General features: G+C 52.9%; 57 protein-coding genes, 2 tRNA genes and 1 pseudogene. 40 read left to right on the top strand and 20 right to left on the bottom strand.

The features are described from left to right. The 4 genes from YWK_RS0108535 to YWK_RS0108565 all read right to left on the bottom strand — a co-directional run. Positions 1–410 (bottom strand): IS256 family transposase (locus YWK_RS0108535; RefSeq protein ID WP_026964462.1); only part of this gene is annotated, 410 nt, incomplete at its 3' end. 1031 nt (positions 411–1441) lie between these two features. Continuing rightward, a complete protein-coding gene (locus YWK_RS0108545) occupies positions 1442–2107 on the bottom strand; it encodes a DUF308 domain-containing protein (protein WP_026964463.1) in 666 nt (221 codons plus the stop codon). 673 nt (positions 2108–2780) lie between these two features. Continuing rightward, entirely contained in the window at positions 2781–2930 is a 150-nt protein-coding gene (locus YWK_RS21850) for a hypothetical protein (RefSeq protein WP_156909089.1), read from the bottom strand. Between the two features lie 1395 nt (positions 2931–4325). After that, the gene (locus YWK_RS0108565; RefSeq protein ID WP_245578566.1) at positions 4326–5390 is read right to left on the bottom strand and encodes an FTR1 family iron permease; all 1065 of its coding nucleotides are present in this window, start codon (positions 5388–5390) and stop codon (positions 4326–4328) included. Positions 5391–6329: 939 nt separating this feature from the next. Here YWK_RS0108565 and YWK_RS19035 point away from each other — a divergent pair. From YWK_RS19035 to YWK_RS0108590, 4 genes are all read left to right on the top strand, one after another. Further along, on the top strand, positions 6330–7364 hold the full coding sequence (locus tag YWK_RS19035) for an MFS transporter (protein ID WP_084453583.1): 1035 nt from the start codon (positions 6330–6332) through the stop codon (positions 7362–7364). 57 nt (positions 7365–7421) lie between these two features. Beyond that, the gene (locus tag YWK_RS0108580; RefSeq protein ID WP_084453584.1) at positions 7422–8678 is read left to right on the top strand and encodes an MFS transporter; all 1257 of its coding nucleotides are present in this window, start codon (positions 7422–7424) and stop codon (positions 8676–8678) included. 145 nt (positions 8679–8823) lie between these two features. After that, positions 8824–9234, top strand: a complete 411-nt coding sequence (locus YWK_RS0108585) for a DinB family protein (protein WP_026964468.1) — start codon at positions 8824–8826, stop codon at positions 9232–9234. 223 nt (positions 9235–9457) lie between these two features. Further along, complete coding sequence (locus YWK_RS0108590) at positions 9458–10006, top strand: hypothetical protein (protein WP_026964469.1); 549 nt, start codon at positions 9458–9460, stop codon at positions 10004–10006. 216 nt (positions 10007–10222) lie between these two features. Here YWK_RS0108590 and YWK_RS0108595 read toward each other — a convergent pair whose 3' ends face one another. From YWK_RS0108595 to YWK_RS0108620, 6 genes are all read right to left on the bottom strand, one after another. Further along, a complete protein-coding gene (locus YWK_RS0108595; RefSeq protein ID WP_051375392.1) occupies positions 10223–11428 on the bottom strand; it encodes an MFS transporter in 1206 nt (401 codons plus the stop codon). A 312-nt stretch (positions 11429–11740) separates the two neighbouring features. Continuing rightward, positions 11741–11905, bottom strand: coding sequence for a hypothetical protein (locus YWK_RS21855; protein WP_156909090.1), 165 nt, complete (start codon positions 11903–11905; stop codon positions 11741–11743). Between the two features lie 247 nt (positions 11906–12152). After that, positions 12153–12710, bottom strand: coding sequence for a J domain-containing protein (locus YWK_RS20940; RefSeq protein ID WP_169727158.1), 558 nt, complete (start codon positions 12708–12710; stop codon positions 12153–12155). A 66-nt stretch (positions 12711–12776) separates the two neighbouring features. After that, positions 12777–13361, bottom strand: a complete 585-nt coding sequence (locus tag YWK_RS0108610; RefSeq protein WP_026964471.1) for a hypothetical protein — start codon at positions 13359–13361, stop codon at positions 12777–12779. Positions 13362–13398: 37 nt separating this feature from the next. After that, positions 13399–13941: an NAD(P)H-dependent oxidoreductase gene (locus tag YWK_RS0108615; protein WP_026964472.1), complete on the bottom strand. Its 543-nt coding sequence runs from the start codon at positions 13939–13941 to the stop codon at positions 13399–13401. Positions 13942–14308: 367 nt separating this feature from the next. After that, positions 14309–14395 (bottom strand) — tRNA-Leu (locus YWK_RS0108620). Positions 14396–14581: 186 nt separating this feature from the next. On the opposite strand from YWK_RS0108620, the gene YWK_RS0108625 reads away from it, so the two are divergent. The 10 genes from YWK_RS0108625 (at position 14582) to YWK_RS0108670 (ending at position 22088) form a co-directional block, all read left to right on the top strand. After that, complete coding sequence (locus YWK_RS0108625) at positions 14582–14812, top strand: hypothetical protein (protein ID WP_156909091.1); 231 nt, start codon at positions 14582–14584, stop codon at positions 14810–14812. Between the two features lie 135 nt (positions 14813–14947). Continuing rightward, on the top strand, positions 14948–15418 hold the full coding sequence (locus YWK_RS0108630) for a hypothetical protein (protein ID WP_156909092.1): 471 nt from the start codon (positions 14948–14950) through the stop codon (positions 15416–15418). A gap of 162 nt (positions 15419–15580) precedes the next feature. Beyond that, a complete protein-coding gene (locus YWK_RS0108635; RefSeq protein ID WP_026964475.1) occupies positions 15581–16024 on the top strand; it encodes an acyl-CoA thioesterase in 444 nt (147 codons plus the stop codon). A gap of 43 nt (positions 16025–16067) precedes the next feature. Continuing rightward, positions 16068–16142, top strand: a tRNA-Val gene (locus YWK_RS0108640). A 310-nt stretch (positions 16143–16452) separates the two neighbouring features. Then, positions 16453–17349, top strand: coding sequence for a sporulation protein YtxC (gene ytxC / locus YWK_RS19045; protein ID WP_051375394.1), 897 nt, complete (start codon positions 16453–16455; stop codon positions 17347–17349). Between the two features lie 368 nt (positions 17350–17717). Continuing rightward, entirely contained in the window at positions 17718–19661 is a 1944-nt protein-coding gene (gene thrS, locus YWK_RS0108650; protein WP_026964476.1) for a threonine--tRNA ligase, read from the top strand. Between the two features lie 320 nt (positions 19662–19981). Then, positions 19982–20506 carry a translation initiation factor IF-3 gene (gene infC, locus YWK_RS0108655; RefSeq protein ID WP_084453586.1) on the top strand — a complete coding sequence of 175 codons (525 nt, stop codon included), beginning with the start codon at positions 19982–19984 and terminating at the stop codon, positions 20504–20506. 81 nt (positions 20507–20587) lie between these two features. Beyond that, positions 20588–20788 carry a 50S ribosomal protein L35 gene (gene rpmI, locus YWK_RS0108660; RefSeq protein WP_026964478.1) on the top strand — a complete coding sequence of 67 codons (201 nt, stop codon included), beginning with the start codon at positions 20588–20590 and terminating at the stop codon, positions 20786–20788. 71 nt (positions 20789–20859) lie between these two features. Next, positions 20860–21219: a 50S ribosomal protein L20 gene (rplT, locus tag YWK_RS0108665; protein WP_026964479.1), complete on the top strand. Its 360-nt coding sequence runs from the start codon at positions 20860–20862 to the stop codon at positions 21217–21219. Between the two features lie 80 nt (positions 21220–21299). Next, positions 21300–22088, top strand: a complete 789-nt coding sequence (locus tag YWK_RS0108670; protein ID WP_026964480.1) for a TrmH family RNA methyltransferase — start codon at positions 21300–21302, stop codon at positions 22086–22088. Positions 22089–22108: 20 nt separating this feature from the next. Here the strand turns inward: YWK_RS0108670 and YWK_RS0108675 are convergent, their stop codons facing one another. Then, on the bottom strand, positions 22109–22780 hold the full coding sequence (locus YWK_RS0108675; RefSeq protein ID WP_026964481.1) for a DedA family protein: 672 nt from the start codon (positions 22778–22780) through the stop codon (positions 22109–22111). A 177-nt stretch (positions 22781–22957) separates the two neighbouring features. Here YWK_RS0108675 and YWK_RS21860 point away from each other — a divergent pair, with 177 nt between their 5' ends. The 5 genes from YWK_RS21860 (at position 22958) to YWK_RS0108700 (ending at position 24885) form a co-directional block, all read left to right on the top strand. Continuing rightward, entirely contained in the window at positions 22958–23104 is a 147-nt protein-coding gene (locus tag YWK_RS21860; RefSeq protein ID WP_156909094.1) for a hypothetical protein, read from the top strand. Positions 23105–23159: 55 nt separating this feature from the next. Beyond that, a complete protein-coding gene (locus tag YWK_RS0108685) occupies positions 23160–23675 on the top strand; it encodes a divergent PAP2 family protein (protein ID WP_026964482.1) in 516 nt (171 codons plus the stop codon). Between the two features lie 121 nt (positions 23676–23796). After that, the gene (locus tag YWK_RS0108690) at positions 23797–24015 is read left to right on the top strand and encodes a spore coat associated protein CotJA (RefSeq protein ID WP_026964483.1); all 219 of its coding nucleotides are present in this window, start codon (positions 23797–23799) and stop codon (positions 24013–24015) included. Further along, entirely contained in the window at positions 24012–24275 is a 264-nt protein-coding gene (locus YWK_RS0108695; protein WP_026964484.1) for a spore coat protein CotJB, read from the top strand. The genes YWK_RS0108690 and YWK_RS0108695 overlap by 4 nt, the downstream gene beginning before the upstream one ends. A gap of 40 nt (positions 24276–24315) precedes the next feature. Continuing rightward, positions 24316–24885, top strand: coding sequence for a manganese catalase family protein (locus YWK_RS0108700; RefSeq protein WP_026964485.1), 570 nt, complete (start codon positions 24316–24318; stop codon positions 24883–24885). Between the two features lie 96 nt (positions 24886–24981). Here the strand turns inward: YWK_RS0108700 and YWK_RS0108705 are convergent, their stop codons facing one another. Next, positions 24982–26163, bottom strand: coding sequence for an aminotransferase-like domain-containing protein (locus tag YWK_RS0108705; protein WP_026964486.1), 1182 nt, complete (start codon positions 26161–26163; stop codon positions 24982–24984). 226 nt (positions 26164–26389) lie between these two features. Here YWK_RS0108705 and YWK_RS0108710 point away from each other — a divergent pair, with 226 nt between their 5' ends. The 6 genes from YWK_RS0108710 (at position 26390) to YWK_RS0108735 (ending at position 32578) form a co-directional block, all read left to right on the top strand. Next, positions 26390–27190 (top strand): transporter substrate-binding domain-containing protein, encoded by an 801-nt coding sequence (locus YWK_RS0108710; protein ID WP_026964487.1) that lies wholly within the window; start codon positions 26390–26392, stop codon positions 27188–27190. A gap of 29 nt (positions 27191–27219) precedes the next feature. Then, a complete protein-coding gene (locus tag YWK_RS0108715) occupies positions 27220–27885 on the top strand; it encodes an amino acid ABC transporter permease (protein ID WP_026964488.1) in 666 nt (221 codons plus the stop codon). Beyond that, entirely contained in the window at positions 27872–28594 is a 723-nt protein-coding gene (locus tag YWK_RS0108720; RefSeq protein WP_026964489.1) for an amino acid ABC transporter ATP-binding protein, read from the top strand. Before YWK_RS0108715 ends, YWK_RS0108720 begins: the two co-directional genes overlap by 14 nt. A gap of 299 nt (positions 28595–28893) precedes the next feature. After that, positions 28894–30063 carry an acyl-CoA dehydrogenase family protein gene (locus YWK_RS0108725; RefSeq protein ID WP_026964490.1) on the top strand — a complete coding sequence of 390 codons (1170 nt, stop codon included), beginning with the start codon at positions 28894–28896 and terminating at the stop codon, positions 30061–30063. Positions 30064–30131: 68 nt separating this feature from the next. After that, positions 30132–31805, top strand: coding sequence for a long-chain fatty acid--CoA ligase (locus YWK_RS0108730; protein ID WP_026964491.1), 1674 nt, complete (start codon positions 30132–30134; stop codon positions 31803–31805). A 290-nt stretch (positions 31806–32095) separates the two neighbouring features. After that, a complete protein-coding gene (locus tag YWK_RS0108735; RefSeq protein WP_342664241.1) occupies positions 32096–32578 on the top strand; it encodes a CcdC family protein in 483 nt (160 codons plus the stop codon). Positions 32579–32728: 150 nt separating this feature from the next. On the opposite strand, the gene YWK_RS0108740 is transcribed toward YWK_RS0108735, so the two are convergent. The 3 genes from YWK_RS0108740 to YWK_RS20950 form a co-directional block, all read right to left on the bottom strand. Beyond that, positions 32729–33226 carry a hypothetical protein gene (locus YWK_RS0108740; protein ID WP_026964493.1) on the bottom strand — a complete coding sequence of 166 codons (498 nt, stop codon included), beginning with the start codon at positions 33224–33226 and terminating at the stop codon, positions 32729–32731. Positions 33227–33321: 95 nt separating this feature from the next. Further along, positions 33322–33579: a hypothetical protein gene (locus YWK_RS20945; protein ID WP_156909095.1), complete on the bottom strand. Its 258-nt coding sequence runs from the start codon at positions 33577–33579 to the stop codon at positions 33322–33324. A gap of 38 nt (positions 33580–33617) precedes the next feature. Continuing rightward, positions 33618–34082, bottom strand: a complete 465-nt coding sequence (locus tag YWK_RS20950; protein WP_169727159.1) for an MBL fold metallo-hydrolase — start codon at positions 34080–34082, stop codon at positions 33618–33620. Here YWK_RS20950 and YWK_RS0108750 point away from each other — a divergent pair. Continuing rightward, positions 34081–34344 (top strand): autorepressor SdpR family transcription factor, encoded by a 264-nt coding sequence (locus YWK_RS0108750; RefSeq protein WP_035466565.1) that lies wholly within the window; start codon positions 34081–34083, stop codon positions 34342–34344. The genes YWK_RS20950 and YWK_RS0108750 overlap by 2 nt on opposite strands. Further along, a complete protein-coding gene (locus tag YWK_RS0108755) occupies positions 34334–34978 on the top strand; it encodes an SdpI family protein (protein ID WP_026964495.1) in 645 nt (214 codons plus the stop codon). The genes YWK_RS0108750 and YWK_RS0108755 overlap by 11 nt, the downstream gene beginning before the upstream one ends. 194 nt (positions 34979–35172) lie before the next feature. On the opposite strand, the gene odhB is transcribed toward YWK_RS0108755, so the two are convergent. Both odhB and YWK_RS0108765 read right to left on the bottom strand, forming a co-directional pair. Beyond that, positions 35173–36528, bottom strand: a complete 1356-nt coding sequence (odhB, locus tag YWK_RS0108760; RefSeq protein ID WP_026964496.1) for a 2-oxoglutarate dehydrogenase complex dihydrolipoyllysine-residue succinyltransferase — start codon at positions 36526–36528, stop codon at positions 35173–35175. Between the two features lie 22 nt (positions 36529–36550). Continuing rightward, a complete protein-coding gene (locus tag YWK_RS0108765) occupies positions 36551–39367 on the bottom strand; it encodes a 2-oxoglutarate dehydrogenase E1 component (protein ID WP_035466540.1) in 2817 nt (938 codons plus the stop codon). A 226-nt stretch (positions 39368–39593) separates the two neighbouring features. On the opposite strand from YWK_RS0108765, the gene YWK_RS0108770 reads away from it, so the two are divergent. Further along, positions 39594–40322: a hypothetical protein gene (locus YWK_RS0108770; RefSeq protein ID WP_026964498.1), complete on the top strand. Its 729-nt coding sequence runs from the start codon at positions 39594–39596 to the stop codon at positions 40320–40322. Between the two features lie 114 nt (positions 40323–40436). Beyond that, the gene (locus tag YWK_RS19055) at positions 40437–40736 is read left to right on the top strand and encodes a GNAT family N-acetyltransferase (protein WP_051375397.1); all 300 of its coding nucleotides are present in this window, start codon (positions 40437–40439) and stop codon (positions 40734–40736) included. Positions 40737–40789: 53 nt separating this feature from the next. Here YWK_RS19055 and YWK_RS0108780 read toward each other — a convergent pair whose 3' ends face one another. Continuing rightward, positions 40790–42310 carry a carboxypeptidase M32 gene (locus YWK_RS0108780; protein WP_026964499.1) on the bottom strand — a complete coding sequence of 507 codons (1521 nt, stop codon included), beginning with the start codon at positions 42308–42310 and terminating at the stop codon, positions 40790–40792. A 1115-nt stretch (positions 42311–43425) separates the two neighbouring features. Further along, on the bottom strand, positions 43426–43665 hold the full coding sequence (locus YWK_RS19060; RefSeq protein WP_156909097.1) for a hypothetical protein: 240 nt from the start codon (positions 43663–43665) through the stop codon (positions 43426–43428). Positions 43666–44074: 409 nt separating this feature from the next. Here YWK_RS19060 and YWK_RS19065 point away from each other — a divergent pair. Next, a pseudogene (locus YWK_RS19065) lies at positions 44075–44565 on the top strand (transposase). 146 nt (positions 44566–44711) lie between these two features. Here YWK_RS19065 and YWK_RS0108805 read toward each other — a convergent pair. Beyond that, a complete protein-coding gene (locus YWK_RS0108805) occupies positions 44712–45662 on the bottom strand; it encodes a pseudouridine-5'-phosphate glycosidase (protein ID WP_211231391.1) in 951 nt (316 codons plus the stop codon). Between the two features lie 305 nt (positions 45663–45967). Between YWK_RS0108805 and YWK_RS0108810 the strand changes: the two genes are divergently transcribed. From YWK_RS0108810 to pstA, 10 genes are all read left to right on the top strand, one after another. Next, positions 45968–48073 carry a S9 family peptidase gene (locus YWK_RS0108810; protein WP_026964502.1) on the top strand — a complete coding sequence of 702 codons (2106 nt, stop codon included), beginning with the start codon at positions 45968–45970 and terminating at the stop codon, positions 48071–48073. A 212-nt stretch (positions 48074–48285) separates the two neighbouring features. Further along, entirely contained in the window at positions 48286–49590 is a 1305-nt protein-coding gene (locus YWK_RS19070; RefSeq protein WP_035466544.1) for a nucleotide sugar dehydrogenase, read from the top strand. A gap of 36 nt (positions 49591–49626) precedes the next feature. Continuing rightward, entirely contained in the window at positions 49627–51039 is a 1413-nt protein-coding gene (locus tag YWK_RS19075; RefSeq protein WP_051375399.1) for a glycosyltransferase family 4 protein, read from the top strand. 26 nt (positions 51040–51065) lie between these two features. Further along, the gene (locus YWK_RS0108825) at positions 51066–51896 is read left to right on the top strand and encodes an undecaprenyl-diphosphate phosphatase (RefSeq protein ID WP_026964503.1); all 831 of its coding nucleotides are present in this window, start codon (positions 51066–51068) and stop codon (positions 51894–51896) included. Positions 51897–52117: 221 nt separating this feature from the next. After that, entirely contained in the window at positions 52118–52870 is a 753-nt protein-coding gene (gene pstB, locus YWK_RS0108830) for a phosphate ABC transporter ATP-binding protein PstB (protein WP_026964504.1), read from the top strand. 36 nt (positions 52871–52906) lie between these two features. Next, positions 52907–53563 (top strand): phosphate signaling complex protein PhoU, encoded by a 657-nt coding sequence (gene phoU, locus YWK_RS0108835; protein WP_026964505.1) that lies wholly within the window; start codon positions 52907–52909, stop codon positions 53561–53563. Then, positions 53560–54297: a response regulator transcription factor gene (locus YWK_RS0108840; RefSeq protein WP_026964506.1), complete on the top strand. Its 738-nt coding sequence runs from the start codon at positions 53560–53562 to the stop codon at positions 54295–54297. Before phoU ends, YWK_RS0108840 begins: the two co-directional genes overlap by 4 nt. Before the next feature lie 231 nt (positions 54298–54528). Further along, a complete protein-coding gene (gene pstS, locus YWK_RS0108845; protein WP_035466547.1) occupies positions 54529–55662 on the top strand; it encodes a phosphate ABC transporter substrate-binding protein PstS in 1134 nt (377 codons plus the stop codon). 26 nt (positions 55663–55688) lie between these two features. Continuing rightward, on the top strand, positions 55689–56693 hold the full coding sequence (gene pstC / locus YWK_RS19080; protein WP_035466548.1) for a phosphate ABC transporter permease subunit PstC: 1005 nt from the start codon (positions 55689–55691) through the stop codon (positions 56691–56693). Further along, the gene (gene pstA, locus YWK_RS0108855; RefSeq protein ID WP_026964508.1) at positions 56690–57538 is read left to right on the top strand and encodes a phosphate ABC transporter permease PstA; all 849 of its coding nucleotides are present in this window, start codon (positions 56690–56692) and stop codon (positions 57536–57538) included. Before pstC ends, pstA begins: the two co-directional genes overlap by 4 nt. Positions 57539–57671: the final 133 nt, after the last annotated feature.

Below are 57671 nucleotides of genomic sequence, written 5' to 3' on the forward strand. Positions count from 1 at the left end.
ACTTCACTCTTGCTGATTCCTCCGATACCCAGCGACTCTACAAGTTCGTCCACTTTACGGGTGCTCACACCATGCACATAGGCTTCCTGAATAACATTGAGCAATGCTTTCTCCGCTCTCCGCCGTGGCTCTAACAAGCTGGGGAAATAGCTGCCTTTTCGGAGCTTGGGAATTTGCAATTCAATGGTTCCGACTCTCGTATCCCACTCTCTGCGGCGGTATCCGTTACGGTAATTCTTGCGCTCCGTGCTTCGTTCGAAGCGCTCAGCACCGACGAGTTGACTGACCTCGGCATCCATCACGGCTTCGGCAAGGACCTTCAAACCCTCCCGCAGAAAATCGACATCTCCATCTTCCAAACCGATCTTGCGAATCAGCTCCAAAAGTGCGATCTTATCCATAGAAGCCATCGAGTTCGCCTCCTACTACTGGTGATTGCCGTCACTTTAGTAGATGGCACTCGATGGCTTTTTCGTCAACATGAAGCCTCAGAATTTACACCACTACCTGAGACTTTACCATCTTATAACGCGCCGTATCGAAAATCATGGGATTCATAAAATCAACATGACATCTCTACAAATTTTCCAAGTTTGCTACCGATAGCACATCATCAGTAATATGCTTGCTTTGTGGATCCTATCGAGGTGACAGAGAACGATGGGCTCCCTCGTACCGTTATTAGTGGCGACGACATCATCATCGTCATCGGCTGGTGGATGGAGGCTGGCGCTTGGTGGGAAGATGAACCGCCACGAACCATGTATCGTAAAATTAATGGACCGACTTGGGTAGGAAGTGAAACTTGGGCTCGGTCAAGCAACGGGAAAAGGGTTTTGCGTTTGGGAAGGAGCAATTACACTTACACTTGGATTGGCGGCTCTTCTATCTGGATGTGGAGTAAGTGCTAACAACAACTTAGCACTTGCTTCTACATCAAACGTGGCAACATCCAATCCGAAGCCTACAAGTCCGACATACTACTTCCCATCTCGATCTGTAGCATTTGAATACAATTTGTATGATGACCATGGAAACTTGGTGGGAACGGTCAGTCGAATGTACACCATGCTCTCAGGAAATTAGTATTGTTCCATAATCCCACAGAATAGATTTTGGCAGGGGTTTGTCCCCTGCCTTCTCTCTTATTCATCCAGAGAGTGGCTGCATTGAAAGTCACCGAGTGGCATTAAAAAAACACGCCCACATCAGTGAGCGTCACGCAGGAGTAGGTGCGTGTAATGGAGCTTGTTGGGTTGCAGGTCACTGGCCCCGGCCTCGCCAGTAACGGTGGCAACCAATTGTGTTGCCTTAACCACAAAGAAAGTGTACAAGCAAGTTGTGGAAAAGTTGCACAGAAGATATGGAGAAATTGTGGTTACGGAGATCAGCGCAAGATTATGACACCGAATCCCCACACACGCCCCTGTAATGACTGTAACTAATTGTCCTTCAGCCAGTCTGCTCGCGTTTGGATTGCATATGCATTCAACGCGGTCATGTCTGACATCATTGAACTAATATCATTATTGATTTCCTTTCCTAAACTAGATTTCTGTGACGGTGCACCAGCATGAGGTTTCATCAAGTCATTCTGAAGTCTTTTGTCTTCGTTCACTAAGGACTGTAGCTTTGATGTAATTGTGTGTAGAGCTGTTTCCGAACCTGGAGTTCCTGAAGATAAATTTGCTATCGCGGCTTTCGCGTCTGCTTGAAGTTTGATTATGTATGGAGTCGGATCATCTGCACTGCTTCCAGGCTTCCAGCTCTGCGCCTTAGCCAACAATGACGACCAGTCGTTTTGAACAGGACGTAAATTCGGTTCAACGGTATATAGCCATTGAGCATCAGCATTCTTAAATGGGTCACTTACCTTTGAAACGGAGGGCTCCGCTTTCCGATTGACCTTGTTGGAATTATCTGCAGGCGCATGATTATTTGTCGAAGAAGGCGGAGCCGGTGCACCAGTCACAACTAACCCCGCGATAAAAACGATGAACCCAGAAACGATCATCACACTGCCGTGTTTCCATTTGTTACGGAAAAACTGAATAACTCCGTAAATGAATAATGCAATGCCAATAAGAAACGAAATTACAACCCACATCTATATTTCCTCACTACCCCATTGCATATTTTCTAGTTTTAACCTTATCCAACGCTCATATCACTGGGTTGACTTCACCTCCTCCAGCTACTTTGGTGATAATGCATGTCGCCATGGCCACGGAAGAGTGTACAGCGCAAATGTTGAAAATGTTTGTAGAAGTTGTGGGGGAATTGTGGTTGCGCGTGTGATTCAGCGGTGGTCAGTGGTTACCGAGGGATGAGATTGAAAAAGACGCCCACCTAACCAGCGAGCGTCATACAAGGGGGTATGGACACTGAGATTGAATACTAGGTCGGTAATGTCACTGGCCCCGCCCTCGCCAGTGACGGTGGCGACCCCTCATGTCGCCCTGCCTACGAACATAGTGTACAAGCTCGGTGTGAAAAAGATGTATAGAAGGTGTGGAGAGTTTGTGGTTATGGTGTGAACTCAGTGGAGGTGCCTACTTACCGGGTTTGGAATTGAAAAAAGGGACGCTCACCTTTGTGGGAGCGTCACACATGACGTAGGAGCCAGTATGGAATATGTAGGGTTGTACGTCGCTGGTTCCGCGTAACCTGTAACGGTGGCGATAACCCACAATCACAGTGTACAAGCAAGATGTGGAAAAGTTGCGTAGAAGATATGGAGAAATTGTGGTTATGGTGCGAATGTTGATCATCACGCCAGCTCATGATGTGGGATCTCCACAGACGCCTTTGTATCCACAGCTGCTACAAAACGGCGTGCATTCGCGCGTTTCTCCATTGAGCGGAGAGTTGCAGATGGGGCAGTACAGCGTTTCTTCATTCTCCATGTCTGTTTTCTCCCGTTCGGCCACCAGGCATCCTCCTCCTCGTCACCAACTTGTGGTCATCAGATTGAGAATTTCTCCGAACGGAAGAGTGGGGCGGACCATACTTTCGCAACCCTATAAAAGGCGAAGCAAATGTCTACGTGGATGACGCGCTTGTACCTGATGAACAGTCTGACGAGCAGTTTGGCGTATTTCTAGGCGGTGTACTCGGCATATCTAAACAGGTGAAGTAGTGATCCGTTTTTCCCTTTGCGTTATGGACGCTACATCACGCGCTATTTATCATCAAGGTAGGTCATCCGTTTTGGGCCCGCAGAGATGCGGTCCTTCCTTATGTTTTTCTATCAATCATGGTGTGGGATTAGACAACGCACTCAGCCCAAACAACATGATCGGGTATGACATGCACGCCAATCGCGCGAGCTGACAGGGCGATGTGAAACACGGTGGATGAACATAAGTACAGGGCATTCATATTGAAAACCGTCGTTATTGAACGGGAATAGGCGGTTTGGCCGCACCCTCACATGCATTATCTTGAGTGATGTAGAGCCCCCCGGTTATTTGGCGCCCCTTTGCATCAAACGTTTTCACCAAATCTGACACGACCTTCTTGCGCATCAATTTGCCCATCAAAGGGTGCAAAACGCGGTTTGAAATGCGTAACACCGGAACACAAAGAAATCGCGTCTCACCAAGGTTTTTGAGGACGAGGGAACATCCTGAGATACTCCAAAAACTCAACTCCATGGTCTGCAAAACCTTCATTCCCGGTTCGAATCCGGGTGGCGCCTCCAAGTGAAAATTCCTTATGCGACGCGACTTCTCGGTCATCGAGAGGTCGTTTTCTTTATCTCTGATTGTCTCGTTTGCACATCAATTGATTATCTGACCTTATTCACAACGAATTTTTCATCGAATATGGACGCCGCGAACGAGTTAGCTCTTAATACACATCATCCATTTCATTGAGAACTTGGGTGAATCGGCATCAGCGGCGGAGGAGTTGTTTCGGAGTCGAAAAAGAAAGGACTACGCTATCACCGTGATATAGAGGAAACCACAAACTCTCCACATCATCTAAAAAGCTTTTTCAAATCTGCCCTGTACACTGATCTCGTAGGCAGGGCGACGTGCGGGGTCGCCGCCGTCACTGGCAAAGGCGGGGCCTGTGAACCTTCACTCTCTGATTACCCCATATCACGCTCGCTGATGTGAGCGTCTTTTTTTAACCCCACCCCCGGTAGATCCACCACTTCCCATCGCAGAGCTCCAGGTCGAAGTCGTGCAGCGGCAAGATGACAAAAATGCCTTCATCCCGTTTTGGAATGAAGGCGATGGTATGAGAAGAAAGTCACAGCCCGTTCAAGCCGTATCCTACACAGTCTTCAAATGAAAAGTCACAGATGACCGACGTGCTTACATCTCTTGAGTTTCTTTCAATGCGGCTGAGCGAACCTGTTTGCGGGGTTTCCGCACACGCACATACTCGGAAACTACGTACGAACCAACTACAAAGATGACGGCTAAAACTTGAGCCACAAGTGTCTGAACCGTTGGGACTACAGAGAACCACAAGCCCATCCAATCGGGTATGTTCCATCCAAGATTGGTTGTCGGAATCCAGCCTGCCTGTTGCATCTCCTGAACTGTTTCTCCAGTCATGACAAATAGGACGACGCACAGCATAATTCCGGTTAATATCAGCATCTTCTTGTATGGGAGGCGCTGATGTGCGATGAATGTGAGTACAGCCACGAGCATCGTACAACCTAGACCAATCAATGTACCAAGGAGAACCACATGGGAGCCAACTTGCATTCGTATGGTTTGCAGAAACAGTACGACTTCAAAGCCTTCACGATACATAGATGTCAATCCGAGAATCACGAGACCCTTGTACGTGATGGCTTGAACGTCGTTGCCCGATGATGTTTCCATTAACTCGCGTTTCTTTCGGTTATGTAGTGAGATCCATCCTGTCCAGTAAATCTTGTGGAAGAACCAGTTCATGATCACAAGCAAAACCACGTTTGCCAGGAGGCCAGTTGCCGCCTGAATATTGAGTTCTGATGTAGTGCCGCCGGCTAAATTAATCACCCCAACGACAACAAACCAGGTTACCAGTGTGGCCAGGAAAGACAAACCAGCACCAATTGAGATTGGCTTCCAAGCATCATTTTGAGTGCGGACCAAACTCGCCGTTAATGCAGACAATACTAAAATTGCCTCCAGTCCCTCACGGAATACAAGTATGCCAGTGTCCAACATAGCGGCCGATGGACTCAGGTGCTTCACGGTGGGATCAGGGTCCCCATGAGCGGCAATGCCCTGCCAGACGAGAACACCGATCACGAGCACTGCTGCGACGCAAATAAGGATTGACTTGGGCTTAATAAAAGTACGCGACATGAATTGCCCTCCCGAAATGAATGATTCACCACGTAATGCCAGTACGACAAACTTGAGAAGTGGTATAATCATGACTAAATTAGTCAATTTTATGCCTATAATATTACTGTTAGCCAATACTAATTGCAATAGTTATATTACGCTAATTCGTGATCGGAATATGCCTTGGAAAGGTCCTGAGGTAAGATTGGATGGAAATTCTGTGGAAAACGATGTCAAACGCCCATTGCGGTGTATAATCCCATGCACGGCCGGACATCATAACAACCGTAAGGAGGCTGATGTGCCATGGTGACGAAAACCCTATAGTTTGAGTCCTCAGCAGCATCAACTAAGCCTTACACCGAAAAAGACGGCGATTCCGCCGTCTTTTTCGCGTTACAGTGATGTTGTGAGTGTACAGCCAAGATTCGCGCTTTACTTCGCATCATGACTTCGCTGCTGCCGTACGGCTCGTCCATACCAGTCGGCAAGACCTGTACCGAGATGATGACGGATGGCAGTCTGGTCGAAGAGGCCTGAGAATGCGACGTTACGTTGTTCAGTGGTTGCGTTGTCTTCTGAACATTGGAAAGAAATCTCAACTCGATTTTCTTCATGAACCCGTGCGTGAATCCATAGGTGGACCTGGTCATTTCGCGTTGAGAACGTCAAAACACACGTCCCATCCGCTGACATGGGTGTATAAGTCAGCCTTCCATCAAAGGCGGCGACTGTATCGACCACTTCTTCCACAAGGTCATGGAGCATTTTTTCTGTCTCTACGTTGACTCCTGTATTGTCACGTGGATTTCCCACCGTGGATGCACCTCACAGATTTGAATCCTTCCCTTACAAATGTATCAGAATCACATGACGACGGCACGTATTGCTTCAGTGCAGCCGAAATCGTGCGCAGAGTTCCACAGGTATGAAAAATCGTCATAGCGGTATTGAAAACGCGGTATATCAACCCCACAAACAATTGGCTAAGATAGGGGCAAATGTTTCCCAGCGGAAAGTAGGCGAACCCTGACCGACCGGTTTGGCCGGAACGTCATTTTGCTGTCGACGTTGTACGCGTGGGTCATGGTTTTTCTGTTCTTCGCAACGGCTCACGCGCCGTCCATCCTGGTCTTATTGACGCTGTTAAACGGGGCTTGCCGCGCAATTTTTGATCCGGTCTCACAGGTACTGATGAGCGACATGACTCTTGTGGATCAGCGGTACGGAGTCTTTTCCTTGCGGTACACGGCAGCTAACATAGGCTATTCGGTCGGGCCGCTGATTGGTGCCTGGCTCGGGCTCACCGGCGGGAATGGTGCATTTGTCTTTTCCTGCGTAACTTTCCTGGCGTATGCCCTCCTGCTTCATACCATGATGGTGCGGACTCGCCCGTCAACCGGACATCGTTCTCAGATGAACCAGCAAGCCTCACTGGCTAGCGTAGTCAAAGTCATCGCATCGGACAAGGCGCTGCTCTTTTATTTACTGGACGGGATCATGGTGCGTGCCGCCTATGAGCAAATCAATACCAACGTATCTGTGCACTTCCAGGAACACGTCGTTCGCGGTCTCGCCCTGTTTTCGCTGACCTTTAGCCTGAACGCTGTCGTCGTCGTGATTTGTCAGGTACCCATCTCAAAGTGGGCTGAAAAGAAGTCGCTCTTAAGCAACGTTCTCGCGGGCAACATTTGCTACGCACTGGGACTGGTCGGTCTGGCGTTCACGAGGAGTTGGACGTTGGGCATCGTGGCCATTGTCATCTTTACCATCGGTGAAATCTTGTCCTTTCCTGCAGGAACCTTGTTTATTGACAAGATTGCGCCAGAGGACATGCGTGGCGCTTATTACGGGACGAAGAACGTCGTCGACCTGGGAAAGTTCTTTGGCCCCTGGTTAGGTGGCCTGGCGATGGCCGCATGGGGTGGCACCATCATGCTCAACCTTGCGGCTGCCCTTGTGTTGTTGAGTACGCTGTTATACCGGCTCGGCCTGACACAGTTTCGCGCCAGACCGGCTATCATCGGCACGTCTGAATCTTCCTCGGTACAGAATCCGCGTTGAAGGTACGTAGGGGACAGTCAGGTAGGTTACCCTGCTACTTGTTCTGTCGTTCTCGGGATGATTAACACAGGTTTCCATAAGAGTCCTCATTTCACACATGTGCACGATTCGTTGTTGAAATACAGGTATAATTACGATAAATCAAATAGGTCGCTTTCCCAATTCGGGGATGCAATCCTATGGGTGGCGCTCCCTCTCACTGTGTATTCGATGGGTCGATCCACACTACAGATGGGTGTCGTCATGGCTCTGCTCATGCTGCCGCAGGTTCTACTGCTTCCGTTTACGGGCATTCTGGTCGACCGTGTATCGCGCTCCCGCCTCATGATGCTGACGGATATCATTCGCTGCCTACTGGTGGTCGGACTGGCTGTGCTGGTGGGAACACATCGGCTGACGATGCCGTTTCTCGACGCATTTGTTTTACTGTTTGGGGCTATGGACGCTTTGTTTCAACCAGCCTACTCGGCGGCTCGCGCCCAGGTGTTCACGCCCGACATCCGAAACGCGGCAAACGGGTTAACGCAAGTGAGCCAGCAGGTTGCCCGCCTGCTCGGACCAACCATCGGCGGGGTGGTCGTCGGGTTCGCTACAGTGGCGGCTGGATTTGCCGTTGACGCAGTTACACTGTTGATTTCGGTCGTCAGTCTGGCTTTTCTCCGTCTCGGTGCGCCTGCCCGATTAATACCGGCGGCCTCGAGCGGTCTGCGTGGTTTCGCACACGAGCTCACCTGGGGGTATCGGGAACTGCGCAAGCATCCGTGGTTGTGGATTACCATCATCGCCTTCGCGTTTATCAACATTGCCGGCGCCGGCATCACCACCATTCTGTTGCCCTGGTTGATCAAAGTTCATCTCGGCATGTCCGCCGCCATCTACGGCCTGGTCAGCAGCGCCTCTGGCGTCGGGGCTATTCTGTGCGCGGTGATATACGGGCGGCGACAACGGTGGCGCAGAAGAGGATGGATTGCCTACGGGGGAGTCGCGGGCAGTGCAATCGCCGGGTTGGGACTGGCTTTTGTTCACACGGCGCCGTCGCTCATGGTCATTGTGGGGGTGTCCAGTGCCTGTCTGATGCTGTTCGGACTGACGTGGGAAGGAAGCCTTCAGGAGTTGGTGGCACCGGAGGCGTTTGGCCGAGTGGCTAGCCTGGATATGTTCGGTTCATTTGCCCTTCTTCCCATTGAGAACGTTCTGACCGGTTGGCTTGCCGCGAAAATCGGTGGTATCACGACCATCGTTGTGGATGCGCTGTTCATCCTCCTTGTGACAGTTGTGGCGCTCTTGGTACTGGCAATACGTCAGTATGATTGAGAATTGGGCTCGCTGCAACGAACTTGGGCAAATGTGGAAAACGAACGGATTTTGGTTCTCAAGATATAGGAGTATAGATGGTTAGTTCGAATCGTGTTTTCATCTCCATGGTAGATACGAGAACGAGGGAGGGTCCGCACGGTGAATGTACTTGCAAAAGCACGCGAACACCTATGGCGCGCCATTGATGGGGTGTCTGACGACTTGCTACGGAGTCCCAACAATGATGGCTGGTCGATTCAAGGCCCCTGAGATTATTAGCCCGAAAGGAATTTTCCAGAACCTTGACAATGCGCGGCGTTTCCTGGCTCAATCGCGCCAAAAGTTGCTATCCCTCATTTCATCTACAGAGGTGGATGTTCTACGCACCCACGTAGCCCCTCATCCCGTGTTTGGGATGCTGAACTTCGAACAGAGAATGCAGTTGCTCGCACTGCACGAACGACGCCATATTGCGCAGATTGAAGAAATGAAAGACCCGTGGGATATTAAAAAATTATGTAGATCCTCTGTAGAGTTTGTAGTAACTTGTTCACGTTCAAACTTCCTGGCATGACGCTGTTTTTAAAAAGATGCCGCTTGCTTTGTTATGGGCGCCCGCAAGTCAGTCCCGGCACGGGAGGTTTCGTGCCCCCGATACCCCACTCTTGCCTCTTGTCTGTGCCAGTCTTGGAGATGTCGTGGAGATCTCGTGTTGTTTTCGTGAAGCAGGTTCAAAGGGCCGTGGACACCGTTGTATGATGTTGCCCGTACAAAAGATATGTACTGGGGGTGTCTGCATGAGCCGTATGAAGTGGGCAGTTATGCTGATCACAGGGGCAGTTCTAGTGGGTGTCACAGGGTGCGGCAACGCTTCAAACGCGAGTTCTAATACAAATTCTTCTGCAACTACGGGATGGCAAGGCCAAGGTCAGGCACGGACCTTAAAACCGAACATCGCTATGCAAACCACACCCGCAAAACCCACCGCTGGCAAGGCGTTTACTCTCGACTTTACAATTGAAAGGCCGAACCGGGGAGGAAACGGTCACGCTCCAAGGTCAACGAGCGGGAGTAATCATCCCGGAAATTGGGCTGGCGGGACAAGTTCTAACCATGTAGGGAACTGGACAGGTGGAAGCGGCAACGGACAGCCGCGGGTTCAGCGAACTGCGGAAGCTCACGTTACGGGACAGTCTGTTAATGAAACAATACAGTTGACCAACCAGAATGGCGGGTTTGAAGGTCAAGCTACCCTTGCAAAACCAGGGCAGTACGAAGTGACGTTCACGATGAAGATGGGGCCAAGGGACATTCAAAAGCAGTTTACGTTGCAGGTCAATGCGTGATGATTCATGATTGTGATGACCATTTGAACCCTCATCTTCGCTCTATCACACGGAATCCAGATGATGTGGCCCTTTCATGGTCGCAATGACAAGGACGCGGTCCCAAAGAGACTCGGGGCCGCGCTTCATGTGAGTGCAGGGTGTGCTATTCAACGTTGATACGTTAATGCCAGATCGCCATTCTTCGTGTTCATACTTCCCGACCTGACACTGTTTTTAAACGCGTGCCGCTTGCTTTTTTGTGAAGTCACTCGGCAAGAACAAACCGATGACGGCCGCAATCAGTGGCAACATGGAGATGACGGTGAAGACCGCAGGAACGCCGAATACGTCGGAAATGCTGCCCATGAACGTGGCGCCAATCCCTCCAGCGCCAACGCCGAAGCCAATAGAAAGCCCAGACGCCATGGCGATGTTGCGAGGCAGTAGTCGCTGCATGTACACTACCGATACCGCGAACGAAGCCAAAACGCTAAATCCAAACAGCAACAAATCGAGCAGGGCGAAGACACCGTGTACATATGGAAGCAGGATGGCGAACGGAGTTGCGGCGAACATGGAACCGACCAATAACCGCTTCATGCCAATCTTGTCAGACCAGATGCCGCCGATAAACGTACCCAGCGCGCCGGCGCCAACGAATACAAAGTTCAACCATTCGGATGCCTCGAGAGATTCGTGCAAGAAAAAGGGGAGAAACACGACTACCCCGACCTGGCACCAGGACCGAAGAATGATCACGAGGATGAGCAAGATGACGCCAGGAATGTTGTTGGTTCCGACTGCCTCCTTGCGTTTCGCACTCGTCTCTTGTACGCGATGGCCGAGCCAGCCAAGGATCTGTCCTGTGAGTCCAAGTGACAGGATTGCCAGCGGTACAAACCAGAGTAGGCCATGGATGCCAGTGCGGGATAAAAACAGCGGAATTATCAGCGGTCCGCACGCTTGACCGGCATTACCACCAACCTGAAAAATCGCCTGTGCGAGGCCCTTTTTTCCGCCAGCAGCCAAATGCGTGCCGCGCGAAGCTTCAGGATGAAATGCGCCTGAACCCAATCCCGACAGCGCTACGCAGACCAAAAGCCATGGAAATGAATGAACCTCACCCGTCAGACCAAGTCCGAGACAAGACAGAAATAGACCGAGTGTGAGCAACCAGACGCGCGGTTTTCTATCTGTCAGAGCGCCAAAGATAGGTTGCATGACGGATGAAGTTAAATAGGATACCAGGACTATCAAACTGGACTGGGTGTAGTTGAGGTCAAAGGCTTGCTTGTACATGACCACCAATGCGGGTACCAGCCCTGTTGTCATGAGGTCGTTCAGAAAATGTGCACCACTAAACGTAAATACCGCACGGCGAAAGATAGGTGATTTCACTTGCGAAGATGTCATGGTTCCGGACACAGAGCCACCCCCCATTGTTCATTGTCGAAAGCCGATGCGCGGAAATGGTCACGTGTCCTGCATCGACAATACTTGATTTTGAGAATGATTGGCGTAACAGTCAAGCACAAGGGTACGTTCTTCCATCGGGGAAATGTGCTGTGACGTTGGAGATGAAGTGCAGCCCATTTTTCGAGAATGCGGTGGGGCAAGGCGACGAACCAGGCATCACGCGAGCACTGAAGAAGAGCTGGGGGTGGGCGCAAGCCATATCACGATGGCCCCGGCGTGCCGAACCTCTCAAGGATGGGCACGCCAGATGTACAATTCCAGAACGCCGCTAAGCAGTCACTCGTTGTCTTTCTTTTCTGACATTTGTAGGACAGGTGCTACGCCGACTGGGATCATCATGAGTACAAGGCCAATGATTTGCCAGTAGGATGGGTTCCCCCGGATGGTCAAGCCGAAACCAATCACCATCACGATACCGAGACCGATAAGTTTTCCGAGCAACACACACACCCCCTCAAACGCTTACTGTGAACGTATCGCTACTGGTGTCCGAGGTCAAGTGCCAAAGTACGCTTGGCCCGTGTGATGGTGAAGCGAAGACCACGCAAAAAAGTGGGATTGACATTGTCAATCCCACCAAAGTCGTTATGTGCTGGTGGAAACTACGGGACCAGTGGATGATCACCTATGCAATGCCTTCAGGTCGCGTGATTCCCAAAGGGTTCCGTACTACATTGGCAGCTGTGGTTCATCCATGATTGTTCCAATTGGTGACGATGATAAAACCTGTACGAAACAAACTGTACATGCCGAGAATGATGGTCAACCAGAGCAAAACGTCGTGGCCTGGGAAATCAGAATGGCTGGTGACAACCCACAAAATGAACAAAATGAACGCGCTGCAGAAGAGCAGAACGTTATAAAACACTTTCATCACAAACGTCGTGTCGTCGCTGTCATCCTGTGTTGCCGTTCCCGCAGCGTCATGTGGATGAACAGAGACTTCACCGATGGACGAAACCTCGTCCGTGTTCGCTTCATCAAGCCGAAGAACTTCATCATACTGTTGCCGTTTCTCGGGGTCAGACAAAGTCCGATATGCTTCTACAATGGCCTTAAATCGCTCCACCGCACGCGGGTCATTCGTCGTCTTGTCTGGATGCCAAGTCTGGACCATGCGCCGATACTGATGTTTAATCTCTTGCATCGACGCATCAGGATTGACCCCTAATACTTCATAATGCGTCGCCATCAGACGGTGTTTGCACACACCGCAGATGGCTCTGTCGGCTTTGTCTGATTGCACCCGATTTTTCGCTTGGCAAAACGGACAGATTTTAAGCTGAAAGTTCTCCTCTGACACCATACCCGCTCAACACGAATCCTGTTTTTTGTTCATCATAGAGCGCAGCGCTTCGCGATACGCATCGTCAGTGGTAACCATGGGTTCGTCATCCAATTCAGGCGTCTTGCCAGATGTAGCGAGTCCCGACAATTTTCGAAGCGCATTGCGATAATCGTCATCCGTCATCTCAAATGGATCCTGCTTATCCCGTACGGATGCATCCCGAGCTTTTGTTGGGCGAACCCTTTCTGCGTGCGTCGCCTGTTGGAGAGGTGCAGGCTGTTGAGACCTCCGTTGAAAAATCGGCGTCGACGATGTTGGTGCGGTCGCTGCTGCAGTCCTTTTCACAGGAGCCACCGTCTCATCATGGGCCGGACTTGGCACCCCTTCTTGGGGAGCGGCTTTTGGAAACTCGGTCGGTGTAGGGGATTCCTTCACTGTTTTCGGATTTGGCTCAGTGAGGGTCTTGTCGCTCTGGCTCTCTGCTGAACTCGTTTTTACGGCTGGCTCTGCGCTCTCGTTCTTTTCACGACGAATGAGTCGGATGTTGATGCCGATGACAATCGCACCGATAATTACGATTGCCACCAGGTATATGATTAAAAATCCCACAGGGCTCACCTCTTTTCCTTTCGGGTTCAGCCAGGCGTCACTCACCGACCATTTTCGCGGTCACTTCGGCAACTCGGCGACCCAGTGCCCGTCCGAGTGCTAAATCCGATTCACTTGGCAGATTCAGAGGTGCGTCTGGAGACATTTCCACTGGGCAAGTGATACCCACCCCATAGTACGATCCATAGAGTACGTTTTCGGGAACTGTTCCAGGTAGACCCACGATGATCATCCCGTTATGTAGCATCGGAGTGATTAAGTTCCATAGCGTCATTTCAGTGCCCCCGTGGACGGTGGCCGTTGTACAAAATGCCGCGCCAACCTTGCCAATCAACTTGCCTTTCGCCCAAAGGTAACCGAGCTTGTCAATCCACGCTTTCAGTCCTGAACTAATGGTTCCGAAATGACCAGGGCATCCCCAGATAATCGCGTCTACATCTGCTAAATCACGGACATCGGCGTCCTTTACATGGCGCAAATAGACTTCGGCCCGTTCGTCCGAACTGGCGCCTTCGGCGATGGCTTTCGCCAGCGCTTCGGTGTGTCCGTTCTCGCTGTCGTACACCACATATATTTTCATACCAGTACGCCTCCCATATCGACAGATATGTGCGTTATCACGCGCTTGGACCGCCGATAATAACGCTCTGTTACCATCCAGTATAACGTTACCGAAAACCAGTCACGGGTTGCAAACAAGTTCAGCAATTGGCGAAATCACGACGAACAACTGATTCAGCACAATATGTAGTGTTTCCATTACTAGGGAGACACTACATCTAGTCGTTCTCATCCGCTCCAGAGGAATGTTGCAAACCGCTCATATGACACAAAAAATTTAGTACCTGAAAGATATCTCGAAGATATTTGTATGGCGCCATTCCTCAGACGCATCCCTATGCAACAAAACGCGGCCTTCTGGAACATCCAGAAAGCCGCGCTTTCATTGGTGCCGAGAACCGGACTCGAACCGGTACGGGGTTGCCCCCGGCAGATTTTAAGTCTGCTGCGTCTGCCAATTCCGCCACCCCGGCGCACATCAGGTTGTATTGTACCATTTGTTGAGCAATGAATCAATCGCCATCACAAACAAATACGTGTTGAACCATTTTAAATGAACATTTGCAAAACGCGAACGACATGCTCACTTTAACTTGAACGAATGTCCCGTGAAAATTCGCGAACACTGATGAAGGAGAATAGATGTGGAGGGGATGGCCTTGTATGATGAACTTCGCGGTATGCACTCCTGTTTTGTCTGCAATCGGCCCATGACCTGGGTGGCTCATATGTACGGTGGCAATATTATTGCGCACGGTGCAGAAGTCATTAGTGGGGTTGCCGTCAAAGGTCAACGTGGCCCCGACAACAAAGTGCCAGTTGAGGTGAAAGTGGTCTGTCCGGCGTGTGGCGCCAAGAACGTGTTCCCGCACGAACACACCGTACAATAGATTCGCCATGTTCCGTCCACAGGGTCACATGCATATCCCGTGTCCCAAGGGCATTATCCATGGGAATAGGAGCAACGTGTCAGTCCTAGCGGAGGGGAGTGGTGTTTGGTGTGGTGCCAAGAGAGGAAGTACGTGGTGAGTCCAGTCATCCCGCAATGGATGTCCTCCCTACTCACTGAACTGGCGCATCAGGCAAGCGTGGGACCAGCTGATGCAGCGAGACACTTATTGCTGCGGGCGAATCAGGACATTGATGTACTGGATAAACTGGCACCGTACTTTTGGCGGGATTACCAATGTCGAGGACGCACCTGGTTGGGGAGTTCTGACTGTCTGAATCTCAATGAACTTCTGATGGCCGAAAGGGCATTTGTGGAGCCTCTGTCCATTTCATTGACGCGGAATGAGTGGTTCCTCGTCGACAACGTTGCCTATGCACTGTGTCGGTCCATCCATCAAACGGCCGCTGCATTGCTGATTCTAGCGGTACACTGCGACGGTTTGATGACACAGTACATGGCAACCTTACGCGATTCCTTCAAAGGCGTTCCTAACGTTCATGGAGAGCACACACTCTCTCCTTCACTTCATCGATTTGCAAAATAGCGAAGAACAAAATGTTCACGCCCAAAAGTTCCTCATTGCGTTCAGCTCCATTCCGACCATTTGGTATACTTATCGGTGCGCACCTGATGCCAGCGCGCAGTGATTCGGGCTGTCAAGCCCGAATGGAGAATGGACAAGCCTGTTTGAACTGGGGGAACACCGATGAAAGAAGTTGTGATAACAGAGTTTGAGGTTCGGTGGGGCGAATGCGATCCGGCAGGGATTATCTACCACCCGCACTACATTGACTGGTTTTCCGTTGCACGGATGCGTTTTATTAAAGAGAACGGCATTTCCTACATGGAGGATTTTCACGACAAAGGTATCGTTCTGGTGGTCATTAACGTGCAGTGTAGTTGCAAAAAGACACTGCGCGCTGAAGATAAAGCGTTTGTTCACGCGCGATTGAAGTTTGTCACTCGTACCCGCATGGCATTGCTGTACGAAGTCTTCAATGAGGCCGGTGAACTTTGTGCGTCGGGAATGACGGAGCACGCATATGTCGATATGTCAACGATGAAGGCGGTCAATATCTCGAAGCGCAATCCTGAGATCTGGGAAGTATTGAAACAACTTCCTACGGACGAGCCGTCAGGACAACGTTGACTCGCCTATCATCCCGTGATATCATAGGCAATGTCTCTGATGAGCGGCTGTAGCTCAGAGGGAGAGCACCACCTTGACACGGTGGGGGCCACAGGTTCGATTCCTGTCAGCCGCACCACATATAACATATATCGGTAAAACCGCTGGCTGTGCAAAGCACGGAAGCGTTTTTTTTGTGTGTTTTTGGTGCTCTCCATCGGCCTATGCAGGACGGAGATGCGCGGCATAGCATGTTAAAAACTTGCCGAGTCTTTTGAAACTGACGAATGTTTCTCATTCGTCTACAAACGTTTCTGTCATTCCTGACGTTTGTGGGTGTCGTTGCATTCGTGCAGTGCGGAAGTATAAGTCTCTTTCTCTCCGCTCAATACTGTCAGTAGACCACAAACGACGAACAGGGTGTCTCACCCTGGGAAGGACTGATATCTGTGTCCATCGTAGAACTGGAAACCGAACATGCAAGTGCAACCCTGCTGCAGAAACTGGTTGCCGCTGGGTTCAACGCACAAGTCCATCAAACCAACGTACATGCACTCACGGTGGAGGCTGAAGCGGAACAGAAATCCAATTTGGTGGAGACGCTCGTCGATTACGTCTTTACTGACTGGTGCTATGATTATATATGCTTGCGCATTGCTGCAGTGTACGACTACTTGACCGACGATGAGCGCGAGTACATCGCATTGTTGACGTTTCATGGCATTCGCAAATCGGATGAAGTCATCGCAGGCCTTACCCATGACCAATGGAGACAACTTGTTCAAGATGCGGTTGAGCACTGGATGGATGCAGCAGGGAATTCCCCCTATCTTAATGTAGACGGTCTTGTGCGATTTCGTGTCAAAGATTACCTGCTCGCCACTGACCACAGCATGCACGAGGTGGTGGAGCAGTTTCTCGCAGATAGGGAATACGAAGAGTTTGTCTCCATGTTGCGTTATATGCTGGATACGCAACCACCTAATGAGCAGGTGTTGCACGTGTATTGCACCAACGACCGCGTCTGGATTACGGATTCTGCGGGAGAACTGGTGCGCGACACTGCGGTAGCAGACGCGGCAGCACGAGCGTCGGACGGCGACGAAGTCAACGCCGAGGACCTTGCCATGAGTATTCTCATCACGCGCGCTCCATGCCGAATCGTGATTCACGACATGGCGATTGCGGCGCCTTGGCCCAGTTTCTCTGAAACGGTTGAGAAGGTCTTCGTCGGACGTGCGGCCCGCTGTGACAACTGTTCAACGTGCCGCGAGCTTCTTCAAAGCACCGATGTCTACAGAGAACAGAACCTGCAGCGGAAAGTGATTCCGGACAAATTGCACTAGAGGCGGACTTGACACCATCTAGTCAGTTGATTATATTCATAAAAAACCAATGTACTGGATGCGTTGAGGGAAGACGCGCCGCAGAATGCGACGTTGTACCAGAGAGGAGACGCCACCGGCTGAAAGCGTCTCTCAACAGACTTCTCGCGGACACCACTTCCCAAGCAGTTGCCGGGGAGATATGGCTATCGAAACGGCAACCGGGGCGTACGTTATACGCAATGAGGGCATCGACGAAAAGAATGAGTCGATGTCGAAGTTGGGTGGAACCACGGGAATCAACGTTCTCGTCCCTTTGTTGGGGCGGGAGCGTTTTTATTTTTCCCCAGACAGAATACGACATGCTTACGAAAAGGAGTGGAATGGTCTTGGCGGAGTATCAAGTGACACTCAAAGACGGGTCTGTGAGAAGTTATCCCGCAGGCACTCGTTTTTCTGACATTGCCGCTTCCATCAGCGCCGGTCTGGCGCGGGAGGCGGTGGCTGCCAAAGTCAATGGCAAGGTGGTCGACCTGTCGCGCGAGCTGGATGGCAATGTGGAATTGGAATTGCTGACCTTGAAAGACCCGGAAGGCGTAGATGTCATGCGCCACACGTGCGCACATGTCATGGCGCAGGCAGTCGCGCGCATCTTCCCGGGAACGAAGTTTGCCATTGGGCCCGTGATTGAAAACGGGTTTTACTACGACTTTGCGGATCATGTCTTTACACCAGAAGACTTGCCCCTGATTGAAGAAGAGATGCGCAAAATTATCAAGGAAGATTATCCGGTCATTCGCGAAGTGCTGTCCCGCGAAGAAGCACTCAAGATGTTTTCGGAACGGGAAGACCGCTTCAAGGTGGAGATTATCAATGACCTGCCGGAGTCGGAGACCATCACCATCTACCGCCAAGGTGAGTTTGCGGATCTGTGCCGTGGGCCGCACTTGCCGTCCACAGGCCGTATCAAGTATTTCAAGTTGATGTCCATTGCGGGAGCGTACTGGCGTGGGGATTCTTCTCGCGAACAGTTGACTCGGGTTTACGCAGTGGCGTTCGCGAAGAAGTCTGACCTCGAAGAACACCTGCGACTGCTTGAAGAGGCGCGCCAACGAGACCATCGGAAATTGGGAAAGGAACTGGGCATCTTCATGTTGTCCAAAGAAGTTGGCCAAGGTCTCCCGCTGTGGCTGCCCAAAGGTGCGAAGGTTCGGCGAGTGATTGAGAGATACATTGTGGACCTTGAAGAAAGCCTCGGGTACCACCATGTGTACACGCCACACCTGGCCAACGTGGAGCTTTATAAGATTTCTGGACACTGGGAGCACTACCACGAGGACATGTACCCGCCGATGCAGATGGACAACGAGGAACTTGTGCTGCGCCCGATGAACTGTCCGCATCACATGATGGTGTTCCGGTCGGAAATGCACAGTTACCGCGACATGCCGCTGCGCATTGCCGAACTGGGTACCATGCACCGCTACGAGATGTCGGGTGCTTTGGCAGGTCTGCAACGTGTGCGTTCCATGACCTTGAACGATGCCCACATCTTCCTGCGCCCGGATCAAATCCAAGAAGAGTTCACGCGCGTTGTGAAGCTCATTGAACGGGTATACAAGGATTTCGGCATCAAGGATTACTACCATCGTCTGTCGTTCCGGGATCCAGAAGATAAGCAGAAGTACGTGCAGAACGACGAGATGTGGGAAAAGGCACAGACCATGTTGAAGCAGGCCATGGATGACCTTGGACTGGACTACGTCGTCGCGCCTGGCGAAGCGGCCTTCTACGGGCCAAAATTGGACGTCCAGGTGAAAACGGCGCTTGGCAAAGACGAAACACTGTCTACGGTGCAACTGGACTTCCACCTGCCCAACCGCTTCGACCTGGAGTACATCGGTGAAGATGGCAAGGCGCACCGTCCTGTCGTTATCCACCGCGGTATTGTTGGGACGATGGAGCGTTTTGTGGCCTTCTTGTTGGAGCAGTACAAGGGCGCATTTCCCACCTGGCTGGCGCCGGTGCAGGCAAGAATTGCAACGGTGGCAGGGGACTACGTGCCATATGCGGAAGAAGTGGCGGATCGGCTTCGGCAGCAAGGATTCCGCGTGGAAGTGGACGGCCGCTCGGAAAAAATCGGATATAAGATTCGCGAGGCGCAAGTGAACAAAATTCCGTACACACTTGTCGTCGGAGAAAAGGAACAGAGCGCAGGTGCTCTGAGCGTACGCAAGTACGGTCAAGGGGATCTCGGTTCCATGAGCATCGAAGCGTTCGAGCGACAACTGCGAAAAGAAGTGGATAGCAAGGCGTTGCTGGTGCAGCCTTGAGGGCGTCTCGGCGTTCAAACGGTGCATGGGTTCGAAGACGGGGCGGTCATGAGCTTCAGATACAGAGGCAGTTGACGGTTGAGCGCTGCTCATGTAAAATGTCAGGCGTATGGCATCTTCAATATGCTGAACAAGCAGAAGCAAGAGCTTCTCACCTTGTGGGCGTGGGCCGACGGGTTCCTTTCTCAAGATTCTTGCGCGCATTGAACGTGGATTTGATGCGCTCTGATGAAAGACACACGAGAGAGGCGCGGATGACCCATCCGCGCCGTTTTGTTTGGTCCCGAAGATGTCCCATTACACTCTGGAGGTGACAGGGTATTAGCAAAGAAGATTTTCAAGTCAATGACGGAATTCGCGCTCGCGAAGTGCGCGTGATTGATGTGGATGGTGCGCAGCTTGGCATCATGAACGTCCGTGATGCGCGCAGGATAGCGGAGGAGAAAAACCTCGATTTGGTCAATGTAGCGCCAACGGCAAGACCGCCAGTCTGTCGCATTATGGACTACGGCAAGTTCAAGTACGAGCAAAGTAAGAAAGAAAAGGAAGCTCGGAAGAACCAGAAGGTTGTCGTGTTGAAGGAAGTCCGTATGACGCCGCACATCGAGGAGCACGACTTTCAGGTGAAGCTGAAAAACGTCCTGAAGTTCCTCCAGGATGGAGACAAGGTTAAAGTGACAGTGCGTTTTCGCGGACGTGAAATCACGCATTCCAACATTGGCCACCAACTGCTGACGAAACTGGCGGGTGCGGCTTCTGAGTGGGGTGCAATGGAACGCGCACCAAGGCTGGAAGGGCGCAACATGATTATGATTCTTGCGCCGAAACAGCAAAACAATGCGTAGTCACGTGTACATTCCGTCTTGCACTTGTCCTTGTACCCTGGACGTACCGGAGAAATGGTCAACGAAACGGAGGATTTCGATATGCCAAAAATGAAGACGCACAGCGGCCTGTCCAAGCGCTTGAAAAGAACCGCTTCCGGACAGCTGAAGAGAGCTCATGCGTTCGCGTACCACAAGGCCGAAGGCAAGAGTCCGAAACGTAAACGTCACCTGCGCGGCACGACCGGGGTTTCCACCAGCGACATTCGCCGCATCAAGGACATGGTTACTTACCTGAAGTAATGTCGAACACCATGTCTGTGTGATTCGTGGCGAACCATCGATTTTGCCGATGAACAGGGAGGAATTTAGAAATGGCACGAGTGAAAGGCGGCGTGGTGACACGTCGGCGTCATAAAAAAGTATTGAAGCTTGCCCGTGGATATCGCGGATCCAAGCATAGACTGTTCCGTACAGCGAAGCAACAAGTCATGAAGTCCTTGATGTACGCGTACCGCGACCGTCGCGCCCGCAAGCGCGATTTCCGTCGCCTGTGGATTCAACGTATCAATGCCGCAGCGCGCATGAACGGATTGTCCTACAATCGGTTCATGCATGGTTTGAAGTTGGCTGGCGTGGACGTGAACCGCAAGATGTTGGCGGACCTCGCGGTCACGGACAGCAAGGCGTTTGCTGAATTGGCAAGTGTAGCGAAGTCCAAATTACAAGCGTAATCGACAGTTCCGGCCGAACTTCGGCCGGTTTTTTCATCTTGGCGGGGAAAAAGCGTTCCAGTTGTGAGGGGGATTTTGGCGTGTACTTGGAGTCACCACAAAATCCGCGCGTCAAAGCGTGGGCTGCGTTGAAGACAAAGAAGGGTAGGATGGCCCACGGCTCGTTCCTGGTGGAAGGAATGCGGCTCGTTGAGGAGTTGTTGAGGTCCTCGTTGCAGGTGGACGCCCTGTTGTGGGACGTCGGAAGTGACGAGTTGCCAGAGCAGATAACGGATGCCGCTTTGGAACGGGGCGTTCCGATGTTTGAGTTGTCTCCCGGAGCGTTCTCCACCGTGAGCGACACGATGACGCCGCAAGGTGTGGCTGCCATTGCAAAAATCCCGGATAACGCCGGGTTGGATAAGGCTCAACTGGCGTCACACACACTGTTGTTGGATGGAGTTCAGGATCCGGGGAATGTCGGCACCATCATCCGTTCTGCCGACGCTTTTGCGGTTGGCGAAGTGTGTTGCGGCACTGGAACGGCGGATCCGTTCTCTCCGAAGGTTGTGCGCGCCACGATGGGCGGTCTCTTTCGCGTTCCCGTGCTCTCTTGCGGCAGCAAGGATTACGTGGATGCGTGGCGGAACAAGTGGCCGGACGGGCAAGTCCTGGTCACCGCAGCTGGGGCGGACCTGGTCTGTTACGAAGTTGACTTTCAGAAACCTTCTCTGTTGGCGATTGGCAGTGAGGCATTTGGCGTGTCTCGAGACATCGTCGATGCGGGGACACATCAGGTGAAAATTCCGATGGCTGGAATGGCAGAAAGCCTGAATGCCGCCATTGCCGGGGCGGTCTTGTTGTACGAGATGTTCCGGCAACGGCAGTGAGGCACAAGGTGACAGGCTAGCTATGGCCGATGGTTTGAATCGGAAGGGGAAGTCGGGTCCTCATCCGCGTGGTCACCACTGTCTTCGACTTCCAGTTTTCGTTTCATCCAGCGGTGAATGTAGATGTACAGAACGACCAGAATCAGGAGTACAATCAGGGCCGGGATAATGTTGCGTTGCCAGTTTTCGATAAACCGAGCCCAGGCCTTTTCGATGACGGACCCAGCCAGGATGAACGTTGCCGTCCACATCAGCGAACTGATCAGCATGACGGGTGCAAACACGAGCAGGCGCACCCGGTTAATGCCGGCAATGTACGGCACGATGATTCGAATGCCCGCAATGTACCGCGAAAAGATGAGGGTCGGTACGGTATACTTGGTAAAGAGTTTGCCGACCTTGTCAATGCGCTCAGGTGTCAATCGAATGTATTTGCCGAAACGAATGAGAAACGGACGGCCCAATGCTCGGCCAACGAGATATGCAAACATCGCACCTGAAAATGTGCCCGCGGTTGTGGACAGCAAAAGCCAGAACAAGTGAAGGTGGTACTTTGGATTTTGCCAGAGGATGCCGATGGTAGTCAGCATGGTTTCGCCAGGGACTGGAATAAACAGGTATTCGAGTGCCAGACCGCCGCACAGTCCCCAATATCCATAGGTTGATAACAAGTGAGCCAGATGATGATGCAAATTGGGTACCCCTTTGCTGTGAGTTAGAAGAATGCGGTACACGGGTGTGCGTCCATCGCGTATGTACGCCAATTCCTGTTTCTATGCGCGCCGGACCGCGCGCATGAGTTCGTAATCCATGGGCATTGCTCTTTTTTATATTACCAATATCCGTACGTGGAGTGTAAGGTCTTCTCGATGACACTCGTCGTGTCTTCATGGTTGGACCAGCGGGCGCTGTACCGCCTGATGGGACAGTTCACGGATGAGTTTGTCCAAACGGCAACCATTAAATCACTACCCGTATTCGTGCGCCTCGCGCCGTATGATGTTCTCGGTGTATGATTTGCAATAGGACACATTTTGTTGTGATTACGTAAGTACTGGGGGAGAAGTACGAATGTTGGGCAATGGTCAATACATCTGGATCAGCCCCTTGCTTGCCATGATGACTGCCCAAGTTCTCAAACCGTTGCTGATTATGTTGCGACTGAGGCGGTGGGACTGGCAGCTGATGCGCAGATCCGGTGGAATGCCAAGCTCGCACACCGCGCTTGTCGTGGCACTTGTCGCCGAACTCTGGCTTCGTTACGGTGGAGACGATCCGGTGCTTGGCATCGCCATCTTCGTGGCCTTGGTTGTCATGTATGACGCCGCCGGCGTGCGTTGGCAGACAGGGCGGCAGGCCGCTGTCCTCAACCGCTTGTTGCATGAACTCAAGACGTCTGCGGCAGAGTCTACACATCCCTCTGCGCCTGCGAGTGTGGCCGCGGGTGAGCTACGCCCCATTCCAGTGGCGAAATCGCCGTGGTGGCTCGTCGACTGGCCTGTGCTCGATGAACACGTTGGGCACAAACCTGTGGAAGTGCTTGGTGGTGTCATCGTGGGACTCCTCGTTGTGCTGATTCTGCACTAATCCTCGCTCCAGCCACTTTCAATCCTGCCCATTCTGGTCTTGTCTTCCTTCTGTTGGGCGTCCACTCTGCATATATCCCTTTTGTGAGCCAGTTTTCGATAGCACGAGAGGAGGTCTGACCGTGGATGGGCAGTGGCGTTCACATCAACCATTCCGCAGTCCGTTTGACCCTTGTCCTCCCTTGCCCAAAGCCTACGTTGTTCCGCCGAACCAATACATCACATACCAACCCGAAGGACTCAAGCAATTCTCTCCCCGAGAGGCGTTGAAACATGGAACACTGTGGCCAGACTTGTACAGCCCGTACGAAGCACGCTACAAGAGGGGGAGTCAGGCATGAGCGAGTCCATCTCCAAGGAGTATTACCAATACATGCATGAACTGCAGACGGTGGACTTTGTGCTTGTGGAATTGACGCTGTATTTGGACACCCATCCTGATGACCAGCAAGCGCTCGCGCAGTTTACTCAGTTTCAACGCCGAAAACGCGTACTGATGCAGCAGTTCGAAATGGCGTTCGGCCCCCTGCAGGAGTTCGGAAACAGCCCGCCCGGACAAACATGGACCTGGTCGTCCAGTCCATGGCCCTGGCAAGTGTAGATGCGCGGCGCGGAGACGGGATCAGAGGAGGGATGCCCGCGTGTGGATTTACGAAAAGAAGTTACAGTATCCGGTTCGAGTCAGCAAGTGCGATCCGAAACTCGCCAAATTCCTGATTGAACAGTATGGCGGCGCAGACGGTGAACTGGCAGCCGCACTACGTTACTTAAACCAACGCTACAGCATCCCTGACAAAGTGATAGGCCTGCTGACCGACATCGGCACCGAGGAATTTGCTCACCTTGAGATGATTGCTACCATGGTGTACAAACTCACCAAAGACGCGACCCCGGAGCAGATGAAAGCGGCTGGATTGGATGGGCACTTTGCGGACCACGACAACGCGCTCTCCTACCACAACGCGGCTGGCATTCCCTGGACAGCGACCTACATACAAGCGAAGGGGGATCCGATTGCAGACCTCTACGAAGACATCGCAGCGGAGGAGAAGGCGCGCGCCACGTACCAGTGGCTGATTGACATCACGGACGACGTCGACATTCAGGACGCGCTCAAATTCCTGCGAGAGCGCGAGATTGTGCACTCGCTGCGCTTCCGGGAAGCCGTGGAGATTTTGAAAGAGCACCATTCCAGCAAGAAAGTGTTCTGAAAGCATGGGGAAGGAGAAAGGATGGGCGGAGGTCACCGAGCAGGCCTGCAGATGTGAGATGTTGTTTGCACCTCACATAGCAGGCCTGGTTTTCGTTCAAGTGAGCAGTTGACCGAGTGTTTGAACACCTTTCACCATTTGCTCTTCGTCTACATAACTGAACGAAAGCCGCAAAAAGTGACGTCCGTCGGCTGGATTCACGAAGAAGTACTGCCCCGGGACAAATGACACGCCCCTGTCCAGGGCCTTGTAGAGCAACTTCGTGGTATCTATCTCTGGGATGTGCAACCAGACAAAAAAACCACCCTCTGGCACGTGCCATGAAGCGAACGCTGGCATGTAGGTGTCGAGAGCCCGCATCATCGTATCACGCCGTTTGCGGTACGCCACTCGTAACGCTTCCACACGTTTTGTAAAATCTACGTCTTGTAAATAGGCAGCCATGGTGGCTTGCGCGAATGGGTGATCCAGGTCTTTTTTGAACCACGAACAAGCATGCACCAATGTTTGAGGGCCCGCAATCCAGCCGACGCGCAACCCCGGGGCCACGACTTTTGACAGGGAACCCACGTACACCACGCGCCCGGACCGGTCCATGGCTTTCAGGGGCACGGGGGCGTTTGCAAATGACAACTCTCCGTACGCGTCGTCCTCCACGATGAGAAAATCAAACGCTTCCGCCAGTTTCAGTAACTTCAGACGCCTCTCTAGCGGCAGTGTGGTGCCCGTGGGGTTATGGAATGACGGAATCGTATATAAAAAGCGCGGCATCGGAAGGCCGGCGTCTGTTCTCTTCGTCAGCACGGTCTCAAGAACATCGGTCTGGAGACCCCATTCGTCCATCGGAACGCTCACAATCTGATGCGTGTAGTTCCGAAAGATCTCCAAAGCTTCCATATACGTGGGTGCCTCAACCGCCACGACGCAGGCATCATCTAGCAGCACTTTGGCAATCAAATCAATCGCCTGACAGCCTCCTGAGGTCACAAGTAATTCGTGCTCGCGGATATCGATGCCGCGGTGTTTCAAGCGTTCCTGCAATTGTGCGCGCAGGAAGTCAACTCGTGGACTGCCCAAATAGTGTAACGGTAGGTCGCGTTCCTGGTGAATGAGGCGGTTGACTGCAGATCTGACTTGCTCAGACGGTACCAACTCGGGTGCCGGATATCCGGCGCTGAGGCGGATGCATGACTCGGGAAGTTGCGGCATCCAGGCGCCGGGGGGATCGTTCATCAATGCTACTTTTACATTTGTAGGAAATAAAGATTCATAATTCATCGGATGCGCTCCTTTTGACTGAGTAACTCGCAAAATTCTACAAGAGTGGTTCGATGTGATGAAATATTGCAATTTTTAAAATCAATGATATATTTAATTTATCACAACGACACAATGTTATATTTTGGTAAATAAAAAATAAGGATTGCATAAATATACGTAATCAATTATAAATTATGCAGTGAGGTTCGTACATCATGTTTCTAGTAGAAAAGGGGTTCACTACATGAAAAAGACAGCATGGATATCTACGATGGCTACTTCCGTTGCTTTGATGTCAGTGCTCACAGGGTGCGGCGCACCGAGTTCAGACAACCGTACGTCGAGCACCGGAGCAACACCGAGTGCGGGAGGGCCGACCCTCGTACTTGCAACCTCGGCAGACTATAAACCCTATGAGTTCCATGACACGTCCAGTGGTCAGGACAAAATTGTTGGATTTGACATGGATGTTGCGAACGCGATTGCAAAGCAGTTGCACTTTAACATCAAGGTCGAGGACATGGATTTTGACGGCCTCATTGGTGCGCTTCAATCCGGACGAGCTGATTTTGTCATTGCGGGTATGACGCCGACGGCGGAGCGAAAGAAGAGTGTGGATTTCTCAGACGTCTATTATCAGGCGACGAATATCGTATTGACCAAGAAGGGGCACGCCGTGAAGAGCCTGGACGACTTAAAGGGTGAAACCGTCGCTGCACAGCTCGGCTCAGTTCAAGAAACAGCGGCAAAGGCGATTCCAGGAGTGAAGGTGGAATCTCTCAATACGATTCCGAACGTCGTTCAAGAAGTCGTAACCAACCGCGCCCAAGCGGCTGTGATAGAGGATACCGTAGCCAAAGGATATGTGCAGAACAATCCGAGCCTCCAGATCAACGAGATTCCAGGGGTCAAATCCAATGGTTCAGCGATTGCGTTCCCGAAAGGGTCGAAGTGGGTTTCCAAGTTCAACACCGCAATTGAAAAAATGAAGCAAGACGGAGAGTTGCAACAGCTGGCAGACAAGTGGTTCAGCGGCCAGAAGTAAGCAACGTGTGGTGAGGAGCCTGTTACATCATGCCGATTAACTTCTCTGTAATTGTCCCGGATATTCCGTTTATGCTGCAGGGTGTGCTGGTGACGCTCGAGTTCACCCTTCTGTCTCTGGTGTTTGGATTTATCTTGGGCACTTTGTTGTCCATCATCAAGATTTCAAAGTTTGCACCGCTTCGGTGGTTTGGGATTGCCTACACGTCTGTCTTTCGCGGAACGCCTTTGCTGGTTCAGCTGGGACTCGTCTTTTATGCGACACCGCAATTGACTGGTTATGACATTCCGGCGTTGCAGGCTGGGGTGATTACGTTCTCCTTGAATTCGGCGGCCTATGTTTCGGAAACAATTCGAGCCGGCATTTTGGCCGTGGACAAGGGGCAGCGGGAAGCTGCGCTGTCCCTTGGCGTTCCGTACCGCAAGATGATGGCGGATATCATCCTGCCTCAGGCAGTCAAAAACATTTTGCCCGCTCTCGTCAACGAAGGGATTGCATTATTGAAAGATTCGACATTGGTATCCACCATAGCGGCGAGTGACCTACTTCGGCGCGCAGATGTTGTGATGGGTCAGCGATTCGTGTATTTTGAACCGCTCATTTTCATTGCGGGCATCTACTACGTACTCGTGATGATCCTCACGTGGTTTGGGCGTGCCTTGGAAAGGAGGCTTCGTCGCAGTGATAGAGCTTAAACATGTGTCCAAGTCGTTTGGTAGTTTAAAAGTATTGAACGACGTCTCGCTCGACATTGCGAAGGGCGAAGTGGTGGCCGTGATTGGTCCGTCCGGATCTGGAAAATCGACACTGTTGCGTTGCATGAATCTACTCGAGGTGCCGACAGAAGGCCAGGTACGAATCAACGGCGTGGACATTACGGCGCGAGGCGTCAACATCACAAAGGTTCGGTCAAAAATTGGAATGGTGTTTCAACATTTTCACTTGTTTCCGCATATGAGCGTACTGGACAATCTCACATACGCGCCCATCAACGTAAAAAATCTATCCAAAGAAGAGGCGCGAGCAAAGGCAAGCGAACTTCTGGCGCGTGTGGGACTGCGAGATAAGGCTCACGTGTATCCGTCGACACTCTCTGGCGGGCAAAAGCAACGCGTGGCCATTGCCCGAGCGCTCGCCATGGAGCCGGACATCATGTTGTTTGATGAACCTACATCTGCGCTGGACCCGGAAATGGTCAAGGAAGTATTGGACGTCATCAAATCCCTTGCGCACACGGGGATGACGATGGTCATTGTGACGCATGAGATGGGGTTCGCCCGGGAAGTCGCCGATAGAGTGTGTTTCTTGGAAGGTGGGGTTTTGTTGGAGGTTGCCCCGCCGGAGCAGTTTTTTGCGAAGCCGCAGACCACGAGGGCGCAGGATTTTCTTTCAAAAGTCCTGTAGGTCCGGGCGACCCCATGAATACGGATAGGCAGAGTTACGCAGCAGGCCTACGGCTGTGAGGATCTTTCGTAATCCTCACACCGCAGGCCTGTTTCTATTGGACTGCAGAGATATACAGACTTGCTAGGTGTGTTCTATTTACTTTTGCATTTCAATTGTTCGGAATTCGTTTATTTTTAGAATATAATGAAAATACGTGACTATCATGACGGAGTACTGTTGTCCGATAGAGACGGTCGCGTGCAGCAACAGATGATGCGTAGAGAGACATATGAGTTCTCTCAGAGGGAGGATTTCGGGTGGATTTCTCACTTACGCAGGAACAGAAAATGGTGCAGCGGACCATTCGAGAGTTCGTGAAGAACGAGCTCATGCCGCTTGAACAGCAGGTGCTCCGCAACGAGCGCGAAGGGCGGCCAGGTATCACTTCGGACGAATTGAAAGCGCTTCAACTGAAAGCCAAGGAGCTTGGTTTTTGGGGCATCAACACACCGGAAGAGTACGGGGGCGCAAATTTGGGCTCCTTGATGAGTGCCATTACATGGATGGAACTCGGACGGACGTTTGTCCCGTTTTCTTTTGGTGGCCAAGCTGACAACATTCTCTATTACTGCAACGAGGAACAGAAGAAGAAGTACTTGATTCCCACCATTGAAGGCAAAAGGCGCTCATGCTTCGCATTAACGGAACCGGGGGCAGGTTCTGATACAAGTAATATCCGCATGTCGGCCGTGAAAGATGGGAACGAATGGGTGTTGAATGGGGAAAAGATATTCATCACCAACGGGAACGATGCGGATTTCGCCATGGTGTTCGCTGTGACGGACAAGGAGAAAGGTGCGCACGGTGGGGTGACCTGCTTCCTGGTGGACCGGGAGATGGGGTGGCGCTCAGAGCGTATCCCGACGATGGGCGAGTGGGATCCGGCTGCGCTCGTCTTCGAAGATGTTCGGGTTCCGGAAGAAAACATTCTCGGAACCCTTGGCGGCGGCCTGAATCTGGGATTTCAGTGGATTGGTGCGGCCCGTTGGGTCATTGTCGCGCGAGCCCTCGGATCCGCAGAACGTTTGTTGCAAATGGCGATTGACCATGCGAAAACGCGCGTCACGTTCGGTAAGCCTATCGCAGAGCGTCAAGCGATTCAGTGGATGATTGCAGACTCGGCGGTTGAGATTGAAGCGGCCAAGTGGATTACACTGCGCGCAGCGTGGATGCTTGACCAGGGATTGGACAATCGCCATCAGGCATCCATGTCTAAATTGTACGGGGCGAATATGGCGAACCGGGTGGTTGACCGCGTACTGCAAATTCACGGTGGAATGGGCTACACCAAAGAACTTCCGATTGAACGTTGGTACCGGGAAATGCGGTTGCTTCGAATTTTCGACGGAACGGACGAAATTCAACGGTTCATCATTGCGCGCAACTTGCTCAAGGGACACGTGAAAGTGGGCGAGTGGATGGACTGAAACGGTCTTCCACCGCACATCTGCGAATATACAGCAGTCTATCTAAGCGGATTGTGAGGTGTCTCCAGATGTTGAACCACGAGTGCAAATTGTGGCCGAAGCAATTGCCGGCGTCGTTGGCCGTGCCAAAGACCACTTTGTTTGACAACTTAGCAGTGAGCGCGCGTCGGTATCCGGACACCACAGCGATTTACTACTACGGGACGGCGGTTCAGTATGACAGGCTGTTGCACGAAACGTGTTTAGTCGCAGGTTACCTGCAGCGCGAACTTGGCGTGAACAAAGGGGACAGGGTCTTACTCTACATGCAGAACGCACCACAGTTTGTCATCTCATTTCACGCCATCTTGGCCATCGGAGCCGTTGTCGTGCCGCTCAACCCGATGAACATGACCGATGAGGTGCACTTTTACATCCAGGATTGCGGGGCTCATGTCGCGATTGTGGGGCAGGAGTTGTTCGACCGCATTGAACCACTCATCGGGGAAAGTGAGTTACAACACGTGGTGGTCGCCGCGTATTCCGATTACATTGAGGCAACGCCGAAGTATCAGCTGCCGGAGGTTGTCGCTGCCACTCGCGTGGAATACCACAGATCCGGCGTGTCGAATTGGGCCGCTGCGATGACCGCGGGTGTGACATGGACACCCGTGGAGGTTCGGGGAACCGATTTGGCTGTACTCCCGTATACTTCCGGAACGACAGGTCGTCCAAAAGGGTGCATGCACCCGCACTCTACAGTACAGGCCAACATTGTCGGGGGAGCAACCCACGCCGGAACGAATTCGGGGTCCGTGGTGTTGGGGACCTTGCCGCTATTTCACGTGACCGGTATGATTCACAGCATGCTCACTCCGCTGTTCTGTGGCAGTACGGTGGTTCTCATGACCCGCTGGGATAGAGAGACGGCAGCACAGCTCATCCACGACATGCGCTGTACGGGGTGGACCAACATCGCCACCATGCTGATTGACTTTCTGTCCAATCCGAACATCGCCCAATACGACTTGTCTTCGCTCACGGCCATTGGCGGGGGAGGGGCTGCACTGCCGGAGGCAGTGGGGGAACGCCTCTTTCAATTGACTGGCATTCGCTATGCGGAGGGATATGGATTATCGGAGACCATTTCACAGACCCATTTCAACCCGCTGGACCGACCCAAGCTACAATGTCTTGGGATGCCTTCTTTTGATGTGGACGCTCGAGTCATTCATCCCGAATCACTGACAGAGCTCGGACCGAACGAGGAAGGAGAATTGATTGTCCACGGGCCCCAGGTTTTCCAAGGGTACTGGAATCGCCCCGAGGAAACTGAAAGGGTTTTCATCAACATCGACGGAAAACGATTTTTCCGCACGGGAGATATCGTTCGCTACGACGAAGACGGGTATTTCTTTATGGTAGACAGGCTCAAACGGATGATCAACGCAGCTGGATTCAAGGTATGGCCGGCAGAGGTGGAATCTCTGTTGTTTGAACATGAAGCCGTGCAACTTGCTTGTGTGATTGGCGTTCCCGACGCGCGCCGCGGAGAAACCGTGAAGGCGTATATCGTGTTGAAGCCGGAGTTCCGAGGCGTTGTGAGTGAAGACGACATCATCGATTGGACAAAGGACAAAATGGCCGCGTACAAGCGTCCTCGGATTGTGGAGTTCGTGGACTCCTTGCCCATATCCGGAAGTGGGAAGGTGCTCTGGCGCAAATTGATGGAGATGGAAGCGGCCAAGCACCAACAAGTCTAGGGGGGGTCGGTGGCTCGTCATCCCATGATTCTAGGGTAGCGAGCCACCAGTCCTTCATGTGACCCGACGCTACATAGTGATTGCACGCAAGTCGGTGTATCGCATACAGCACGGAAAAAAGGGTTGATTGGTTCCCGTCGCGGGATCATTCGAGACTACATTGACATGTCCAGCATGGATTCGGACATAGTTCACAATCTAAAGTGATGATCTTGTCTCATGATGGCAATGAATTGAGTATAATCAAACAATGCGCTGTAGAATCGCCACAGTAAAGGAGGCGTGTGGTCGTGCATGCAGCATGGATGAGCAGCGTGATTGTCGTCCTGTTCGCCTTGACGGTGATCTTCGTGCGACTCAAGGCATCCAAGTCGCCGACTTCCGCCAAGAAGATCCTGATTCCGCCACTGGGAATGAGTACGGGATTCTTGATGTTCGTCGCACCACAAACACACGTCCGTTGGTCGTACGCTGGACTTGCCATTTTGGTGGGACTGCTGCTGTCCTTTCCACTCGTGGCGACATCGAAAATGTACGTGTCCGGCGGTGACATATATCTCAAACGATCCAAGGGGTTTGTGGTGGTTCTGCTGGTATTGCTGGTACTGCGGCTGGTGTTGCACCAATACATCCAAGAGTACGTGACCATTCCACAGACAGCAGCACTGTTTTTTGTACTCGCGTTTTCCATGCTTCTGCCATGGCGCATTGTCATGTACTTGAACTATCGGAGGCTGCTGGCGCAAGCGAGGCAACAGAACCTGCAGTCGTGATGACCGACAGGACTGGAACGTTTGTCAGCGATTTGCAAATCGCTGACGGAACATGAACAGGACCACGTTCGCGGTGTTCGGGCGTGGTCCTGTTTCATTTGGTCGCACGGCTACTGGTGGGCTCATGTGGCGATAGAAGCGCAGGACGGTTTATTGCGGATGCTGTGTCTTGAATTGATTCACGGATCCCCAGGCGTTGCGGGCCAGGCCGTCCCGGACCATTCCGTCATCACGCACATCAATCCACGCAATGGTGCCCGTATGATCCGAGAGGGCGTTGTAGACGTGGACGGCATACACGGTATGCGTTCCATCTGAATACGTGTGGTCGGTCGTAACCTGTAACTTCGGGTCCTTCGCCATTTGGTCCTTGAAGATACTCTTCACCAGTTCCTCGGCGCTCGACGCCGAAGTGACACTTGTGGTTGGCGTTGATGGAGCCTTCTGTGGATTGGGTGCGTTCGCTGAATTCGTCATATGGCCGGTGCCGCTGGCGTTAGACGTGTTGTCGGTATTGTTGGCTGGCGCCGACACTGCGGTATTGTTCATCACGTTGCCGGGGGCGGCAGCTTGGCTGCAACCGGTGACAGCGAGGAATGCCACGCAACCCAGTGTCGGAACGACGTAGCGTCTTACGTATTTGTTCACGAATGGTTTCTCCCCTTTGCTTCCGGGCAGAGTTCAAAGATGAGCATACCACCATTTATAGGTACAAAGCAGACTATTTTTGTAAAAACATAGACCTACGCCTTGACCGCACAGCGGTTTGGTCCAATTTCCAGCATCGACGCTTCGTCCTCGGCAACTTGTAACACACCGCGGTTAATGTCCACAATGCTCAGGTAGTTTGGCGGTGTCGTGGTGACCCTCTTCAAGATGGTTTCCACAAACGCATCCTCGTCTTGTTCACTGAACTCGATTGTACCCATGACATCTCCCAAACGGGCTGCACCGTAACCGGCTTCTGTGATTTCTTGAACATCCGAAAAATGAGTCGGCAACAGGATGGTATCGTCGGGTAGCGCTTGAAGCGGACCCGTCAGCGTGCGATAGAGCAGCCGCGCCCACCCTCCGCATGTCCACCGAGGTCAGATCTTCCAATGCCCTGGACAAACAAGGTGTCCCCCCCACAAATCAGGTACTGCTCATCCACCCACAAACCGACGCTTCCGGGCGTGTGGCCGGGCAACGCAATGACCTGTGTCCGGATGGACCCCATTTCAAATCTCATCCCGTCTTGTAACGCGAGATGCGCCCGCGGGCCGCCCCGGGACTCACCGGCGCTCATCCAGTACTTCGCTCCCGTTTTTTCAGCCAACGCGAACCCACCCGAGATGTGGTCCGCATGAAGGTGGGTATCTAGGACGTGTTGAATACGCACACCTAGTTGCTTAGCCAGGGATATGTAAACCTCCGTGTGTCGACCTGCGTCAACGACAATGCCCTGGTCACTCGATGCAATCAGGTAAGATAGGCATCCCTTTGACAAAGTGTTTAGAGCCATGTCGGACCCAACTCGCAGGAAAATTCTCGAGTTACTCAAAGAGCGACCCATGACTGCTGGTGAAATTGCAAGCCATTTCACGCATGCGCAGCCAACCGTCAGTCGTCACTTAAGTGTACTCAAAAATGCGGATTTGGTTGTGGATCAGCGCGAAGGAACGTACGTGGTGTATCGCCTGAATACGACGGTGATTCAAGAATGGTTAAGCTGGTTGTTGGACAAATTCGGAGGCGGTGATTCAGGTGAAGAAGATGAAGGGTAATGCCGTTCCTTGGTGGGGCTGGTTTGCGTGGGTTATAGCCATTGCGCTTGGAATTGTAGCTTACAATCATCTTCCGACGCAGGTCGCTACACATTTCAATTTGGCTGGCAAACCGGATCACATGGGCTCACGTCTGGAAGCGGTTTTGATGGAGCCGACAATCATGCTCGGCATCATTCTCTTGTGGCATGTGCTTTGGAGGATTGATCCGAAGAAAAGGAACTACGAGTCCTTCTGGTCGACTTATCGATATATCGGTGGCGTCATTGTTGTGTTCATAGGGGTAATGTACCTGTCGACTCTAGAACATGTATTAAATATAGCGCCGATACGATTTTCGATGCGATTCGGCCCGACTACATTGGGCATCATGATCTTGCTATTGGCAAATGTTTTACCTCGTCTTCAACCAAATTGGTGGGTCGGAATTCGCACGCCTTGGACTTTGTCGAGTACGGAGAGTTGGAATCGCACGCACCGGTTAGCAGGACATTTAGGCTTTCCAACTGGAGTTCTTATGGTCATTCTTGTTTGGGTTTTACCGAACTCATTGATACCATTGGCGATTCTAGTACCAATCATCTTATGGGTGCTTATTACGGTTGTGGCTTCGTATGTTTACGCTAAAACATGACATTTGGCGTTGACACGACACAAGACCAAACCGTAGAGCTACCGTTTGATGCCCTGATGAGACGAAGACGAAAAAATACGTGATGAACCTTGTTTCAGAGCGCACCACAAAGAGAAAAGCTCCACACAGCCTCGCGCTCAATCGTTCCACAAGGCGGTGTGGAGTGTGCCAGAACACATGGTTTGTATGCCGCTTTATCCCTCTAGCAGAAGGGATTCCGGGTCTTCCAACAGTTCTTTGACTTTAACCAAGAAGCGGACAGCTTCACTGCCGTCGACGATGCGGTGGTCGTAGGACAGCGCGACGTACATCATGGGCCGTACCACCACTTCGCCTTTCATGGCCACGGGGCGCTCCTGGATTTTGTGCATACCGAGAATGCCAACTTGCGGTGCGTTCAGAATGGGTGTTGACATGAGCGATCCGAACGTACCGCCGTTGGTAATGGTAAACGTGCCTCCTTGCAACTCCTGCAGTGTCAACTGGTTGCTGCGCGCTCGAGTCGCGAGCGAGGCAATCGCTTGTTCAATCTCAGCAAACGACATCCGGTCCGCGTCACGCACCACGGGCACGACGAGTCCGGCCTCTGTTGCTACGGCGATACCGATGTCGTAATAGTGCTTGATGATCATGTCTTCGCCTTGAATCTCGGCGTTCAGCCGAGGGATGGCCTTGAGTGCCCCGATGACCGCTTTCGTGAAAAAGGACATGAAACCAAGTCCGACACCGTACTGCTCCTTAAACGATTCCTTGCGGCGTTTCCGGATGTTTATCACGTTGCTCATGTCAATTTCGTTGAACGTCGTCAGCATCGCAGCCGTATGTTGGGCTTCCACCAAACGCTTTGCGATGGTCAGGCGACGTCGCGACATGCGTACGCGCTCGTCGTAGCGGTACGGCATCTCTCTTGAAGCGGAGGACGCGTCAGCCTGTGCTGGATTCACCGTCGCCGTACGCTGTGGTCCTGTTGCGTTCGCAGGCATCGCTGAGTTGCCGGATCTCTGTGTCGATTGCGAGAGAATGTCTTCTTTATGAATCCGCCCGTCGACTGCAGACGGTTGAATCTGCGTCAAGTCTACGCCGCGTTCTGCGGCCATTCGCCGGACCGCTGGCGTGGCACGAGGTGGTAACGGCGGAGGGGCGTTCCTACCGCTGTTGGCGGTACGTGGAGCGGCCTGTCCCACGGGCGCATTGGGAGCCTTTGGGCTCTCAGGGGGCGGAGTGTGTACTACATTGGCAGCCGCGCCAGACAAGGTCTCCGACGCCGGGTGCTTGACCGTGTTTGTGGAAGGTTCCGGTGCAGTCGCCGTGGGCGTACCCTGGCCGATGACTGCAATGACCTCTCCGACCTGCACGGTTTCACCGGTCTGCTTCAGAACCGTCTGAAGGACGCCCGACTCTTCTGCAATCACTTCCACGTTCACCTTGTCTGTTTCCAGCTCGACCACGGCGTCCCCAGCTTCCACCGACTCGCCCGCTTTTTTCAGCCAGGTGCCGACAGTGGCTTCCAGAATGGATTCTCCGAGCTCGGGCACTTTGATGTCACTCACGTTGGTTGTATCCTCCTTTATGTCAAATCCGAGTCTGCCCTGGATCCAGCGCTTCACTGAGAATCCGGGCCTGCTCCCGCTGGTGTTCTGAAGCGTGACCTTCCGCTGGGCTCGCGGATTCGGCGCGTCCAATGTAACGCAGCCGGACATCGCTCGGTATAAGCATTTGCAAGTGTGGGTGGATGTATCGCCACGCCCCCATGTTTTCCGGTTCTTCCTGCAGCCAGATGACTTCTCGAAGCCCTGGATAGCGCGATAGCAACCGAACAACATCCTCTCTCGGGAACGGGTACAGTTGTTCGATTCGGCCGTGCGCCAACCAGTCGTGCGAGGCTCCCGCCGATTCCATACTTGTTACGAGATCCACGCCGACCTTGCCGCTGGACAACACCAGGCGCCTGACTTTGGCGGGATCCGCCTCGCCAGCGACAGACAGTACAGTCTGAAACCGACCATTCGCGAGATCTTGTGCGGGAGATGACGCTCGTGGGTTGCGCAACAGACTCTTAGGTGTCATTAAAAACAAAGGGCGGGCGTTTTTACCCAATCGAGCCGCGTGTCTGCGCAATAGGTGAAAGTATTGAGCAGACGTCGTGACGTTGGCCACAACAATGTTCCCCGCGGCTGCCAGTTGTAAGTATCGTTCCACGCGAGCACTCGAATGCTCCGGACCTTGTCCTTCGTATCCGTGTGGCAACAGCACCACGATGCCGGAGGATTGACCCCACTTGGCGAGCCCCGAGACAATGAACTGGTCAATGATAACCTGCGCGACATTCGCGAAATCGCCGAACTGCGCCTCCCAAAGGACAAGCGTCTCGGGGGCTTGAACGTTGTAGCCGTACTCAAATCCGAGCACCGCGGTTTCCGTGAGTGGGCTGTTGTGTACATCAAACGACGCCTTGGCTTGAGACAACGTTTTCAAAGGCACGTATTCGTCCCCCGTGCGCGCGTCGTGCAAAACAAGATGGCGGTGGGCGAACGTGCCTCGCTCCGTATCCTGGCCGGTGAGGCGAATCGGCGTTCCGTCTGCCAGGATGGATGCGAACGCCAACACCTCCGCATGTGCCCAATCGACCATGCCGCCCGGCAACAACGCCTCGCGCCGACGTTCGAGTACCTTGGCGAGTTTCGGGTATACTTGGAACGTTTCAGGGCGCGTCAGCATGGCCTCGTTCAACGCCTGCAGAGTCTCCAGCGTAACGGGTTTCGCTTCCTGCGTCGGTAGGTCCCATACCTTGGGATCAGTCGGCTCGGACATCGGCTTTACTTTGGCATGCACTTCCCGCAGCACAGTATTGACCTCCGACTCCATGTCTGAAGCTTGGGCTTCAGAAATCACGCCCTCTTCCACCAGGGTCTGCGCGTACAACGCACGCACGGTCGGGTGCTTCTGAATCAGCTGGTATAGCGTCGGTTGGGTGACGGACGGATCGTCCATTTCGTTGTGGCCCCACCGTCGGTATCCAATCAGATTGATGAGGAAGTCCTTGTTAAATTTTGCTCTGTACAAAGCGGCAAGCCGAACGGCCGTGAGGCACGCTTCTGGATGATCCGCCGACACGTGAACCACTGGCACTTCAAACCCTTTGGCTAAGTCGCTGGCGGCGGATGTGGATCTGGTTTCGTCTTCTTCGGCGGTGAAGCCCAGCCGGTTGTTGGCGATGATATGTATGGTACCGCCGGTCGTATAACCCCGGATCTGTGAGAAGTTGAACGTCTCGGCAACTACGCCTTCGCCTGGAAAGGCTGCGTCACCGTGCACGAGTACCGCAATGGCGGACTGCGGATTCAGCGGAGGTTCCCCAGCCACCGCGCGCGTCTCTTGAGCGGCTCTCGCATAGCCGAGGACGACCGGATTCACGAACTCAAGGTGGCTTGGATTGTTTGCCAAGCGAATCCGCGCGTGTCCTGTACCCTCATTGGTCACAGTACGGAAGGCGCCTAAGTGGTACTTCACGTCGCCCGTCCAGCCCGTGTGGATGCTTTCCGAGAGTGCTCTTTCCTTGTTCGGAGCGGATTGAAACTCCGCAAAAATCTTTTCGTAGGGTTTTCCGAGCACGTGTGCCAAAACATTCAGTCGGCCGCGGTGAGCCATGCCTATCATGATGTCCTTTGCGCCTCCGGACACACTGAGGTGAACGAGCATGTCCAGCATGGGGACGAGCATGTCCAATCCTTCAATGGAAAACCGCTTTTGACCCACGTACGTTCGGTGGAGGAACTTTTCGAATGATTCAACTTCACTCAATCGATGCAACAGCTGGACGCGCATGTCAGGGGATAAATCTACCCGATGCCTCCCCGTTTCCACCACGTTGTCCAACCAAGCTCGTTCCTGCAAGTCGGTCACGTGGGCAAAGTCGTAACTGATAACACCCGTATATGTCTTGCGCAGTGTTTCTACTGCATCCAGCGCAGTGTGCACATGCAGTGGCGCGTTCGGCCACACGAAACGAGCCGGAATCGTCTGCAGGACGTCTTCGGTGAGTCCATATGTCGAGAGTGACAGCGCCGGTACTTCCCGGCGTGAACTGTCGGTCGGCCCGGTCTGTGCCGCAAGGTGACCGTATTCACGAATGTTGTCCGCCAACTGCCGCGCGGCAAGCACGGACCTTATGTATGATGGGGAAACTTGGGTCTTGGCTGTGGATGAAGTTGTATCTCCTAAAGATTGCCAAACCCATGATCCAGTGTCGTTAAACAGTGCACGAATGTCTTCCGGGACTGAAGTTGGGTCCTGTTTATACTGTTCGTACAAGCCCGCAAGGTACGCCAAATTTGGACCCGTAAAGTTGCTGTAAGCGGAGGACACATTGACAGCGGAACGCAATGCCATGACGAGTCTCCTTTATATAGATATCGGTACACACTCTGGCTGTCTCAGTAATTTCTAGTATGTCTCTAGTTTGAAAAAACATTCCCATGTAGAAGCGAAGGACTCCCGGGATTCTGCCTCGTGTGTAGCATACGGTCTGGAAATTTTGCTCTGTACACAGAGGGTGAGATCCTCGGATAGGACCGCCGCCGAGGGGCACACTGCAACCTGAAAGGAGGGGACATTTATGAACTGGAAAACTGGTGCTGTTCTGTTGACGCTGCTGGCTGTAACGGGATGTGGCAACGCTGCGAACAACGCAGCGAACGCGACAGGCAATGCAGCTGGCTTTGTGGGTAACGCCACAGGCAACGTGGTTCGCGGTGCAGGAAATATCATCGGCCAAGGAACCAACGCCATCGGCAATGCAGCCGGTCAAGCTGGCAACGCAGTGGGTGGCGCTGCACGAGGTGGCATGAACCGTGTTGGCGATGGAAATGTGTACAGGGGATCGCAATCGGTTCAATTTAACAACGCCACGAAGACCGTAGATGTTCGTCTCTCGGGCGCTACGGCGGGGAACAGGGCTGGTACGGCTTGGGCTGGAGGAACGGCCAGGGCGGTCACTGGCAACTGGACCGGCGCTTCCACCATCACGGTACCCGTTGGCTGGGGCGTTCGCGTGACCAGTCCGCGTGGAGCCGCTTGGGCTGGCGACGTGTACGTGGTGCGGCACACCGGAGGTGCGGGCGTTGGGACATGGGCCCCAGGGGCAGCCGGGATGGCGAATGGACTCGGCAACGTTCGTGCAGCTGGTGGCAGTCACCTGGCCAATGGGCAGAAGTTTACTCCGAGTGCGCCAGGTGTGTACGCGATTGTGGTGTCTGGGAACGGCATGGCCACCCGCGTCGTGGACTTCGTGAATGTCACGCGTCACGCGGCACCACCGTCGATTGTGACGTCTGATGTGTGGTAAGTTCCAGAACGTCGTGTAGCAGGTGGGGGATTTCCTCACCTGCTTTTACGTGTTGACAGGTCTCACCCGGTTGACTAAACTATCAAATTATTCAGAGCAAAGGTGAGATACCAGATGTGGATCCGCATGCTGAATTCAGCGGATGCCGTGTTGTACCGCATGTTACGGCTCGAGGCATTGCAGAACAACCCAGAAGCGTTTCTCGAGACGTATGAGAACGCGTCCAGGAAGTCCATCGATGATACGGCGCAGAAGCTTCAGCCTGCTGAAACTCACTTCACGCTAGGCGCTTTCCTGCAAGAAGACGAATTGGTCGGCGCGGTCACCTTCCTGCGCGAACGCGAAGCGAAAGTGCGTCATAAAGGTCATGTGGTTGCGATGTACGTTCGACCTCAGGCAAGAGGTGTGAGGTAAGCAACCTCAGCAGGAGCCCGCACTGTGGGCGCGGGCTCTTTGGGATGGTGGGGTTACATTCCATACAGCGGAGAAAACTTTTCCTTGAGATAGGACACCAGATACTTCGCATTGATGGGCTCTCCGGTGACCTGTTGGACAATGTCGGCAGGTTGCAGCAGCTTACCGTGGCGGTGGATCTTGTTCTGTAACCATTCGCAAATCCCACTCAACTCGCCTTTGCGCACTTGTTCCATGAAATCCGGCACTTCCTTCGCAAGGGCATTGCGGAACTGAGCGGCGTAGATGTTACCAAGTGAGTACGACGGAAAGTATCCAAACAGACCGCCCGACCAGTGCATGTCCTGCAACACGCCTTCAGCGTCTGTCTCCGGTATGATACCGAGGTATTCTTTCATCTTCTCACGCCACAACTCCGGTAGATCGGCCACTTTCACCTGGCTGTTGATCAGCCCTTTCTCCAACTCGTAACGCAGCATGATGTGCAGGTTATACGTCAATTCGTCGGCCAGGATGCGAATCAATGATGGTTGTACGTTGTTGATGGCGAAGTGGAATTCGTCCAGCGTCACGTCCCCAAACGCTTCCGGGAAGAGACGCTGCACGTGTTGGAAGTTCGCTTCCCAAAACTCGCGGGATCGGCCAATTATGTTTTCGTAGAAACGAGATTGTGACTCGTGAATACCCATGGATGCACCGGTGCAGAGCGGCGTTCCAATCAAATTCGTTGAAATGCCTTGTTCATACAGTGCGTGACCGCCTTCGTGAATGGTCGCGAAGAGAGCGCCGCGCAGATTGTTAGGAAGGAAGCGGGTGGTCACGCGGGTGTCAAATCGATTGATGGACGTTTGGAACGGGTGCGCTGTTTCGTCGAGGCGACCCGCTCCGAAGTCGTACCCGATGTTTTCGAGCATGAGGAGGGACAGTTCACGCTGTTTCTGCACGTCAAAATGCCCTTCAAACATGTTCACGTTGGGTTTCTTACCAGAGCTGACAATCGCCTGTAGCAACCTGACGGTTTCATTTCGTAGCGCGCCGAAGATCTCGTCCAATTGCTTGACCGTGATGCCTGGTTCGTACATGTCGAGCAGTGTGTCGTATTTGTTGTCCTTGTAGCCCCAGTACCCTACAAACTCGATGTTCATGGCCACCACTTGCTCTAGGTACGGGCGGAATTGCTCGAAGTTCCCAGTCGATTTCGCCTCTTCCCAAACCGATTCCGACTTGGACACCAGAACCACGTACTCCTGATACCGCTTGGCAGGAATCTTCTTGCTGCGGTCAAATTCTTTTCGCACCTCTCGAACTGTGGCCTGGTCAACTGGGGTCAATTCGGCAAACGCGGATGGATCTGACAACACGTTGAGGTATTCTTCCATTTGATGCGAGGTGCTCATACGGAAGACTTTACTGGATAGGGTGCCAATGGCCTCCGCGCGCAATTCGTGTCCTTTGCGCGGTGCGCCGGTGCGTAGGTCCCAGTACATCAGAGCCAGGGCTTCCTGGTAATGCAGCATCTTTCGTACATACTCCCGAAATTCTTGCAAGGTCTTTTGTGTTCTCGCTGTGGCCACCTATGTACCCATCCCCTCTGCACGAAGTCGGTCTACGACTCGATTATATCGGAGTTCTCTACAGAAAAGTATATATTTTCAAAATGTAGATGTGTTTGATTCGGGGGGCTGTGCCAACGCTGAACTCGAGTGAAAGGGACTGGAGCCGGATTCCAATCTCCCCACTCGTTCACTAGTCTCATGACACTTGGTGCGGTCTAAAATAGGGATAAGCAACCGAAATTGCTTGTGAGCGTAGGTTGCAAGTCTTTTCTTCCTCCGAATCACCCCGTCCCATTGGAACGGGGGATTTTTTTGCATATGATGCGCGGCGTCTGGTCAATTCCACATCCCATGCGTGGATGAATACGAAACAGAATGATGTGAATGCCAGGAACAGAGTATGAAAAGAGGGCCGCTTTGGGGCGGCCCGTTCACACTATGCGTGGAACACGATGACGGATATTGTTCCGAGCAGCGACCAGAGAATCGCACCCGAAATCATCCTGCCTCTCTTCAGTTGAACGTGGAATAGTTTTCCCCATGCCCACATGAATAGCAGGCCTACTGCAAAGTCAATGATCAAGTACAAAATGATGAACAGGAAGTTGGTGGTCAATACCGTTCACGCCTCCACACTCCACACTGAAATCGTTCATTTCCATTTATCTTGTTGGCTGTGAATATTCTCGGGAGTGAGTGTTGGTTTTTGCAATAACGGGCTTGGGCATTTGTTGCAGCTCCAACCAAGGAGGGAGTACATTTGCATTTTTCATCGTTTAATGAACGAAATAGGCCTCATGCGTATGATCCTCCAATGGCTTGCCTTTTCCTTGCAGATCATCGAAACCACCCGTGCGAGCATGTTCAGTGACAATATCATCGATGATATCACCAAATTTCTTGCCCACGAATGGGTTTGTTTGAACTTGACGAAATCGTATTTTTAACAAGGACATCCATCGTTGACACAAACTCTCCACACCTTCTATACGAATTCTTAACACGTGCCCTGTATACTCTCCCATGGGTTGAGTGCCACGCACTGTCTCCAAGGTCACTGGCGCAGGCCGAGCCAGTGACTCTTCACTCTCTTCTTACCCCTATCGCACGCTCACTGCTGTGAGCGTCTTTTTTTAATCCCACACCCGATAAATCGACCACTGACCACCGCTGAACTCCAGGTCAAACAAAAACCACTCCTGCGTCTGTACGCGGTACATGGTCCGGGGCGGTTCATCTTCCCACCAGGCGCCAGCCTCCATCCACCAATCGATGATGGTGGTGACAGTGTAGGTGTTGTCGCCGTCGACGATGGTATGCGGGAGTCCATCTATCGTTGTCACCTCGATGGATCTTCGAACCAAACGTGACATATCCTCACCCTGAGATGCGAACGTTTGTTCTCATACTACAGGATATGCTACTCGAGATCAAAAAATGCGCTCATCCCGTACGTTGTGAAAAAAGGGGCTGTCTCAAAAGTGCCAAGCGCACTTAAGGGCAGCCCCTTATTTATGAAAATCTGTTTGAATTTTGCTCTCTATGTCCACAAAAAGAACCGCCCTTCCGGTAAAATGTAAGTGCGACCAAACATCAACCGAGAAAGGGCGATTCTTTTGAACAACGTTGTCTTCATTGACTATAACATGGATCAACTATATCCCTCATCTAGAACAGGTTCGGGAGCGTTTAGGTGTGGCTCCGAAGGCTGTCATTGCAGACGCAGGATACGGGAGTGAAGAGAACTATACATACCTTGAGCAACAGCAAATCACTGCGTACGTGAAATACAACACCTGTCACAAGGAGCGGACGAAGCGGTGGAAAGCAGACATCAGTCGGTATAAGAACTGGGAATACGACGAAGAACGAGATGAGTACATCTGTGCAGCGGACCAACGATTGACCTTTCGATACGAAAGATACGAGAAGACTGAGACTGGATACCGAGTGAAGAAAAGATATTACAGATGTGACACCTGTGGAACATGCCCGCTACGAGCTCGGTGCACGAAAGGGTTGGGCAACCGACAAATTGGCGTAAGTCGCGAGCTCCAAAGATACAAACAAATTACGAGGGAACGTCTGTCAAGCGAGGAAGGCCGAGAACTCTCAGTCAGACGTATGTGGAGGTTGAGAGCGTGTTTGGGCAACTAAAAGCTAATCGCGGGTTCCGCAGATTTCACCTGCGGGGCTTATTAAAGACGCACATCGAAGTGGGGCTCGTAAGTTTAGCCCACAATCTGATGAAGAAGGCGGCCTTGTCGGCGTAGGAAGAGCCACCTTGTAAGCACAGAACGCAAAAAAACAGACAACTAAACACAAATGGGGCTGTCCCCTTCCCCCATCTTACGATGGGTTTTGGGACAGCCCCTTCGCAGCGGATATGAAAGGGATCAACCTACGAAAGGTTAGCCGTTTACTGATGTGCAGATTCCGCCAACGCAGTGGCGACTTGTGCGCCGACAAGTGCGTTGTACTCGACGAGGCGGACGTTCGCTTGCAGCGATTCGCCTGCGGTGAGTCGTTCCAATTCGGCCAACAGGAACGGTGTGACTTCCTTGCCGGTGATTTTCTGTGCTTCTGCCGTTTGCAGGGCTTGATGAATCGCCTGGTTGATACGTTCGGGATCTAATTCAGCATCCATTGGAATGGGGTTTCCCACCAGTAAGCCTCCGGTCAGCCCGAGGTCCCACTTGATTCGCGCGATACTGGCGACTTGCTGTGGCGTATCAACCCGGAAGTTGGCTTTGTGTCCACTGTCCCGCGTGTAAAAGGCAGGGAATTGTTCGGTTTGGTAGCCGAGCACTGGAACGCCCAGCGTCTCCAAGACTTCCAACGTGAGGCCGATGTCCAAAATCGCCTTGGTGCCTGCGCAGACCACAATCACATCGGTTTTGGCCAGTTCCTGCAGATCCGCAGAAATATCCATCGTACGTTCGGCGCCGCGGTGCACACCACCGATTCCACCCGTCACAAACACGGAGATACCGGCCAGGCGTGCAGCTATCATGGTCGCTGCCACAGTGGTTGAGGCGGTGTATCGATTCGCGAGTACAACGGGAAGGTCGCGCCGGCTGGCTTTGATGACGTCTTTCGTTTGGGCCAGATCTTCAATCTCATGCCGGGACATACCCACGTGAATCGCGCCGTCTTTGATGCAGATGGTGGCTGGTATGGCACCTGCCGACCGGATGATGTTTTCCACCGAGAGTGCAGTTTCCACGTTTGCCGGATACGGCATACCGTGGGTGACAATTGTGGTTTCCAGAGCGACCACGGGTCTCCCTGCTGAGAGCGCCTCTTGAACTTCTTCATGAAGTTGTACGTAGGGAGACAAAGCCGATGAAGTGAGTAGCGTGGTTGTCATATGTATGCGCCTCCTGACACCGAATCCTTAGACGCGAGGATTCGTGCGGCCAATGTGTGTTCGAAACGAGGAGATTTGTGGCGCGGCCAACTCTGATGATATCCATAGACGCCGCCATCATAACCACATCCTACGGGAATCCAACGGGCGAATCAATGCACCATGAATGCACCGGGCACTGTTGCCTAGGAAACTATTGATTGAGTCTGAATATTTTTGAAATCCTCCTAGGCATCGTGACCAGCTCGTCATAGAATAGTAGAAGTATGTGAGGTTCATGGTGGGACCTTCAGGAGGAGACGAGCATGGGAAAGCGGACCATCACTGCGGAAGATTTGCAGAATTTTCAGTGGCCAGGGAATCCAAACATCTCACCGGACGGCAAGTGGGTCGTCTACGAAAGAACGGTGATCAACAAAAAAGCGGACGATTACGAGACGCAACTCTGGCTGGCGAACGTGGACGGCGCCTCGTCGCGTGTACTGACGAGTACGGGAACGCGAAACACCTCTGCGGTATGGGCGCCAGATGGGAGGCACTTGGCGTTTGTGTCCAATCGCGCGTTTGGATGGCAGGTGTGGTTGCTGCCTATGGAGGGTGGAGAACCGCGGCAGGTGACGCGGTTTCGATACGGGATGCGTTCCTTGGTCTTCTCGCCAGATGGGAAAACCTTGTTCGGTCTGGTACCCGTGGCCAGAGGCGGCGAAGTGGAAGTGTTCGCTGACGACGTGTCAGACAAGGAAGCGCGTGAACAGTCCGAAAAGGCGGACAAGGATTGGGCGAACCAGCCCAAACGGTACGACTGGCTGTATTACAAAGGAGACGGCAGTGGCCTGTCCAAGGGACACTGCCTGCAACTTGTGGCAGTGGATGTGGCGTCTGGAGCGTACCTTCAACTGACGCACGGCGACTACGATGTTCACTCACCAGCTGTCTCACCAGACGGAAACTACGTTGCGTTTGTATCCAACCGCCGAGAGAACCACGAAGTGGTCCACGCGTCCGATGTCTACCGTGTGCCTGCGAAGGGCGGGGATGTGGAGTTACTGTGTTCTGACGTCATCGCGTACCAGCTGTCCTATTCTCCAGATGGCGCAAGCATCGCATTGTACGGACACAAGGACGAGTTTCAATCGGCAACACACACGCACCTGTACATACTTGCCAGCGACGTCCGTTCTCTGGCGCATCTAACCAAGAAGTTCCCGGACACCGTCCAGGCCTCGTGCTTGTCAGATATGCGTGCCAACGTGCAGACCCCTGGTCCGGTGTGGTCCCAGGACGGAAAGTTCATTTTCGCGCTGAGTACGCGGGAAGGTCGATGCGAAGTCGTACGCTTCTCGGTAGACGATGATGGCTCTGAAGCCGCGGTCGTGGCTGGGGGAGACCGGGATATTTACGGATTTGCGTTTCACCATCCATCCACCCTGGTTCTGTCTTACGGGACACCGACCCATCCGGGAAAAATCGTGGTGGTGGATATCGCGGGGGGCGAGACAGCATCTCGTGTCTTCCGCGATGTCAAAGAACCCATGACGGAACGGCGCGTTCCGTTCTTTCCAGAGCGTGAAGTTCGCCTGGACGACTGCAACGACGCGATAGTCGAGGAATTGATTTTGACAGAACCAGAACCGTTCTGGTACACGTCGGCCGAGGGCTGGCGGGTGCAAGGATGGGTATTGAAACCTGCCCACTTCGAGGAAGGCAAGAAGTACCCGGTGATTGTCGAAGTGCATGGCGGTCCGCAGTTGAACTACGGGTACGCAATGTTCCACGAAATGCAGTGGTTCGCAGCACAAGGATACGCCATTGTGTTTGTCAATCCACGTGGAAGCATGAGTTATGGCCAGGAATTTGTCAACGCGGTGCGCCATCACTACGGTGAGAATGACGCAGCCGATGTCCTCCATGGACTGGATGCCGCGCTCGAACAGTTTGACTTCCTCGACGGGAACCGCGTAGCCCTGACGGGCGGCAGCTACGGCGGGTTCATGACGAACTGGTTGGTCGGTCACACCGACCGGTTTTTTGCAGCTGTGTCGCAGCGTTCCATTTCAAACTGGATTTCCTTCTACGGAGTCAGCGATATTGGACCGCTCTTCGTAGAAGCACAGCACGGCTGCGACATCTACAACGATGTGGAAAAACTGTGGGACATCTCACCGCTCAAATACGCAGCCAACGTCACGACGCCGCTGTTGTTGATCCATTCGGAGAACGACTTGCGCTGCCCCATCGAGCAAGCGGAGCAGTTCTACACTGCCATCAAGCGGCGTGGTGGAGAGGTAGAGCTGTTTCGTATACCGAATGCGAGCCATGGACTTTCGCGCGACGGCAAACCGTCGTTGCGGCTGGAGCGTTTGAAAGCGATATTTCACTACATCCACGAGCGCCTGCCGCAGGCGCAGTGAACATTGTCAACTCAGGGGTGCTGCAGAGGTGCGGCGCCCCTTTTTGATGAACCCCTCTTCACAACAGAAGCCGTTCTTTCTACCTCTCTGCATAGCCGGATTTACATAATCACAACATAAATCAGTCACTTCTTAACACTCGTTACACAGAAACTCCAAGAACGCCGAGTAGTCTAAAAATGATTTCAATTGCTCGGCAAGGAGGAACCATCGTGAATCGTTCAGTGAGTGTCATTGGACTGGGATATATCGGATTGCCGTTAGCCATGTCTTTGTGTGAAAAAGGGTTCTATGTGGTCGGTGTCGACGTGGACACAAAGAAAGTCGAGATGTTGCAAAAGGGGATTACGCACGTGATGGAAGATTGCGACGGTGTGCCGTTGCAGGACGTTCTCCGCAAGCACCTGCAGGAGCGTGCGTTTCATCCCACGACACGCGTAGCCGTGGCTGCATGGGAGACTTCCGCGTACATCGTGACGGTCGGCGTTCCTGTGAATCGAGACGGGGAGCTCGATACACGTCCGCTGACAGCGGCCATGGAGCAATTGGGTCGGGTCATCAAACCGAACGACCTTGTGCTGATTCGAAGCACCGTTTCGCCTGGGATGGTGGAGGAACTTTGCATTCCTATTCTCGAACAAACCAGTCGGATGAGCCCAGGCGAAGATTTTCACGTGGCATACGCAGCAGAACGCGTCGCTGAAGGGCGTGCGATGCGGGAATTTCAGACGCTGGACGTCGTGGTCGGAGGTCTGACCGAGCGTTGCGCTGTGAAAGCGGCAGAGTTGCTCGGGCAACTCACGTCGGGCAAGATTCATGTGACCGATTTGCGCACTGCTCAAGCGGTAAAAGTGGTGGAAAACGTACAGCGCGACTTGAATATTGCACTCGCTCACGAGTTGAGCCGTTTTGCGGAGTTTCACAACATTGACGTCTATGAACTGATTCGTATGGCGAATACGCATCCACGCGTGCAGTTGCTGCAACCTGGCATCGGAGTGGGTGGATTCTGCATTCCCAACGCTTATCACTACATGCGTCATTCCCTGGGCTCAGAGCTCTCCCTTCCGCTACTCCAACTGGCTCGGCATATCAATCAAGACGCACCGGCTCGGGTGGTCGAGGCGGTAGAGCAAGGGCTTCGCTCGGTCGGAAAGCCATTGTCCGGCACTGTGGTGGCCATCCTTGGGCTTGGTATGAAGGACAATTCAAACGACGTGCGCGAGAGTCCAGCAGTTGTTTTGGCGGACTTGCTTCGTGACCGCGGCGCCGTGGTTCGTGCGTACGATCCGCTCGTCCCCCTGCAATTTCCTTTTCAAACGAAGACGTTGAAAGAATGCTTGTATCAGTGCGACGCACTGGTTGTCGCCACCTGGCACGATGTTTTTGCCGAGGAAGACTTCCCTGCTGCACTGAGCGTTCGCGCGCATGGATGTGTCGTGTACGACCGTAAGCGGCATCTACAACCGTATCTCGAATCGTCACAGATTGATGACAAGGACGTAGTCACCGCATAGCACACACAGCAAACGACCGCGTGGAGGAGAACGTGTATGCCCGAAAAGACAGCACTCATCATTACGTATTCGTTTCCGCCAATGGGCGGTATCGCGGTGCAACGGCCCTTGAAGTTTGTGAAGTACCTTCGACAATACGGGTGGGAACCGGTGGTGTTGACCACACATGGGGCTTACTCCGCGACGATGGACAAATCGCTCTTGCAGGACATTCCCGAGGGGGTCGCCGTGGAGCGCGTGGCAGACCCCGTGGGGAAGTGGATTGGCATGTTTGTTGGTGGAACGGCGGCAGGGGCGCGAGATGGCGCACCTGGCGCTGCGCAAGTCAAGTCGGGGAGGCTTGCGTGGATTGGGCGTATGAAGTCGGGCCTGAAGACCAAGCTGAAATCGGTGCTAAAAACGTTCAAACAAACGATGTTCATTCCTGATGAGAGTGTCCTGTGGGCACTGCGTGCGGCGTGGGTAGGGCGGAAACTGGTCCGCAAGTACAACATCAGCTGCGTGTACACAACGTCCGGCCCCAACAGTACACATTTGGCAGGATGGATGTTGCGCAAGTGGACCGGAGTGCCGTGGGTGGCAGACTTCCGGGATCCCTGGGTCGATAACATTCACTACGCACACGCTGGTATGAGAGACAAAATCGAACGATGGATGGAGCGCAAGGTATTCCAAACTGCGGACACCGTGGTTACAGTCACCGACAGCTTCCGGGAAATGTTTGTCTCCAAATACCCAGAGCGAGCAGGTAGCGTGGAAGTGATTCGAAATGGCGTGGATCCCATGGACTTTCCCACGCCGGTACCACCGCCGGAGAATACACCCTTCACGTTCTTTTACGCCGGTATCCTGTATCCCAAGCGTTCTCCGGACAAGTTTCTGCAGGCGTTGTCGGTCGTGCTTCGGTACCGTCGAATTCGGCGGACAGACGTCAGGGTGGAGTTTGCAGGCGTGTTCGACTACCCAGGCAAGACAGACAATAGTGACTTGGTCCAACGCTTAGGTCTCTCCGACGTGGTGACCGTTCACGGTTACTTGCCGCGGAGTCAAGTTCTTGAACGCATGCAAGCTGCGGATGCGCTTCTGTTGATTGGTGAAAGCGGAAGTGAGGGAAAGCAGTACGTACCTGGAAAACTGTACGAGTACTTGTTCGCTGGTCGTCCGATTATGGCCTTACTGGAAGATGGGGAAGCGGCACAAATCATTCGTGAAGCGAATGCCGGCCTCGTTATTCACCCACGTGACGTTCAGGAGATGGCCGACGCGATTGTCCAGTTTGTGAGGAACAAGTTGCAGGGGATTCAACCGAAGGAACCGAACATTGCAGAAGTGGCCAAGTACAGTAGAATAGAACAGACGGGTCAGTTGGTGCAGCTGTTCCATCGGCTGACTGAACCGCAACACGCAGAAGGCGTGGTACCTGTGAATGAGCACGTCCATCATGCGTAGTTTGCGTCACAGAAAGGAGATAGTGAATGTCTGTCTGGCAAGTCATCGTCTATGCGATTGTGCAAGGAATTACAGAACTGTTCCCCATCAGCAGCGTCGGCCACGGCGTGATGCTACCTTACCTAGCCGGGTGGACCAACGTCTCGGAAGATCCACAGTTCCTCCCGTTTATGGTATTGCTTCATTTGGGAACCGCCATTGCTCTGATTTTGTATTTCTGGCGCGATTGGGTGAATTTACTGTCAGCGCTGTTTACTGACAAGCCGAGAGAACGCAGGTTGCTGTTCCTCATTGTTGTAGCCACGATTCCGGCTGCCATCATTGGTAAGCTGCTTGAGACCAAGTTGCGGGAACTGTTTCCGTCTGCGACCTCTGCGGCGTTCTTTCTGATGATCAACGGGCTCGTCCTGCTTTATGCCGACCGGTATCGGAGGCGGGCGCGCGCCACGGTACAATTGGAAGAAGTGTCGTATGCACGCAGTTTTATGATTGGTCTGGTTCAGGCCTTTGCTCTGATTCCAGGCTTCTCGAGATCTGGTATCACAATGACAGCTGGCCTCAAATCGGGACTTAGCTATGAAGACGCGGCACGGTTCAGTTTCCTGCTGGCCACACCCGTGATTCTCGGCGCTGCAGTGCTGGAAGTTCCAAAGGTCGTCCATAGCCACAATTCCCACATGCTCACAAGCGGCATCCTTGGGGGAATCCTGACAGGTATCATCGCGTATGCCAGCACATACTTTCTGATGCGGTACTTCCGCAACAGCAAGCTCGAGGCGTTGCGGCCATTCGGGCTCTATTGTCTGGTAGTCGGCGCAGTTGTCTTTGTGCTGTCGCTCTTGCACATTCACCTGTAAACGAGCTGCCGTCGGAAAGGCGGTACAGCATCTTCGCAAATGATACGTTGAGTCCACGCGGTACGCGTTTCATATCTTTACATGTTCTTTACAAACGGCTCACAATCCCTTAACACCCCTTCGTTAGGATGAGGTACGTGGCAGCAAGGGATTTGAGCCGTTTCTCTATTCCCAATCACAATGACAAAGAACGTTCGAATCATATGAGTAGAGGTGCCGATATGGGACAATCCATTACAGTTGAAAACTTGCAAGCGTGGTATGGTGAACAGCTCACGTTGCGGGAAATCAGTATGGACGTGGATGCCAACCAAGTGACGGCTATCATTGGTCCGTCCGGTTGCGGCAAGTCCACATTTATACGTTGTTTGAACCGATTGCACGAAACCATCCCCCAAGGTAAGGTCCGCGGCCGGGTGCGCCTCGGCACAGAGGATTTGTATGCGATGGATCCCGTGGATGTTCGCCGAGTCGTAGGGATGGTCTTTCAAAAACCGAATCCATTTCCGACCATGAGCATTTACGAGAATGTCGCGATTGGGTTGAAGCTCGGCGGCATTCGGAACAAGTCGGAATTGCTGGACCGAGTGGAACAAAGCCTACGCATGGCCGCTCTGTGGGACGAGGTGAAAGATAGGCTGCATAAACCAGCCGTGGCCCTTTCGGGCGGTCAACAGCAGCGCTTGTGCATCGCCCGCGCTCTGGCCGTGGAACCGGAAGTGCTCCTGATGGATGAACCTGCCTCAGCGTTGGATCCTGTGTCCACGCTGCGCGTGGAAGAGCTCGTTTTGCAGTTGAAAGAGCGTTACACCATCCTGATTGTCACACATAACATGCAACAGGCCGCTCGTATTGCAGACAAAACAGCGTTCTTCCTGAACGGGGAACTGATTGAGTATGGTGATACGACCACCATGTTCACGAAGCCGGCTGACAAGCGGACAGAGGACTACATTACTGGGCGCTTTGGGTGACAAACACACCTGATACTGGAAAATGGAGGTTAAGTCATGCAACAGAGGAATTCGTTGGACGTTGCGCTCAAAGACCTGCAATTGAAGTTGTTGCGGATGGGGGCTGACGTGCAGGAAGCCCTTCGCGAAGCCGTGGAGGCGTTGAAGGTTCTGGATGCCACCCGCGCTCAAAAAGTAGTTGACGGTGACAAGTCTGTGAACCGTCAGGAACACGCAATTGAAGATCTCTGCATCCGCCTGATTGCCACACAGCAACCTGTGGCCACGGACTTGCGGAAAATCGTCGCGGCCATGCGCATTGCTGCTGACCTGGAGCGAATGGGAGATAATGCGGTGGACATTGCCAAGTCGGTCGTACGGATGAATGGTGAAACACTCATCAAGCCACTGATTGACATTCCGAAGATGGCCGGCCTCATCGATACCATGATCACGAATGCGCTGCGTGCGTACGTGGATAACAGTGTCGAACTTGCGCAGAAGCTGGCAACCGAAGACGACGCAGTAGACCATATCTACCGGAGCATCGTCGAGGAACTGTTTACGTTGACATCCGAGAAACCGACCGTGATATCGCAAGCGATGACGTTGGCGTTCGTGGGGCGTTATCTGGAACGTATCGGAGATCACGCGACAAACATTGGCGAAAGTGTCATCTACATCGTTTCCGGGGAGCGCTCTGATCTCAATTGAACACGCAGTCTACGGGCGCCCCCACCGTCCTGATTGTGGACGACGAAGAATCAATTCGCAAACTGGTCGACTTTGCCATGCAACGGTCCGGGTTTGCGACGGAATTGATGGCGGACGGAGCCACCGCTTTCGAGCGTATTACGTCGGATCCGCGCTCACTGGACATCGTCATTCTCGACGTGATGTTACCGGGGATGGACGGTTTTGAAATCTGCCGACGCCTTCGGCAAATGAACCTTTTGCTTCCAATTATATTGCTGACAGCGCGGGACGAGGAGATTGACCGGGTGCTCGGCCTAGAGATTGGCGCTGACGACTACGTGACCAAACCCTTTAGCCCGCGTGAGTTGGCCGCCCGTGTTAAGGCAGTGATGCGTCGCCTCAGCACGCAGAGTGAAGCACGTGTCAGTGGGGAGGAAGACGCGGAAGAGCCGCTGTGCGTCGGGGACATCACACTCAACCTCGTTCGGCACGAAGTGCAGGTTCGTGGCAAGGTCGTAGAGTTAACACCTACCGAGTTTGACTTGCTGCGATTCTTCATGGAGCACAGAGATAGGGTACTGACGCGAGATCAACTGTTGGATCAAGTGTGGGGTTATTCCGCGGTCCGGGATACTCGCATTGTGGACGTACATGTGTCGCATCTGCGAGACAAAATTGAACCGTCTTCCAAGAAACCGACCTACATACGAACGGTTCGAGGCATTGGGTATAAGTTCTTGAGTCCCCAATAACCTTCTTCGCGGTCTGGGGGCAAACCGTGTGCGGTTTGCCTCCAGTTGTTACCTTTCGCGATTGCATCCTCCTTGTGGAGGTATGCATATCACTGTCGACAAATTGTTACATGGATGGACGTCAATTTACAAACCCTTTACATATGCTCAACACGCAGTTCATAAGCGGCTGATACTCTTACTCCTGTGAGAAGGAAGTCCACGTAGACAATATCGAGGGGGCACACGACTGTGAATCAAGTTGTGAAATGGATAAGCGTGACAGCTTCTGCCGCAGCACTCATCTCCGTGGTGGGATGTGGCACAGGTGCTGGCAACAACGCGACCAATGCGAATAACGCGACGAACACCGCTGGGGGTGGCACCTCGTCCGCACAGGTGACGCTGAACGAAACAGGTTCCTCCCTGCTCTACCCTCTGTTCAACAGTCAATGGATCAGCGCATACAAGAGCGTGGACCCGAACGTCACCATCAATGCTGCATCGACTGGCAGTGGCAAAGGCATCTCTGAAGCAGTTGCGGGCACGGTTCAAATTGGCGCGTCCGACGCGTACATGTCAAATGCTCTGATGAGCGCCAATCCGTCTATGTTGAACATTCCGCTGGCCGTTTCGGCACAGCAGGTGATGTACAACATTCCGGGATTGGGTGCAGACAAGCACTTGAACCTGTCGGGCGACGTCCTGGCTCAAATCTACATGGGTGAAATCAAAAAGTGGAACGACCCGAAAATTGCAGCGTTGAACCCGGGCGTGCAGTTGCCAAACCAACCCATCACCGCAATCCGCCGCTCTGACGCCAGTGGCGATACATTCCTGTTCACGCAGTACCTGTCTGACAGCAACAGCGAATGGAAGAGCAAGTACAAGTACAGTACGCAGATTTCTTGGCCTGCCATTGGTAATTCGCTGATTGGTGCGACCGGGAACGCCGGCGTGGTCACGGAACTGGCAAACACCAAGTACAGCATCGGTTATGTTGGAATCAGTTGGTTGGACAAAGCCACGGCGAAAGGTCTTGGTTATGCGGCTTTGAAGAACCACGACGGGAAGTTTGTCCTGCCGACTAAGGAAAACATCCAGGCGGCTGCGAACGCTGAGGCAGACAAGGTGCCTTCCGACGAACGGATCTCCTTGATTGACGCCCCGGGAGCCAACTCCTATCCCATCGTGAACTTTGAGTACGCGATTGTGAATTCCAAGCAATCCGGCGACATGGCAAGTGCGTTGAAGAAGTTCCTCAAGTGGGCGATTGACCCGAAAGGTGGGAACAGCGCTCAGTACATGGATCCTGTGCACTTCCTGCCTCTGCCGGCGAGCGTAGAGCCGAAGAGCGAGGCTCAAATTAATAAAATCGGGGGCTAATGCCTGAGTGATGGGGAGCTGATGTCATGCGCAAGGTGAGTTCAGCCTCCAAAACTGCGGACAAGGTCTTCCGGGTGGCTACTGGACTTTGTGCCAGTAGCCCCGTCCTCTTTTTGGTGGCGATTGGCATTGTTGTATTCATCGAATCTGTGCCGAGCATCAAGTTTATGGGCTGGCACTTTCTGACGGGCACCCAGTGGAATTTGGGTGACATGTACGGCAATTTGGAAGTAAAAAATGGCGTATCTGCACCTGCTGGTGCAACGTACGGTGCCCTGCCTTACATCGTGGGCACGCTCGCCTCGTCTGTGATTGCACTTCTGATTGCAGTGCCCGTGGCCATTTTTACTGCAATCATTCTCGCGTATCGCGTGCGTGGTCCGGTAAAAACGGTGCTGTCCATTCTCGTGGAACTGCTTGCCGGCATTCCCAGTGTGGTCTTCGGTTTGTGGGGAGTCATTGTGCTCGCACCGTGGGTGGCTCAGTTCTTTGGTCCTTTGTTGACCCATCTGGGTGTCGTGATTCCATTCTTCCGCGGACCTGTGGGGACTGGAATGGGGTTGTTGTCGAGTGGTTTGATTCTGGCCTTGATGATTGTGCCTATCATCACAGCAACGACCAGGGACTTGCTGGAACAAGTGCCCATCTTATATCGTGAGGGTGGCATCGGTTTAGGGATGACGAACTGGGAAGTCGTTCGCAAAATCTGCCTTCCCTACGTCAAAGACGGGCTGATTGGCGCGGTCGCACTTGGTTGGGGGCGCGCCATGGGTGAGACGATGGCCGTATTGATGGTCAGTGGCAGCGCCATCAACTACTTGCCGCACTCCATCTTCAGTCCGATTTCCACGATGGCGGCTGTCATTGCGGACCAATTGGACAGTGCGCTCACTGACGCAACGCACTTGGCCGTACACGCCCTCGCGGAGTTAGCGTTGGTATTAATGCTGCTTACGCTCATCACCAACTTTCTGGCTCGTTGGCTGGTGCATCGTGGCGGTCAGCGAGTGCGGTCGGGGGTGCGCGCATGATGAAACAACGGCGAAAGCGGCGTAAAGTCGGCGGTTGTATAGGGTGGACGGTCGCTTGGTTGGCGGCTGCCCTGGTGCTCTTCTCGTTGGCTGACATGGTGTACACCATTCTGTGGAACGGAATCAAATCGTTTCGGATTTCTATGTTGTTCACCATTACATCTGGCAACGCGGGCGGCCTTGAAAACGCCATTCTCGGTACGTTGTACCTGATTGTGCTGTCCATCATCATCGCTGCGCCGCTGGGCATTTTGGGCGGTATTTACGTATCGGAATTTGCTTCTTCTCGCATTGCAGGCGTCATTCGCTTTTTGACGGAAGTTCTGTCCGGTGTACCGTCGATTGTCATTGGATACTTCGGCTACTTGTTCATGGTTTTGCGCTGGGGCTGGGGCTTTTCTGCTCTGGCTGGTGGCATCGCCCTGACCATTATTATGCTGCCGTACATTCTTCGAACCACGGAATCCAGCCTGATGCAAGTTCCGATGGCTCAACGTGAAGCAGCGTGGGGATTAGGGATGACGCGGTTTCAGGCGGTTACCAAGGTGATCTGGCGACCCGCGGCGGGGGGAATTGCAACGGGTGTCCTACTTGCCGTGGCCATTGGGCTCGGGGAGACCGCTCCGCTGTTATATACGGCGGGATGGTCGACGTATAACCCGTCTCTTGCGCTTACACACCATCAGATTGGTTACCTCACGTACATTGTCTGGAGCTATATTGATATGCCGTATACAGAATCACACGCCTTGGCGTATAGTGCAGCGTTTGTCCTGCTGATGGTCATTCTCTTCATTCACCTGGTGGTGCGGGCGATTGTGCAGCGCACGATGGTCAAGCATTGACAATTTGATCAATCCGTCATCAGAACACAAGGGCATTGCCTGAAGGGCGATGCCCTTGTCTGTTTACCAACTGGTAGTTTTGCCTTTCCGGAGTCTGATTCTGACATAAGAGCAAGAATTTTTTGCGTGATCG

The organism is Alicyclobacillus pomorum DSM 14955 (assembly GCF_000472905.1).
GTDB classification, from domain to species: Bacteria; Bacillota; Bacilli; order Alicyclobacillales; family Alicyclobacillaceae; genus Alicyclobacillus_A; species Alicyclobacillus_A pomorum.

Excerpts from the sequence above, each read along its gene's own strand:
- YWK_RS0108755 (WP_026964495.1), top strand. The coding sequence starts at position 34,334 with ATGAAGGGTAATGCCGTTCCTTGGTGGGGCTGGTTTGCGTGGGTTATA.
- YWK_RS19055 (WP_051375397.1), top strand. The coding sequence starts at position 40,437 with ATGTGGATCCGCATGCTGAATTCAGCGGATGCCGTGTTGTACCGCATG.
- YWK_RS0108695 (WP_026964484.1), top strand. The coding sequence starts at position 24,012 with ATGAGCGAGTCCATCTCCAAGGAGTATTACCAATACATGCATGAACTG.
- YWK_RS0108730 (WP_026964491.1), top strand. The coding sequence starts at position 30,132 with ATGTTGAACCACGAGTGCAAATTGTGGCCGAAGCAATTGCCGGCGTCG.
- pstC (WP_035466548.1), top strand. The coding sequence starts at position 55,689 with ATGCGCAAGGTGAGTTCAGCCTCCAAAACTGCGGACAAGGTCTTCCGG.
- YWK_RS0108685 (WP_026964482.1), top strand. The coding sequence starts at position 23,160 with ATGTTGGGCAATGGTCAATACATCTGGATCAGCCCCTTGCTTGCCATG.
- YWK_RS0108770 (WP_026964498.1), top strand. The coding sequence starts at position 39,594 with ATGAACTGGAAAACTGGTGCTGTTCTGTTGACGCTGCTGGCTGTAACG.
- YWK_RS20950 (WP_169727159.1), bottom strand. The coding sequence starts at position 34,082 with ATGGCTCTAAACACTTTGTCAAAGGGATGCCTATCTTACCTGATTGCA.
- YWK_RS19075 (WP_051375399.1), top strand. The coding sequence starts at position 49,627 with ATGCCCGAAAAGACAGCACTCATCATTACGTATTCGTTTCCGCCAATG.
- YWK_RS0108635 (WP_026964475.1), top strand. The coding sequence starts at position 15,581 with ATGAAAGAAGTTGTGATAACAGAGTTTGAGGTTCGGTGGGGCGAATGC.
- YWK_RS0108710 (WP_026964487.1), top strand. The coding sequence starts at position 26,390 with ATGAAAAAGACAGCATGGATATCTACGATGGCTACTTCCGTTGCTTTG.
- YWK_RS0108750 (WP_035466565.1), top strand. The coding sequence starts at position 34,081 with ATGTCGGACCCAACTCGCAGGAAAATTCTCGAGTTACTCAAAGAGCGA.
- YWK_RS0108765 (WP_035466540.1), bottom strand. The coding sequence starts at position 39,367 with ATGGCATTGCGTTCCGCTGTCAATGTGTCCTCCGCTTACAGCAACTTT.
- YWK_RS0108825 (WP_026964503.1), top strand. The coding sequence starts at position 51,066 with ATGTCTGTCTGGCAAGTCATCGTCTATGCGATTGTGCAAGGAATTACA.
- YWK_RS0108705 (WP_026964486.1), bottom strand. The coding sequence starts at position 26,163 with ATGAATTATGAATCTTTATTTCCTACAAATGTAAAAGTAGCATTGATG.
- YWK_RS0108545 (WP_026964463.1), bottom strand. The coding sequence starts at position 2,107 with ATGTGGGTTGTAATTTCGTTTCTTATTGGCATTGCATTATTCATTTAC.
- YWK_RS0108715 (WP_026964488.1), top strand. The coding sequence starts at position 27,220 with ATGCCGATTAACTTCTCTGTAATTGTCCCGGATATTCCGTTTATGCTG.
- YWK_RS21860 (WP_156909094.1), top strand. The coding sequence starts at position 22,958 with ATGACACTCGTCGTGTCTTCATGGTTGGACCAGCGGGCGCTGTACCGC.
- YWK_RS0108805 (WP_211231391.1), bottom strand. The coding sequence starts at position 45,662 with ATGACAACCACGCTACTCACTTCATCGGCTTTGTCTCCCTACGTACAA.
- YWK_RS0108595 (WP_051375392.1), bottom strand. The coding sequence starts at position 11,428 with ATGGGGGGTGGCTCTGTGTCCGGAACCATGACATCTTCGCAAGTGAAA.
- YWK_RS0108615 (WP_026964472.1), bottom strand. The coding sequence starts at position 13,941 with ATGAAAATATATGTGGTGTACGACAGCGAGAACGGACACACCGAAGCG.
- rplT (WP_026964479.1), top strand. The coding sequence starts at position 20,860 with ATGGCACGAGTGAAAGGCGGCGTGGTGACACGTCGGCGTCATAAAAAA.
- YWK_RS19060 (WP_156909097.1), bottom strand. The coding sequence starts at position 43,665 with ATGTCACGTTTGGTTCGAAGATCCATCGAGGTGACAACGATAGATGGA.
- YWK_RS0108810 (WP_026964502.1), top strand. The coding sequence starts at position 45,968 with ATGGGAAAGCGGACCATCACTGCGGAAGATTTGCAGAATTTTCAGTGG.
- YWK_RS0108565 (WP_245578566.1), bottom strand. The coding sequence starts at position 5,390 with ATGATTATACCACTTCTCAAGTTTGTCGTACTGGCATTACGTGGTGAA.
- pstA (WP_026964508.1), top strand. The coding sequence starts at position 56,690 with ATGATGAAACAACGGCGAAAGCGGCGTAAAGTCGGCGGTTGTATAGGG.
- YWK_RS0108590 (WP_026964469.1), top strand. The coding sequence starts at position 9,458 with ATGAGCCGTATGAAGTGGGCAGTTATGCTGATCACAGGGGCAGTTCTA.
- pstB (WP_026964504.1), top strand. The coding sequence starts at position 52,118 with ATGGGACAATCCATTACAGTTGAAAACTTGCAAGCGTGGTATGGTGAA.
- YWK_RS0108580 (WP_084453584.1), top strand. The coding sequence starts at position 7,422 with ATGATTAACACAGGTTTCCATAAGAGTCCTCATTTCACACATGTGCAC.
- rpmI (WP_026964478.1), top strand. The coding sequence starts at position 20,588 with ATGCCAAAAATGAAGACGCACAGCGGCCTGTCCAAGCGCTTGAAAAGA.
- YWK_RS0108585 (WP_026964468.1), top strand. The coding sequence starts at position 8,824 with ATGTACTTGCAAAAGCACGCGAACACCTATGGCGCGCCATTGATGGGG.
- phoU (WP_026964505.1), top strand. The coding sequence starts at position 52,907 with ATGCAACAGAGGAATTCGTTGGACGTTGCGCTCAAAGACCTGCAATTG.